At 44.6% G+C, this 57,399-nt stretch carries 58 protein-coding genes and 1 tRNA gene (1 of these 59 cut by a window edge); 27 read left to right on the top strand and 32 right to left on the bottom strand.

All coding sequences use genetic code 11. The features are described from left to right. Positions 1-318: 318 nt before the first annotated feature. Both VF412_RS03180 and VF412_RS03175 read left to right on the top strand, forming a co-directional pair. A complete protein-coding gene (locus VF412_RS03180) occupies positions 319-2,223 on the top strand; it encodes an ATP-dependent nuclease (protein WP_331337754.1) in 1,905 nt (634 codons plus the stop codon). Between the two features lie 61 nt (positions 2,224-2,284). Further along, positions 2,285-4,153 carry a UvrD-helicase domain-containing protein gene (locus VF412_RS03175; protein ID WP_331337753.1) on the top strand — a complete coding sequence of 623 codons (1,869 nt, stop codon included), beginning with the start codon at positions 2,285-2,287 and terminating at the stop codon, positions 4,151-4,153. Here VF412_RS03175 and VF412_RS03170 read toward each other — a convergent pair. Beyond that, on the bottom strand, positions 4,142-4,927 hold the full coding sequence (locus VF412_RS03170; RefSeq protein WP_331337752.1) for a hypothetical protein: 786 nt from the start codon (positions 4,925-4,927) through the stop codon (positions 4,142-4,144). The two genes, VF412_RS03175 and VF412_RS03170, sit on opposite strands and share 12 nt — an antisense overlap. A 211-nt stretch (positions 4,928-5,138) precedes the next feature. Between VF412_RS03170 and VF412_RS03165 the strand changes: the two genes are divergently transcribed. Next, complete coding sequence (locus VF412_RS03165) at positions 5,139-5,498, top strand: hypothetical protein (protein WP_331337751.1); 360 nt, start codon at positions 5,139-5,141, stop codon at positions 5,496-5,498. A 22-nt stretch (positions 5,499-5,520) separates the two neighbouring features. Here VF412_RS03165 and VF412_RS03160 read toward each other — a convergent pair whose 3' ends face one another. After that, positions 5,521-6,684 carry a hypothetical protein gene (locus tag VF412_RS03160; RefSeq protein WP_331337750.1) on the bottom strand — a complete coding sequence of 388 codons (1,164 nt, stop codon included), beginning with the start codon at positions 6,682-6,684 and terminating at the stop codon, positions 5,521-5,523. A 376-nt stretch (positions 6,685-7,060) separates the two neighbouring features. Between VF412_RS03160 and VF412_RS03155 the strand changes: the two genes are divergently transcribed. Continuing rightward, entirely contained in the window at positions 7,061-7,516 is a 456-nt protein-coding gene (locus VF412_RS03155) for a hypothetical protein (RefSeq protein ID WP_331337749.1), read from the top strand. Between the two features lie 14 nt (positions 7,517-7,530). Here VF412_RS03155 and VF412_RS03150 read toward each other — a convergent pair whose 3' ends face one another. Next, a complete protein-coding gene (locus VF412_RS03150) occupies positions 7,531-8,688 on the bottom strand; it encodes a hypothetical protein (protein WP_331337748.1) in 1,158 nt (385 codons plus the stop codon). Between the two features lie 137 nt (positions 8,689-8,825). Further along, positions 8,826-8,902: transfer RNA gene (locus tag VF412_RS03145), tRNA-Met, on the bottom strand. A gap of 240 nt (positions 8,903-9,142) precedes the next feature. On the opposite strand from VF412_RS03145, the gene VF412_RS03140 reads away from it, so the two are divergent. Beyond that, a complete protein-coding gene (locus VF412_RS03140) occupies positions 9,143-10,600 on the top strand; it encodes a hypothetical protein (protein WP_331337747.1) in 1,458 nt (485 codons plus the stop codon). After that, entirely contained in the window at positions 10,572-11,084 is a 513-nt protein-coding gene (locus tag VF412_RS03135) for a hypothetical protein (protein ID WP_331337746.1), read from the top strand. The genes VF412_RS03140 and VF412_RS03135 overlap by 29 nt, the downstream gene beginning before the upstream one ends. 54 nt (positions 11,085-11,138) lie before the next feature. Here the strand turns inward: VF412_RS03135 and VF412_RS03130 are convergent, their stop codons facing one another. Both VF412_RS03130 and VF412_RS03125 read right to left on the bottom strand, forming a co-directional pair. Beyond that, positions 11,139-11,867, bottom strand: coding sequence for a HEAT repeat domain-containing protein (locus tag VF412_RS03130; protein WP_331337745.1), 729 nt, complete (start codon positions 11,865-11,867; stop codon positions 11,139-11,141). Between the two features lie 3 nt (positions 11,868-11,870). Continuing rightward, entirely contained in the window at positions 11,871-12,851 is a 981-nt protein-coding gene (locus tag VF412_RS03125) for a hypothetical protein (RefSeq protein ID WP_331337744.1), read from the bottom strand. A gap of 100 nt (positions 12,852-12,951) precedes the next feature. On the opposite strand from VF412_RS03125, the gene VF412_RS03120 reads away from it, so the two are divergent. Both VF412_RS03120 and VF412_RS03115 read left to right on the top strand, forming a co-directional pair. Continuing rightward, a complete protein-coding gene (locus VF412_RS03120; protein WP_331337743.1) occupies positions 12,952-14,304 on the top strand; it encodes a dihydroorotase in 1,353 nt (450 codons plus the stop codon). Between the two features lie 11 nt (positions 14,305-14,315). Continuing rightward, entirely contained in the window at positions 14,316-15,359 is a 1,044-nt protein-coding gene (locus VF412_RS03115; protein WP_331337742.1) for a nitronate monooxygenase, read from the top strand. Between the two features lie 2 nt (positions 15,360-15,361). Here the strand turns inward: VF412_RS03115 and VF412_RS03110 are convergent, their stop codons facing one another. The 3 genes from VF412_RS03110 to VF412_RS03100 form a co-directional block, all read right to left on the bottom strand. Next, positions 15,362-16,177 (bottom strand): enoyl-CoA hydratase-related protein, encoded by an 816-nt coding sequence (locus tag VF412_RS03110; protein WP_331337741.1) that lies wholly within the window; start codon positions 16,175-16,177, stop codon positions 15,362-15,364. Positions 16,178-16,179: 2 nt separating this feature from the next. Then, entirely contained in the window at positions 16,180-16,977 is a 798-nt protein-coding gene (locus VF412_RS03105) for a PilZ domain-containing protein (protein WP_331337740.1), read from the bottom strand. 93 nt (positions 16,978-17,070) lie between these two features. Beyond that, positions 17,071-18,633, bottom strand: a complete 1,563-nt coding sequence (locus VF412_RS03100; RefSeq protein ID WP_331337739.1) for a S8 family serine peptidase — start codon at positions 18,631-18,633, stop codon at positions 17,071-17,073. Between the two features lie 217 nt (positions 18,634-18,850). Between VF412_RS03100 and VF412_RS03095 the strand changes: the two genes are divergently transcribed. From VF412_RS03095 to VF412_RS03085, 3 genes are all read left to right on the top strand, one after another. Next, the gene (locus tag VF412_RS03095; RefSeq protein ID WP_331337738.1) at positions 18,851-19,642 is read left to right on the top strand and encodes an undecaprenyl-diphosphate phosphatase; all 792 of its coding nucleotides are present in this window, start codon (positions 18,851-18,853) and stop codon (positions 19,640-19,642) included. Between the two features lie 15 nt (positions 19,643-19,657). Further along, positions 19,658-20,779, top strand: a complete 1,122-nt coding sequence (locus VF412_RS03090; RefSeq protein WP_331337737.1) for a mechanosensitive ion channel family protein — start codon at positions 19,658-19,660, stop codon at positions 20,777-20,779. 168 nt (positions 20,780-20,947) lie between these two features. Then, complete coding sequence (locus VF412_RS03085; protein WP_331337736.1) at positions 20,948-22,207, top strand: trypsin-like peptidase domain-containing protein; 1,260 nt, start codon at positions 20,948-20,950, stop codon at positions 22,205-22,207. 66 nt (positions 22,208-22,273) lie between these two features. On the opposite strand, the gene VF412_RS03080 is transcribed toward VF412_RS03085, so the two are convergent. From VF412_RS03080 to VF412_RS03065, 4 genes are read right to left on the bottom strand one after another with little or no spacing between them, the layout of a single operon-like run. Then, complete coding sequence (locus VF412_RS03080; protein ID WP_331337735.1) at positions 22,274-23,395, bottom strand: hybrid sensor histidine kinase/response regulator; 1,122 nt, start codon at positions 23,393-23,395, stop codon at positions 22,274-22,276. Continuing rightward, positions 23,392-23,850 carry a response regulator gene (locus VF412_RS03075; RefSeq protein WP_331337734.1) on the bottom strand — a complete coding sequence of 153 codons (459 nt, stop codon included), beginning with the start codon at positions 23,848-23,850 and terminating at the stop codon, positions 23,392-23,394. The genes VF412_RS03080 and VF412_RS03075 overlap by 4 nt, the downstream gene beginning before the upstream one ends. After that, positions 23,847-24,989 carry a PAS domain-containing sensor histidine kinase gene (locus tag VF412_RS03070; protein WP_331337733.1) on the bottom strand — a complete coding sequence of 381 codons (1,143 nt, stop codon included), beginning with the start codon at positions 24,987-24,989 and terminating at the stop codon, positions 23,847-23,849. The genes VF412_RS03075 and VF412_RS03070 overlap by 4 nt, the downstream gene beginning before the upstream one ends. A 3-nt stretch (positions 24,990-24,992) precedes the next feature. Next, entirely contained in the window at positions 24,993-26,378 is a 1,386-nt protein-coding gene (locus VF412_RS03065; RefSeq protein ID WP_331337732.1) for a sigma-54 dependent transcriptional regulator, read from the bottom strand. 369 nt (positions 26,379-26,747) lie between these two features. Here VF412_RS03065 and VF412_RS03060 point away from each other — a divergent pair, with 369 nt between their 5' ends. Beyond that, the gene (locus tag VF412_RS03060) at positions 26,748-27,569 is read left to right on the top strand and encodes a universal stress protein (protein ID WP_331337731.1); all 822 of its coding nucleotides are present in this window, start codon (positions 26,748-26,750) and stop codon (positions 27,567-27,569) included. 64 nt (positions 27,570-27,633) lie between these two features. On the opposite strand, the gene VF412_RS03055 is transcribed toward VF412_RS03060, so the two are convergent. Further along, positions 27,634-28,098 (bottom strand): CBS domain-containing protein, encoded by a 465-nt coding sequence (locus VF412_RS03055; protein ID WP_331337730.1) that lies wholly within the window; start codon positions 28,096-28,098, stop codon positions 27,634-27,636. Positions 28,099-28,108: 10 nt separating this feature from the next. After that, positions 28,109-28,516, bottom strand: a complete 408-nt coding sequence (locus VF412_RS03050) for a CBS domain-containing protein (RefSeq protein ID WP_331337729.1) — start codon at positions 28,514-28,516, stop codon at positions 28,109-28,111. A 253-nt stretch (positions 28,517-28,769) separates the two neighbouring features. Between VF412_RS03050 and VF412_RS03045 the strand changes: the two genes are divergently transcribed. The 4 genes from VF412_RS03045 to VF412_RS03030 all read left to right on the top strand — a co-directional run bounded on the left by VF412_RS03045 (position 28,770) and on the right by VF412_RS03030 (position 31,427). After that, positions 28,770-29,159 carry a hypothetical protein gene (locus VF412_RS03045; RefSeq protein ID WP_331337728.1) on the top strand — a complete coding sequence of 130 codons (390 nt, stop codon included), beginning with the start codon at positions 28,770-28,772 and terminating at the stop codon, positions 29,157-29,159. Between the two features lie 56 nt (positions 29,160-29,215). Next, positions 29,216-30,577 carry a hypothetical protein gene (locus VF412_RS03040; RefSeq protein WP_331337727.1) on the top strand — a complete coding sequence of 454 codons (1,362 nt, stop codon included), beginning with the start codon at positions 29,216-29,218 and terminating at the stop codon, positions 30,575-30,577. After that, complete coding sequence (locus VF412_RS03035; RefSeq protein WP_331337726.1) at positions 30,574-30,948, top strand: hypothetical protein; 375 nt, start codon at positions 30,574-30,576, stop codon at positions 30,946-30,948. Before VF412_RS03040 ends, VF412_RS03035 begins: the two co-directional genes overlap by 4 nt. 143 nt (positions 30,949-31,091) lie before the next feature. Continuing rightward, positions 31,092-31,427 (top strand): hypothetical protein, encoded by a 336-nt coding sequence (locus VF412_RS03030; protein ID WP_331337725.1) that lies wholly within the window; start codon positions 31,092-31,094, stop codon positions 31,425-31,427. An 87-nt stretch (positions 31,428-31,514) separates the two neighbouring features. Here the strand turns inward: VF412_RS03030 and VF412_RS03025 are convergent, their stop codons facing one another. After that, the gene (locus VF412_RS03025) at positions 31,515-32,762 is read right to left on the bottom strand and encodes a hypothetical protein (protein WP_331337724.1); all 1,248 of its coding nucleotides are present in this window, start codon (positions 32,760-32,762) and stop codon (positions 31,515-31,517) included. Between the two features lie 317 nt (positions 32,763-33,079). On the opposite strand from VF412_RS03025, the gene VF412_RS03020 reads away from it, so the two are divergent. The 3 genes from VF412_RS03020 to rdgB all read left to right on the top strand — a co-directional run bounded on the left by VF412_RS03020 (position 33,080) and on the right by rdgB (position 35,270). Next, the gene (locus tag VF412_RS03020) at positions 33,080-33,862 is read left to right on the top strand and encodes an N-acetylmuramoyl-L-alanine amidase (RefSeq protein ID WP_331337723.1); all 783 of its coding nucleotides are present in this window, start codon (positions 33,080-33,082) and stop codon (positions 33,860-33,862) included. 68 nt (positions 33,863-33,930) lie between these two features. Then, complete coding sequence (gene rph / locus VF412_RS03015; protein WP_331337722.1) at positions 33,931-34,662, top strand: ribonuclease PH; 732 nt, start codon at positions 33,931-33,933, stop codon at positions 34,660-34,662. Positions 34,663-34,670: 8 nt separating this feature from the next. Continuing rightward, positions 34,671-35,270 (top strand): RdgB/HAM1 family non-canonical purine NTP pyrophosphatase, encoded by a 600-nt coding sequence (gene rdgB / locus VF412_RS03010; protein WP_331337721.1) that lies wholly within the window; start codon positions 34,671-34,673, stop codon positions 35,268-35,270. On the opposite strand, the gene VF412_RS03005 is transcribed toward rdgB, so the two are convergent. Further along, positions 35,267-35,425 (bottom strand): hypothetical protein, encoded by a 159-nt coding sequence (locus VF412_RS03005; RefSeq protein ID WP_331337720.1) that lies wholly within the window; start codon positions 35,423-35,425, stop codon positions 35,267-35,269. The two genes, rdgB and VF412_RS03005, sit on opposite strands and share 4 nt — an antisense overlap. Positions 35,426-35,690: 265 nt before the next feature. Between VF412_RS03005 and VF412_RS03000 the strand changes: the two genes are divergently transcribed. The 5 genes from VF412_RS03000 to VF412_RS02980 all read left to right on the top strand — a co-directional run bounded on the left by VF412_RS03000 (position 35,691) and on the right by VF412_RS02980 (position 40,668). Beyond that, on the top strand, positions 35,691-36,635 hold the full coding sequence (locus VF412_RS03000; protein ID WP_331337719.1) for a ribose-phosphate pyrophosphokinase: 945 nt from the start codon (positions 35,691-35,693) through the stop codon (positions 36,633-36,635). A gap of 64 nt (positions 36,636-36,699) precedes the next feature. Beyond that, positions 36,700-37,350, top strand: a complete 651-nt coding sequence (locus VF412_RS02995; RefSeq protein WP_331337718.1) for a 50S ribosomal protein L25 — start codon at positions 36,700-36,702, stop codon at positions 37,348-37,350. Positions 37,351-37,445: 95 nt separating this feature from the next. After that, positions 37,446-38,009: an aminoacyl-tRNA hydrolase gene (gene pth / locus VF412_RS02990; protein WP_331337717.1), complete on the top strand. Its 564-nt coding sequence runs from the start codon at positions 37,446-37,448 to the stop codon at positions 38,007-38,009. Positions 38,010-38,042: 33 nt separating this feature from the next. Then, complete coding sequence (gene ychF / locus VF412_RS02985) at positions 38,043-39,143, top strand: redox-regulated ATPase YchF (protein ID WP_331337716.1); 1,101 nt, start codon at positions 38,043-38,045, stop codon at positions 39,141-39,143. Positions 39,144-39,201: 58 nt separating this feature from the next. Beyond that, positions 39,202-40,668, top strand: a complete 1,467-nt coding sequence (locus VF412_RS02980) for an amidase (protein WP_331337715.1) — start codon at positions 39,202-39,204, stop codon at positions 40,666-40,668. Between the two features lie 10 nt (positions 40,669-40,678). Here the strand turns inward: VF412_RS02980 and VF412_RS02975 are convergent, their stop codons facing one another. The 4 genes from VF412_RS02975 to VF412_RS02960 form a co-directional block, all read right to left on the bottom strand. After that, the gene (locus tag VF412_RS02975; protein ID WP_331337714.1) at positions 40,679-41,422 is read right to left on the bottom strand and encodes a transporter substrate-binding domain-containing protein; all 744 of its coding nucleotides are present in this window, start codon (positions 41,420-41,422) and stop codon (positions 40,679-40,681) included. A gap of 48 nt (positions 41,423-41,470) precedes the next feature. Next, complete coding sequence (locus tag VF412_RS02970) at positions 41,471-42,292, bottom strand: ABC transporter permease (RefSeq protein ID WP_331337713.1); 822 nt, start codon at positions 42,290-42,292, stop codon at positions 41,471-41,473. Beyond that, complete coding sequence (locus VF412_RS02965; protein WP_331337712.1) at positions 42,289-43,065, bottom strand: ABC transporter permease; 777 nt, start codon at positions 43,063-43,065, stop codon at positions 42,289-42,291. The genes VF412_RS02970 and VF412_RS02965 overlap by 4 nt, the downstream gene beginning before the upstream one ends. A 152-nt stretch (positions 43,066-43,217) precedes the next feature. Beyond that, positions 43,218-45,635 carry a transglycosylase SLT domain-containing protein gene (locus tag VF412_RS02960; RefSeq protein WP_331337711.1) on the bottom strand — a complete coding sequence of 806 codons (2,418 nt, stop codon included), beginning with the start codon at positions 45,633-45,635 and terminating at the stop codon, positions 43,218-43,220. Between the two features lie 74 nt (positions 45,636-45,709). Here VF412_RS02960 and radA point away from each other — a divergent pair, with 74 nt between their 5' ends. Both radA and VF412_RS02950 read left to right on the top strand, forming a co-directional pair. Beyond that, entirely contained in the window at positions 45,710-47,101 is a 1,392-nt protein-coding gene (gene radA / locus VF412_RS02955; RefSeq protein WP_331337710.1) for a DNA repair protein RadA, read from the top strand. 58 nt (positions 47,102-47,159) lie between these two features. Further along, the gene (locus tag VF412_RS02950; protein WP_331337709.1) at positions 47,160-47,546 is read left to right on the top strand and encodes a cyclic nucleotide-binding domain-containing protein; all 387 of its coding nucleotides are present in this window, start codon (positions 47,160-47,162) and stop codon (positions 47,544-47,546) included. Here the strand turns inward: VF412_RS02950 and VF412_RS02945 are convergent. From VF412_RS02945 to glpK, 3 genes are read right to left on the bottom strand one after another with little or no spacing between them, the layout of a single operon-like run. Next, the gene (locus tag VF412_RS02945; protein ID WP_331337708.1) at positions 47,543-48,247 is read right to left on the bottom strand and encodes a PilZ domain-containing protein; all 705 of its coding nucleotides are present in this window, start codon (positions 48,245-48,247) and stop codon (positions 47,543-47,545) included. The genes VF412_RS02950 and VF412_RS02945 overlap by 4 nt on opposite strands. Then, positions 48,244-48,945, bottom strand: coding sequence for a PilZ domain-containing protein (locus VF412_RS02940; protein WP_331337707.1), 702 nt, complete (start codon positions 48,943-48,945; stop codon positions 48,244-48,246). Before VF412_RS02940 ends, VF412_RS02945 begins: the two co-directional genes overlap by 4 nt. Then, a complete protein-coding gene (gene glpK / locus VF412_RS02935; protein ID WP_331337706.1) occupies positions 48,942-50,429 on the bottom strand; it encodes a glycerol kinase GlpK in 1,488 nt (495 codons plus the stop codon). The genes VF412_RS02940 and glpK overlap by 4 nt, the downstream gene beginning before the upstream one ends. 36 nt (positions 50,430-50,465) lie before the next feature. Here glpK and VF412_RS02930 point away from each other — a divergent pair, with 36 nt between their 5' ends. Beyond that, the gene (locus VF412_RS02930; protein ID WP_331337705.1) at positions 50,466-51,236 is read left to right on the top strand and encodes a lysophospholipid acyltransferase family protein; all 771 of its coding nucleotides are present in this window, start codon (positions 50,466-50,468) and stop codon (positions 51,234-51,236) included. Positions 51,237-51,424: 188 nt separating this feature from the next. Here VF412_RS02930 and VF412_RS02925 read toward each other — a convergent pair whose 3' ends face one another. From VF412_RS02925 to VF412_RS02890, 8 genes are all read right to left on the bottom strand, one after another. Beyond that, the gene (locus tag VF412_RS02925; protein ID WP_331337704.1) at positions 51,425-51,607 is read right to left on the bottom strand and encodes a hypothetical protein; all 183 of its coding nucleotides are present in this window, start codon (positions 51,605-51,607) and stop codon (positions 51,425-51,427) included. A 12-nt stretch (positions 51,608-51,619) separates the two neighbouring features. Further along, positions 51,620-52,054, bottom strand: coding sequence for a hypothetical protein (locus VF412_RS02920; RefSeq protein WP_331337703.1), 435 nt, complete (start codon positions 52,052-52,054; stop codon positions 51,620-51,622). A 96-nt stretch (positions 52,055-52,150) separates the two neighbouring features. Then, positions 52,151-53,392, bottom strand: a complete 1,242-nt coding sequence (gene hutI / locus VF412_RS02915; protein ID WP_331337702.1) for an imidazolonepropionase — start codon at positions 53,390-53,392, stop codon at positions 52,151-52,153. Between the two features lie 47 nt (positions 53,393-53,439). Beyond that, positions 53,440-53,895 carry an Hsp20/alpha crystallin family protein gene (locus tag VF412_RS02910; RefSeq protein ID WP_331337701.1) on the bottom strand — a complete coding sequence of 152 codons (456 nt, stop codon included), beginning with the start codon at positions 53,893-53,895 and terminating at the stop codon, positions 53,440-53,442. A gap of 147 nt (positions 53,896-54,042) precedes the next feature. Then, positions 54,043-55,263, bottom strand: a complete 1,221-nt coding sequence (locus VF412_RS02905; protein WP_331337700.1) for an EF-hand domain-containing protein — start codon at positions 55,261-55,263, stop codon at positions 54,043-54,045. A 34-nt stretch (positions 55,264-55,297) separates the two neighbouring features. Further along, the gene (locus VF412_RS02900) at positions 55,298-56,257 is read right to left on the bottom strand and encodes a PilW family protein (RefSeq protein WP_331337699.1); all 960 of its coding nucleotides are present in this window, start codon (positions 56,255-56,257) and stop codon (positions 55,298-55,300) included. Continuing rightward, positions 56,254-56,745, bottom strand: a complete 492-nt coding sequence (locus tag VF412_RS02895; RefSeq protein ID WP_331337698.1) for a hypothetical protein — start codon at positions 56,743-56,745, stop codon at positions 56,254-56,256. The genes VF412_RS02900 and VF412_RS02895 overlap by 4 nt, the downstream gene beginning before the upstream one ends. Further along, on the bottom strand, positions 56,742-57,399 hold the 3' end of the coding sequence (locus tag VF412_RS02890) for a hypothetical protein (RefSeq protein WP_331337697.1). 2,063 nt of this gene lie beyond the right edge of the window; the window shows 658 of its 2,721 coding nt (coding positions 2,064-2,721); its start codon lies off the right edge, out of view; its stop codon occupies positions 56,742-56,744. Before VF412_RS02890 ends, VF412_RS02895 begins: the two co-directional genes overlap by 4 nt.

The following is a 57,399-nucleotide window of genomic DNA, read 5'->3' as shown; positions in this document are numbered from 1 at the left end:
AGGGTTTGTGCGCCAGCTTTCTCATAGCCTCTATAATAATATCTCTCAAAAGTGGCTTTCGTTGGTTTCTTCCCAAATTAAATAACGGGTTGTCTCCCTCGTCTGACCAATAGTTCGTTAATCTCATTGTTCACCTCTTAACAATAAGATTGCTGTTCCCACTTTTTCTGGCAATTTGGCTGGGCGCCTCACGAGCATGACAGCGCAAAAGGTAGTTCCCTCGTGGTTCCGAAGATACTGGTTCCCAATTTGACCCTACTAACGCCCAGACAATTTAAGAGACGTGACGATGTTTCCGCAAAACACTAGAATCAGTTTATGCATATTTCCAAGCTATCAATTAAGAATTTCAGAGCGTTCGGTGCCAATCCCAGTCAACTTCAATTCAAGCCTGGCGTTAACTTACTTGTAGGACCAAATAACGCTGGCAAATCCGCCGTGATGGATGCGCTTCGTTTTACGTTGGGAACCAAAAGCGATGACTGGTTAAAACCTTCCGTATCTGATTTTCACTTCGATGGTAAAAGTCATGCCTATGACTTTAGAATTGAAGTAGAGTTCGATGACCTAACATTGGACGAATGCAGTACTTTTATGGAATGGCTAGGCATTCGGGAAAATACTGGCAAGAACTTTCTGAAAATTTGGTTGTCAGCAACACGCAAAGATCCACATACAATTGGAAAGTACGAGCAAGAAATCTCTTGGCAAAGAAAAGCGGGTCCAGACGATGTTGGTTCCAGTATTGATTCTGATGCTTTAAGAATCATACGGGCCACCTATCTTAAACCACTACGAGATGCACAAAGGGAACTTTCCGCACGCAAGTCTTCGCGCCTTTCGCAAATCTTTATGTCTCACAAAGATGTCCTGTCGGCTGGGGATGATCTTGTCAAAATTGTCAGTGATACCAATGATAGCGTTAAGGCCAAGATTGAGACGCCTATCAATCAATTGAATCAGGAAATCCTCAGCAAATTGTTGCTTACTACTGATAAGCTCGCTGCAGATATTTCGATACTTCCCCCGCATCTTAAATCCATACTAGAAGATCTGTATCTTCGACTTATCCTTCCTGCTACCACGACGCCAGAAGGTGACAAACTAATCGGTTCAGCACTTTTGAACCAGGGCTTAGGGTATGAAAATATCTTGTTCATGGCAGCTGAACTTATGCTTCTATCAAGGTCAAAATTTGAAGCCTCAATCCCGCTTTTGCTAATTGAGGAACCTGAAGCTCATCTCCATCCGCAACTGCAATATAATCTTATTCAGCTTTTAGAGGAAATGGGTCTTCCTCCTCAAAAAGATGATGAAAAAACGCAGGTGCAAACAATCATGACATCACATAGTCCTAATATATCCTCCGCAACTAAAATTGAAAAGATTCAGCTCTTTGACAAAATGGGTAAGGTATTCTCTTTGAGTTCAAGTGAGACAAAACTTGAGTCAGAAGATTACGATTTTTTGGAGAAGTTTTTAGATGTCACAAAGGCCAATCTTTTCTTCGCCAACTCCATTATTTTAGTTGAGGGCGATGGCGAGAATATTTTACTTCCTGTTATTGCCAAAAAGATGGGACGAGATTTTTCCAAATTTGGTGTAAGTATTGTTAATATCGGTCACATAGGATTTTTTAGGTACGCCCGTATATTTCAACAGAAAAAAGACCCACAAATGAATATTAGGGTCGCGTGCATTGCTGACAGAGACATTCCACCAGTTGAAGCAAAAGATTACTTAACCATTCCGAAATCAAAAAAGCCCCGCAAGACAGATGCGGATTATGCGGCAGCAGAAATTGAGGCCAAGGAAAAAACGATCAAGGATAGAGCCATGGGCGGACCTGTTGATGTCTATGTTTCCCCTTCTTGGACATTCGAGCATGATCTATGCCTAAACGGATTCGATAAAGAAATTCATTTGGTCGTTTGTCGCCTTTTGAAAAATACAATTACCGGATGGCAAGGCGATGCAAAATCGATATCCAAAGAAGAAATAGATCAAAAGGCTTCAGAGGAATATCAATCGTGGGCTGCAATTTCACCTAAAGAACGAGCCGCAAAAATATATGAGCCTATTTACTCAAAGAGTATAAGTAAAACAGACTTTGCCCAACATTTCGCAAGATATTTGCTTACCGAAAATAATGACAACTCTGACTCTTTTAAGAAAAAGATACCGAGCTATCTCACTAAGGCAATAGATCATGTCGCTGGATAATTCCAAAATTCCTCTTGATGGTGCGATAACTGATCACGACGTCGAGGACATACAAAAATTAATGAGCGTTGATGGTGACGAAATTATTTTTACGCCTGAGCAATTTAAAATAATTAAGCTACTCGAAAGCGAGAACGTACAAGCGTCACCTGGTAGCGGAAAAACTACAACGCTTGTGGCAAAACTCGGGATTATTTCAAAAAAATGGACCAGTCAGACAAAAGGGGTCTGTGTTCTATCGCATACAAATGTCGCGAAATCAGAAATACAAAATAGGCTTAAAGGTGTTGCATCGAATCTATCAAAATATCCCCACTTTGTAGGCACGATACAATCATTTGTCGATTCCTATCTGGCGAGTCCGATGCTTTATTTGAAATTCGGCTCAAAGATAAAGATCGTAGACGATGCCCAATTTACTTTCCATGCTTCGAAGTTCACAAAAATGGGAAGCAATTTGATTAGCTACTTATCTAACAAACAAGACTTCAAAGATCTGAGCAGTGGCGAGATTCTTGGGAGGCTGACATTTTATTATGAAAATGAATTAAAGGTTAAACTTTCCAGCGAAGTTTCCCCTGTTAAATTTAAAGATCCCAATGGCAAAAGTTATAAAGAAGCCTGGAAAATAAAGTCACTTTTAGCATCAAAGGGAATCATCAACTACGAAGATGCATATGCACTTGCCCAAGCGTTCCTTGCCGCCTATCCATATTTTAAGAAGATAATATCAAATAGATTTCCGCTAGTTCTTATCGACGAAGTTCAAGATACTGACGAAGATCAAATCAATATATTATCGGAAATATTCTTAGGGAACTCCGTCATACAAACCTTTGGAGATCTAAATCAGTCCATTTTTAGTGACTCTTCGCCAAATCTTCACAGTGAAAAATTCAAGCCAACAATAGAACTAAACTCAACAATGCGACTCAGCCCTTCAATATCATCTTTGGTGAAATCTCTTTCCGTAATTCAACAAGACATAGTTGGGAATAAAAATCGTAAGGACCTAAAACATTGTATAATTGTATTCGATGATAAGTCCGTTTCAAAAGTCATCTCGAAATTTGGAGAAATTGTACTATCGCATGATCTGAAAGGAACGTTTAAGGCTGTCGGAAGAGTTGCGAAGATTAAAAACAAAGCAGGTGAATATACTTTGCCGCATTACTTTCCATCTTATAAGCAAGAGTTTAAAAGCACATCTATCCCTACATTTTCTAGTTTTGAAGGGTATTGCCGCTTCGCCCGACATAAACTCAATATCACTAAAAACAACTATAAAGAACTTTTGAATGTTCTAAATTATGCCATCGGGACCTGTCTCCGATTGGAAGAAGTAGTCGATGAAAAAGAACGACCAATTTCTAATGACGAGATACGAAAAAAGCTGGAACAATTGAATGTCGAAAATCGGCGTTTCCTTTGGAGTATTGTTGAAGCCATTCGTAAAGCCGATAAAATTTCTTGCACTGATATTAGTTTGCTCTGCTCAAAGCTCTTTCCTGAGCAACTTCCAGATGGACTCAAAAAGAAGACCGCGTTGGATTTTATAAACGCTGTCGATGATGGAGCAAAGATTGACGGGGCTCCAGAGCAGAATAACAACATTTTCTCAATACCAGATAAAATCGATATCCATGTTAATACGATTCATGCAGTTAAAGGAGAGACTCATTCAGCAACGCTATTATGCGATACGTTTCGGTATGGCTCCCATGTTCAGCCCCTAATTAAATATCTACTTGGAAATCAAATAAAGTCAAAATCAGTCGGCGTCCGAGAACAGCACTGTTTACGACTTGCTTATGTGGCTCTCTCCAGACCAAAACACCTAATTGGTTTAGCAATCCCTAGAGAACTTCTGTCGAAACAAGATGAAGCATCGCTTGCAGTATCATGGCAAATTGTTGATCTAACCCAATAAGCCATTCAGAGCAGTGTCGTTGATATTCAATCCCATGCTCACTTGTCGATTACTCACAAGAATGTAATCGGCAAGCCATCTATACTTCTCATAGTGCTCTATGGGGCCTCTCAAACCACGTGCAACAGCTTCAGCCAGCACAGTCGGACTTTCTTCACCAATTGTACTGCGAATAAAATCGATAAAGAACGGTACGTCTTTAGGAAGAATTGGTTCCCCAAGATCATCAATAGTACTTCGCCATTCAAAAATTGCTCGTTGATTAGCTCCAGAATACATTTCATTTACTCTTTTTCTGAACTCAGGGGCATCAGGTATTCCAGACACCTTCATCACCAACGGATCAATTACTATTCTTGGGTATTTCGCAGATTTCTTCTCGAGATTTACTGCCCTAACTAACGCCGGTCCAACTACCTGCTTTTGGCCATGATCCACATCCAAAGCACCTATTGAAATTCCGCCCCTAAGCCAAATGCCATTCCTACCCAAATAATATTGAAACTTTCCACAGGCTAAAAAGAAATTTGCTAATTCATCGAGAGTCGGAGAATCATTTTCTAATTCTAAGCTGAGAACTATCGAATCACTTACAATCATCGACTTGATTTTCTTTTTACCAGTGATTGACTCAAACTCAGCTGGAATCGAATGACAAATTCTAAAGATATCTTGCAGGATGACTTTGGCTTCGTCGTCAGTCTCAGATTTCAAACAAATTGCAGAAAATCCCAAAATATCAAGAAATGCTACTATGTGCTCTTTATAGTTCATTTTCTACCTTCCCAAGTTAAACAACCAGGTAACTATGGCCCAATGATCCATTCTCCATCAACCCAATAATTCTATTTCCGAGTAGCTTGCACCGATAAAATTTGCCTTCAGCTCAACCTAAACCTCAAAAGTCGAGATTCGCAAAGGTAATTTGACTGAGATAATAAGATTATAAACTATAAACAGATAGCTATTAACCAACGGAAAACCTATGATTACTACCGGAACTCTAAGAATTCAAGAAACCCAAAATAGACAATCGATGACCAACTCCCGCACATTCGCCTCGGGCAATGATGTGATCGTCGAGTTAACCGAAGGTGAATTAGAAAAATTCGACCTTGCTGAGCCTGAAGCTAAAATCACTCTTACTGGGACTATAAAGACAGGCCCGGCCAACCAGTTCGGCCAGATTACTGTCACAAACTCCGTTCCGGAGTTCGACATTCCAGGCAGGGGCTATCTCACTACAGTCACCGTCACAGTCCTTGGGAGGGCTGCCAATGGCAACTATATAATCTCCAAGCTAGGCGATAAAGTGGAGGTTACCGGTACAGTTCTAGGTTATTGATAGGTCCGACAAAACATCGAAACTATTCAGCAGCAGTCTCTTGTTCTTGATAAGGGTCTTTGCCATTAAAAAACCTGCTGAGCATGACAATAAAATTCCAAAAGCTGTTGGGTTCGCAATCAGCAGCTTCACCAATAGCTTTAACCTTTTGAACCATTTGATCTTTAAAGGCCTGCTCCGACTCTTTCGTATCAAAGTGGCCTTTATAATAAGGGACCATCTCGTCATAAATTTTCACAAACTCCGTCATATTCAGCTCAGACCCAACAGAACAATAATCAGCATAATCATACCAAGACTCCAGCTTGTCTTTTTTCTCAGCTGTTAAGACTTTCGCATATGAGTCATTGATGAAGCCCAATTGCTTTTGAGAGAGTTCGACCCCTCTATCCACCAAAGATCTATAATCGATAAATATTCTGCGATAGCGTTCTTTCGTAAATTCTTTTGAACCAAGACAGTAATTAATCTTTCTTTCCGTAGAAACCGAAGGAAATTTATCTGTACTTTCATTTGGACCAGATGAATCAGGGATGGTTTGGGTATTTTGAAGAGAAAAAGAAGTTTCTGTTCCTTCAACGTTGGAGAATTTGGCTTTTACATCCTTCTCAGTAGCATGAACAGAAACATTAACAATATCATTATCAATACCACTATCAGGGGACTCTTCACGGGGACCTTTTCGGGGATTCCGTTCCTTGCCTTTTAAAAAAGAGTCGTAAAATTCGATACTTTTTGCCTTCTGTTGGATTAAGTATTCTTGGCCGACCAGTTTTACGACCTTTTCGACGATTTCTGGAGCAATGAATTCCATAAGGCTCGCCTGACGCTCTTTCGATCCAAAATCAGAACTAGCTTTGATTTCACTGAGCAGGTTATTTTTTAAAAGAAAGTGCTTTAGCTTTTTATATGTATCTGAATTAACGGACTTACGTTTCTGCCTTGGATCGCCCTTCAAAAGCTCGTTACATACCTTTTTACTGAAAAGGAAAGTCACCTTCCTCTGGGTATAAGCCGCATTAATAAGACTAGCGCAAATTCTAACGACGGAGTTGGAATGCAGATATAAAGCTTCGACTTCGGCTCTTTCTGCCTTTGAAAGGAAAGAAAGATCTGAAGTAACTGTTAGCTTGATTTGGTTTGGCTCCGTGTAAACTAGGTTGTCGAACAGCTTTACTAAGCTCATTGGGTACCCCTCGCCCGAACAGGGCAAAATCGTTATTCGGAACGATCTGCCACTAGCTGCAAGAGGTTCCCTATAGTTATATCATAACTTTTGAACCGATCTGCTCTTTAAAAGACCGCGAGATGCCTTTGGACCATTTTACTTCATGGCACAAGCAGACTGAAAGCGATTTGCCCATCGTCGAAAACACTACTGGCCCTCTTAATTTGAAGAGTTGCTTTAAAAAACGAAAACATGGTGATGAAGGTCGGCACAATGCTCCAAAAGGTGTCAGTCCGCTATATATACATCAAGGTGCTAAAGCCATACTCCGACTGAATATCACTTGAAAACATTCGGTTATTCGATATTTCTTGATGAACAAGGAGGGCTATTCATGAAATTCAAAGACCTACCGGAGGGATATTACTTCATTCTGGATATTAACAAATCCGTGTACGTTAAATTGCTGGAAAACCATGAGGAACAGGAAAGTTTCGTTCTCGAACGTGAAGCAATCAAGGTCGTACATGACGGCAGAACCTACCGTAAATATGGGCGTGTCATAGATGACTTGGAGGCCGAATTCAAAACGTATGAAGAAATCAAAAAGGAGCGCAAATCTCGCGGTGCAAGTCTCGGCCACTTGAAACGTCGAATTGCATTGAACGAACCACTGACTGGTGAAGTTTTAAAGAGTGTACTAAGAATTGTCGGCGTCGGTGATGAGGGCGCGATCAGTAAAGATCCATTCTATATGGGAATTGCTGACAAACTAAGGGCGGGTCAACCCCTCACTGATTATGAACTGCATATGATGATTGATGTACGCTTGGTCCACGAGCGATTCTGACAATTATTTAGAAGCTATCCATTCTTCTTACCGATTGTCTCCTCGGTAGAGACAAAACGTACGTCGTCTTTATTTTTGTAGTGCTTCCATGTGGTAGAAATATCTTTGTGCCCCATCCAGTTGGATACGTCTTCTAGCTTTTGACCTCGATCCATCATCATGTCTACAAAGTTTTTTCTGCCGCCATAGCAAGTAATTCCTTCAGAAAGATATTTGTGAACAGTTTTGTCTAGCGGGCGTTCAAAATTACTACCATTTATTAGGTCAATGCACTCGGCTTGCTCAGCATAAATCACAGGAATTTTCTTCCAGCGCTTTTCTTCTGCAATACTCATCAGCTTGGGCTGATAAACATGCAAAATAGTAATTTTCTTTCTAAGATTATACTCAACCCGAAAAGCATTTTTATCTTTTAAAGAATCAACCTCTTCGGGACGAAGGCCAAACCAAACTGACAGTTTAAGCCAGTTATAGTGTTCCTCTGTCATTTTAATTTTGGCTTTTGCAAGCTCTTCTAACGTAAGCGGCGATGACTCGGTACGAACTCCAAGCTCTGTATTCGTTCCGGTCTTTGTGCGTTGAGCATCAGCAATAGCCGACAACTCACGACCTCTCGGATTCGGCACATCCTCATAGAATGATCGACTTATCTTTGATGAAAATTTACCCCAACGATTTAACACATTAAGAATTCTAGTTGCATAGTTGGCGCTGATTTTTTTCTCTATAAAATAACGATAAATTCTCTTCGCGCTGTCCTTATATTCAAGTGGCAAAATTCTTAAATGTTGGACCATGGCTTGAACAAAGTTAAAGTGTGAGTAAAGTTTTTGTAGATGTTCATCAGAACCAAAGTTCTCAGCCCTCAAAACCTCTTGGAACTCTTTAACGAGATCCTGTGGAAATAACGTTTCATCCACACTACGAAGCTCTGTAACTCTTTTAGCTGCTAGTCTGACTTTCTCTTTAAGAAATGACCTTTCACGATTTAACTGCGCACAATGAGCCTTGGCATCGTCAACAGACATCTCCGGCTTAAACCCTAGCTCCCTAGTTGCCATTTTATCTACTGGCTCTTGCTTGCGTACGCCATCGGCATAGCTTTGAAACCAAACGTACCAGCCAGTTTTACGAACTCTAATGTAGTATGAACCTGAAATTCTCGTATCCATACTTGGGCTATATCATATGAATTAAAAAATCAGAGAAAGCAGAGGGGAGAAAAAGAAAAGGCTGGTGACCCAGCCGACCCAAACCACCGACCCGTAAACTTGTAAGTTATTGGAATCATTAGGTTTCAATAAAAATTTGGTAGTGAGAGGCGGACTTGAACCGCCGACCTACGGATTATGATTCCGTTGCTCTAACCAGCTGAGCTACCCCACCACACATCACAAGTTGAAAGAGTCAGAATTTGCAGGATTTCCTTCAAAGCGTGAGATGCGATTTTTAATGATTTGAGACTCGTAAGTCAACACTGCTCAATGCGTTAATTGCGGTTTTTCACAAAAACTTAAAAGACCACGGCTTTAGTATTGACCCCGATGGATTACCCATCTGGAATAAAGATTCTAGAAAAGAGCTGGCTACGAAGCTGGCAGGAAAAACCACGGAAAGGGATTCCTTATGAAAAGATTCGTGATGGCGGCGATGGTGCCGGCCCTCCTACTTGGATGTAGTGAGCAAAATAAACAACACTCAAGTGTGGGCGGCAATGAGCGCTCCATGTTTGAAAATCTTTGGAACTTAGAAGCCAATGTTATCACGATCAAAACCGTCGACGATCAACCCATTGCAGGAGCCCAGGTCCTTATTGGTGATGCTGCGAATTCCCCGTTCACTGGCAATTTCCTAACTACAAATGCTGCGGGCCAAGTGGATATTCCCGCTGGCTGGAACCAGGCTCTGCCGATCACAGTTCAAGCAAATGGCTTTATCCGCACGACTTACATGGCGCAAACTCCGGGGCCTTTGACTTTCAATCTTCGCCCAACGAAGACAGGCCAAACTCAATTCGAAGTTAAGGGTGCGGTTCAAAACTTGCCGGTGAAAAATGGCGATGACCAAATCGATTTTGGCTTGGTGATGGCGGCTTTCACGAAATTGGATCTTTTGTCTTTTGATCTTAACAACGTCATCAGCCCACAAACTGACAAAATCACGGCGTTGGGTCAGGACATCGAAGTTCCATCCAATATTTCTTTGCCGAATCAGTCAGAACGATATGCGTTCTTCACGATCACTTTGGATAAACCTCTTTACCGTATTTACTTCGGCCAAAAAGGAGTGAACAGAGTCGTCGCAGTCCGCGGCAGATTCCCCTTCAGATCCACAGTGGATTCCTTGCGTGGCGGATCTGAGTTCTATGAGTTGATCAACAACTTTAAAATCACAGGCGGCGGAGTTCGTGATCTTGATGTTCAAGGTGGAAGCTCTCAATTGAATATCCCGGGAACTGATTTGAACTTCACTGACAGCAAAAAAGTCACAGCTCCGGCAATTCGTGGCGATGAAATGTTTATCGCGGTGGGAGTAGCAAACCAATCCGGTTACATGATTCCAACTGACATCAAAAATGTTGCTTCAACGAAGTCTCAGGCGCTGAACACTTTGCCAAATTCGAATCAAATGCTTTTGTCCGTGCTTAAAAAGACAGCAGACATGAAGTCAGGCGACGACCGCATGAGTGCGACCTTGCTTCCGTTCGCGGCACAGACAGCTCCGAAGATGTTACCTTTGATCGCGAGCCCCACTTTGAGTGGCGCAAACCAAGTGGTTTTCCCTCAATTTAATTCCATTGAGGGGGTGAATCCTCTAGCGACTTATTCTGTGATCTCTTCTCAGGTAGAGGTTCAACAGGGGCCTGCGAAAGTGAAAATCATGAACCCACAGTGGGAGATTTACGCTCCGAACTGGGTGACGGGTATGACACTACCAACTTGGCCAGGGGATTCCCGCGCAAGCGATGCCAAGAAGCGTTGGGAAGTCAGCTTCATCGGATCGCAAACTGCTTCACAAGCGAAGCTAGGTCCTGCTATTATCGATGCAGCAACACATGTCACACACAGCTCAGTCTCTTATTAAACGAATCGTTCTTAGTTTTGTGATCTTCACAGGCTGCACTCTATTGGGTTGCAGCCTTTTTGATAAAAGACCTACCGCAAATGCCGACATGGCCCGTATCAATAAGCAAAAAGTCTTCTTTGCTCCGTATGATAATGTTTGGCGTGCAGCCCACGCGGTTATCAAATACCCGATCGCCCAGGAAAACCAAGACACTGGAATCATCGAAACTGATTACATCAAGGGTGTCGATGGTTGGCTGCCACCTGGGACAACAAAACCACCTTCAAGCGGCATTCGTTACAAACTGACATTTACGTTTGCCAAGGGCACGACAGATGGTCGCGAATCCACTCGTGTTACAATCGATAAGAAAATGGAAATCTTGCGCGACTTCTTTTCCGATCCCGAGCCCATTGAGAGCGATGGGTTGGAAGAAAAAATTCTTTTCTATCGCATCGAGCGCGAATTGATCATTACTGATGCTTTGAAGAAAGCGAATTAGTCACTTCAATACAACCGAAGTGCATGCTTTCCTCGTTCGGCAAAGCTGAAGTGCCTACAATCTCTCTTTTTTAACGTAGTCTTTCCAAAGGCCGACCAATTGGGATTGCTTCATGCTTCCCTCACCCAGTTTTACCCCTGTGAGTTTTTCTAAGCCCGAAACTGCCGGCAATTGAACTCTGGAATCTTTATCCGATAAAAGACCGACAAAAATTTTTAATTCGTGATCTTGTGGCTTCTTCGCCAAAGCCTCGACGATTTGATGACGAATCCATAAGCTCTGATTGTTCTTGAAGTTATAAGATTGATTCAGCTCGTCCCACAAAAGATCGCGCACTTCAGGAGTTTGATCTTTCTCTAAAACTTCGACCGCCGCTGACCGAACAACCAAGGCTTTATCCTTAATCAACTTTTGTGCGAGCTTGTGGCCTTCTGTTGGATTTACTTCCGACAATGCCACAAGAGCTGCATTACGCATGTACCACTGCGTGTGATGACCTGCCTTAACAAGATCTGCCGTCGCTTTGTTTCCGCGAGCCTCTGCGGCCGCCATTAAAGCACGCCAACGAACACTCATCGTCTCTGAATCATTGAATGCAATTGTAATGAATGAACTATAAAACTTTTCGCCTTGCCCTTGCAAAGCCATGCGACGATTTTCCGCAGGTAACTTCAACAACTCATTGGCAGAACTTAAAGTGCTGGATGAAGGTTTGGCGACTGCTGCAAAACCGGTTGAAGAAAGGCCTGCAATCAATAGAGATGCTGCAATTTTTAGTTTCATTGACTAACTCTTTTTTGAAACGAAGTTTTCGAAATCATTCATGAGCTTATCAGTATCATCATTCTTTTTATCAGCCGCAGTTTGACCATCACCGGCTTTTTCGCCAACTTTGTCTAAGGCTTTTTGACCTTCAACGGCTGCTGCAAACTCTTTCATCAACTCATCATCAATCAGATCAGCGCCTTCAGCAGAGGCTGTCGCTTGCTCAGCCACCATCGGTTCTGCCGCCGGAGTTGGCTCTGGTTCGGCAGCTGCCACCGGAGGTTCAGGTGTAGGTTCCGGAGTTGGAGCTGCTGCTTGGGCTGGTTCGGCAGGGATCGGCGCCGCTGGCGATTCCGCTGCCGGAGCTGGAGCCGGGGCAGCACCACCCGCCTTCAAAGCTTCGATTTCCGCTTTGAGGTTTTCGTTTTCTTCTTTAAAACGAGAAAGATCCGCAATGTCTTCGCTGATAATTTCATATTCAGCTAGGCGAGATTCTAAATCACGAAGCTTCGCTTCCATCTCGGCACTGTTTCCACCACCCGCCGCTGGAGCCGCAGCCGCTACAGCGCCGCCCCCCGTAGCAGACTGAGCTTGAGCTTTTGCTTCGCTCAACTGAGCTTGCAATGCTTCAATTTTCTTTTGGCTTTCAACGAGGTTGCCCTTTAATTGTGTCACTTCTTCAGAAGAGGTTTCTTTGTCAGAGGTGAAAGACTCTGCCCCGTGATCGTCGGCAGGAATCTCAGCATGAACTGACATCTCATCCATGCGAGCCGCTTTGGAAGGTCTTGACTCAGATTGATTATCGAGAATTTTTTGGAGAGTCTTTTCAAGCTGGGCTGTGTCGACACCAGATCCGTGACTGACCTCACCGCCCTCTGATTTTTTCCCAAAGAACGAACGGTACCCTAAAAACAAGGAAAACAAAATAATAAGACCAACAAGCCCTTGTATAATAGCTGTGTTGTGCTGATTCCAATATGAGAGAAATTGTTCAATTGTCACAATTCAAATTCTCGCCTATCAGCGAGGGGCCGTCAATGCTAGACCTACGATTATATCCGGGGTATGGTTTCTGAGACAGTTCACCAATTTTGGGGGTCCCATGTCTGAACAAATTCACGATCTTTTAATTAAAGGCGGAACTTGCTTACTGCCTCACCCCTCTGACCAAAGCCTCATTGAACAACAGGCCGACATCGCAATTTCGGATGGACGCATCACTAAAATTCGCGATTCTATCAATGAACCAGCAAAACGAGTGATCGATGCCAAAGGCTTGCATGTTCTTCCGGGAATCATTGATAGCCAAGTTCACTTTCGCGAACCAGGTCTGACTCACAAAGAAGATCTTGAATCGGGCACAAGAGCCGCCGTTCTAGGGGGCGTCACAAGCATTTTTGAGATGCCAAACACGAACCCCGCCACAACGACCGAAGAGCTTTTCCAAGACAAACTCAATAGAGCCAAAGGTCGTGCTCACTGTAACTACGCCTTCTTTGTCGGAGCCAGCCACGACAACATCACTGAAATCGCCCGTCTTGAAAAGATGCCTCACTGTTCAGGGGTTAAGATCTTTATGGGCAGCTCAACGGGCAACTTACTTGTTGAGGACGACGAGAGTCTTGAGAAAATCTTAGCTCAAGGAAGTCGTCGCGTGATCGTACACAGTGAAGACGAAATGCGCCTTCGCGAAAGAAAACATATCGCCGTCGATCAAGCCGATGTTCACTATCACCCTGTCTGGAGGGATGTTGAAACTGCGGTAAATTCGACAACTCGCCTGTTAAGACTTGCTAGAAAAACAGGCCGACCTATTCACGTTCTGCATGTCTCTACTGGCGAAGAGATGGACATCTTAAGAGATGCCAAAGACATCGCGACCGTTGAGGTTCTGCCACAACATTTAACGTTGTATGCTCCGGATTGTTATGATCGTTTAGGAACTTTCGCCCAACAAAATCCACCGATTCGCGAGAAAAGACATTTGGATCGGATCTGGAAAGCCCTTCTTGACGGGACTGTGGATGTGATCGGCTCCGATCACGCACCTCACACTCGCGAGGAAAAAGAAAAGCCTTATCCTAGTTCGCCCTCAGGTGTGCCAGGTGTACAAACTTTGGTTCCTATCATGCTGAATCACGTTCATGACGGACGTCTGACTTTGCATAAGTTTGTCGAACTTGTAACAACCAATCCTTGCCGCGTTTTCAAAGTAAAAAACAAAGGACGTCTTCGCCAAGGCTTTGACGCTGACATCACGATTGTCGATTTGAAAAAACAAAAAACAATCCAAAACTCTTGGATCGCAAGTAAATGTGGGTGGACACCATTTGATGGAATGAAAGTCACAGGCTGGCCAACCCACACAATTGTAGGTGGTCATGTTGTGATGGAAAATGATCAAGTCATTGCCCCGTCCCTGGGACAACCTGTAAACTTTGAAGACACACTGTAAGGGAGTACAAAATGGAAACCGTCTTCACGAAACTGATGAACATCCGGCATCCGATTGTTCTTGCACCGATGGCAGGTGGCCCTAGCAGCCCGGCGCTGGCGGCCGCAGTTTCTAACGAAGGTGGTTTAGGTTTTCTTGGCGGAAATTATTTAGCCCCGACAGCTTTGCGTGAAGAAATTCAAAAAACAAAACAACTGACGACAAAGCCATTTGGCGTAAATCTTTTTGTTCCTTCTTATCCTGCCTCCCCCACTGCGAGGGAAATGCAAGAGATGTTGGATTTCACCAATGAGCTTCGCAGAAAATTGGGAATCAATCCCCTATCCGATGTTCCTCCGACGAAAGATAATTTCGCTGAACAAGTGCAAATTATTTTAGAAGAAAAACCTGCCGCTTTTAGTTTCGTGTTTGGCTCACTAAGTGAATCGATCATTCAGAAATTTAAAGATCATGGAATTAAAGTTATAGGAACAGCCTCCAGTTTTGATGAGGCATCTCAGTTGCAGGATGCAGGTGTTGATGCCATTTGCCTTCAAGGCTTCGAGGGAGGCGGTCATCGCGGGGTCTTCCCGACGAATCCAGATCAAGAACTTCCCCTGCGCACACTGCTTGAGTCTATTCTTGGAAAAATTCGCCTTCCATTGATTGCAGCCGGCGGATTGATGACTGGACAAGACATCAAAGACGTTTTAAATCGCGGCGCTTCAGCCGCTCAATTGGGAACAGCATTCCTACTTGCAAAAGAGGCTGGCACTTCAAAGCCTTACCGCGAAGCTTTGCTTTCCAAAAACAGACAAACTGAAATCACAACTGCTTTCAGCGGACGCCGTGCTCGCGGTCTTGTAAATCACTATATGAAAGAATTTAAAGCGAAACAAAAAAATCCACTTCCATTTCCTATCCAAAACACTTTGACCGGAGACATTCGCAGAAAGGCGACGGAAATGGGAATTTCTGATTTTATCTCTTTATGGGCTGGCACCCACGTGACTGAGATTCGTCCGATGGATGCTCACGAATTGATGCAAACCTTGGTACGTGAGATGGAGTCTTAGAATTATTTCCCTTGGAACTTTGGCGCGCGCTTTTCTTTTGCCGCCATCAAAGCTTCAAAGTGATCCGCAGTTCTTTGCGTGATTCCTTGATAGGCCGCTGCCATTTCCAGAACACTCTGCAAGTCATTAAGATAAGCCAGTTTCATGGTCTTTTTCGTCATTTGAACTGCAACAGGTGCATTGCTTGCGATTTTCTCTGCGATTTTTTCTGTTTCAGCGGCAAGTTGCGTTTCATTGACAAGGTAATTTAATAATCCCCAACGATAAGCTTCATCACCGGAAACTAAATCTCCGGTCAACGACATTTGCATGGCTTTGCTATAACCAATCACACGCTGAAGAAAAAAACTGCCGCCGTCACCGGGAACGAGTCCCAATTTCACAAAGGTCTCGCCAAATTTTGAAGAGCTTCCACCAACGCGCAAGTCACACATCATCGCAAGATCGCAGCCCGCACCAATCGCCGCCCCGTTCACCATGGCAACAATCGGAGTAGAAAGTTGCTCGATACATTGGGGGATCTGCTGAATGCCTTGCATGTAGCGCATGCGCAGTTCGTTGGGCTCGCCCTGAAACATGCCCGTTTTGTTTTCCATGGCTTTTACATCGCCACCTGCACAGAAGTTTTTACCTTCGCCTGTCAAAACGATGACTCGAATTTCCGAATCAAAGTCAGCGTGGCGCAAAACCGATGTCAAAGAATCTGTCATCTCGTAAGTGATGGCATTGCTTTGCTCTGGATTGTTTAAAGTAATCCAAAGCTGGTGATTCTTTTTTGCAACTTTTAAATGATTGAAAGATTGAGAATAAAAATCCATGGTTATCTCTTAGGAAAAAGACCTTCGCGTTTTAAAACCAGATTCTTCAACCAGTGAGTGAAGGAATCCTCTGGCCCCGGCAAACGATCTGGAACAATCTGACCGCGCTCACGAAGTTTTGCACAAAGCATTTTAATATTTTTTTGCATATCAGAGGAATGATGAAATTGAATACCATAACCTTCCGCCTGGGCGCGGTTGCTTTTATAGACAACCTTTCCTTCCGCAGCGTAGACCGTTCCTTCAAATAGCCACGACAATTTCACGTTTGAACCTTCGAATAAATTGATATTCGAAAGGACAAACAAACCACCTTCAGAAATGTTCTTGATTGTACCCGTCTCAGTTTCTGTGCCATTGATCTCTACAGCATTACTAAAAATATAACGAGGAGCTGCTTCCCACCAGCGCAGTCTTGGATCTAAATAAACATTCCGAACCGCAGGCACAACAAAGTAAGCCACCGCCAAAAGATCGACAATCAAAAGCACCAAAAGCAAAATTAAATTTGTGAGGTTGGCATTAGTTGAAAAGCCATAGATGTTCGAGACAAAAATCAACGCCAGACAAACCAAATAAAGCCAATAGCTCCAACGTTTGCAAATAAAGATAAAAATGCCGGCTAAGATTGGCAAAACGACATAAGACAAAAACAAGGGACGTGGCATTACATAAAGCCACCAGTTCCAATGTTGAAGTAACGTATGATGAGCACGATGAGCGTTAATAAAAAGATTACCCAGCGGAGCAAGAATATGAAGAGCGGCTAGCAGGATGATGGCCCAAGGTTTTCGTTTCATGTTCCTAGGATAAAGTTAAAACCTTACAAAGAACAAATAAAAAAGAGGGTTCATCCTAAACCCTCTTTTTTTAGGTGGTCTTTTCTTTTTGAACTACTGTTTGCAGAATGGAAGATCCGGTTTGATCTGACAGATAATCTGACACATGGAAGGGTCCCCAATTGGACACGATCCATCACCTGGTGGTTGCCCAGGATTACCAGGGTTTCCTGGGTCGCCACCGGGAGGTTGCTGACCTCCTCCACCGTTGTTTGCAGAGCCCACGTTGATATCCAATGTGCTTGCCGTTTTGCCATCAGCACCTGTGACTGTGATCGTCGTTTTTCCAGAAGTCCCCGCAGTGACAACGCCACTATCTGAAACGGTGGCAGCGGATGAGTTGCTGCTGGCATATTTAAATGGCGACTTGCCGTTTAGAACGGACAAATTAAGTGTGCTTTGTGGAGCAATCGTTGCAGCCGCAGGAACCACAATCATTTTTTTCGAAAGAACTGCGTCCACGGCACTATAGGCATCCACTCGACAGTTACACGCTGTTTGAATAGATACTTTTGCACCTGTGGTCTGCAGGATCGCGCGAATCTGTGCCCCCGTCAAAGAACTGTCCTGAGATTTTAAAAGCGCCACTAAACCTGACACCAATGGAGTCGCCATAGAAGTTCCCGAAAGTTCGCCGTATTTATTGCTCGGCAAAGTGCTGATAATTCCATCTCCTGGAGACGCCAGATGAACCATCGCCGTTCCATAGTTTGACCAATAAGGTTTCGAATCACTTTGATCCGAGGCCGCCACTGTGATTGCATTCGGCAACCCGTTATTGGCTGGATAAACTTCCGTCGTGTCATTGTTTTTACCATCGTTCGCCGCGGCTGCGACAAAAATAATACCTTTATCATCAGCTCTTTTCACGGCTTCCAGCAAAGGCTGTGCTGTGGCTTTAGGAACCGTTGCTCCCCAAGAGGCAGAAATGACCTGTACACCTTTTTCAATGGCATAATCGATAGCTTTAATGCCATCGTTAAGGTCTCCCGATCCGTTTTCATCTAAGAAACGCAAAGGCATGATCGAAATATTCGGAGCAATGCCGATTGTTCCGCCGTCGATCAAACCGGTCGCGCCAATAATCCCCGAACAGTGCGTTCCATGTCCTGGATTTTGATAGCTTGTTTTATCCATCGGATCGCTATTGTTATCCTTAAAGTTATACCCGGGAATCATATTCGGAGCCAAAGACTCATGACGGTAGTCAGCTCCTGTATCAATCACTGCCACAACAACGCTCTTCGAGCCTTTATTGCCCGCGCGCTGCCAAGCTTTCTCTGCTTGAACCTTTGTAATGGCCCACTGAGTTTTCAACGCGGCCACGCTCACTGGTGCCGAGAAGGCTCTAAGCTTAAAGTTTGGAACGACATATTCAACTCCAGCTTGAGAGAGCAAGGCCACCAAAGTCTGTGGTTCTTGGTTTTTGGGAATATTCACCTTCACCAAAGATGCAACAGGATTGTGATCCATCACTTGCAAACTCAGGGATTTGCTTGCCCCCATATTGTTAATGAAATTCAGACCGTTTGTATTCTTATACTTCACTAAGTACTCACCTGCGAATGCCTGTGAGCCTATGAGTAAGGCTGCAAATATTAATGTCCTTTTCATCATAAAACCCCTCCGTGGTAAGAATGAGGATATTCGTTTCGTCGCAGTGGCTGCACCGTCATTTACAAAATGGATTTTATTTAATTGACGCCTGCCATCGAAAGTTGAACACACTACAGAACTTTTCAAGAATGAAGGCGCAAACTTCGACAAAGTCGAAGTAAAGAAACCGCAGTCGAGCGAATGATTTTCGACATCAGAAAAAAAGAGGCAACAGCAAATGAGTTATCTACACTCGATCATCCTGGGCATCATCGAAGGCATCACAGAATTCCTTCCTATTTCATCAACAGGTCACATGGTTGCCGCAAGCGCATTCATGGGGATCGCTGAAAATGACTTCACAAAAGCATTTGAAGTCATCATTCAATTTGGAGCGATTCTTTCTGTTTTGGTTTTGTATTGGAAACGCTTCCTTCCAAGCTGGCCTTTCTACAAAAAACTTTTCGTCGCCTTCTTGCCAACAGCCATCATTGGTTTCTTGCTCAGACATGTCGTAGATCAACTTTTGGAAAGCGTGCAAGTCGTCGCATGGTCACTGATCCTGGGTGGCATCGTGCTGGTTTGGTCAGATAAAATTTTTGCTCATTTGACCGCAGTCGGCCGTAAAACCGGAGATTTAACATACAAAGACTGTGTCAAACTTGGTTTGTTCCAATCTATCGCGATGATTCCAGGGGTCTCTCGTTCGGGAGCAACGATCATGGGTGGTTTAAGCTTAGGAATGCAGAAAAAAGAAGCCGCAGAGTTTTCATTCTTCTTAGCCGTTCCAACAATGGCTGCTGCAACTTTATATAAACTTTTAGGCATCTATAAAACAATTCAACATGATCAAATCGGCATCTTGGCCTGTGGAACTTTTGTTTCTTTCGTTGTCGCGATGATTGCCATTCGTTTCTTTATGGGTATCGTAACTCGTTATGGATTCCGTGGTTTTGGTTATTACCGTATTTTGCTTGGCGTGATTATTTTGGTTTTGTTGTACACGGGCCACTCGATGACAGCGGGCTAGTTTAAGGATTATTTAGTGGAAAAGTTTTTATTTGAAGAGTCCCATTTCTTTTCTCAAGAGTTCACAGCTCTTCTAAGGCATTCCGTTTTCATTATGCCGAATTGGAAGTGGATCATTCTTTTGATCGCGATCGTTCTGGGCGTGATTCTGCGCCCGGCTTTTCAATTCATTATCAAGGAAATCAAATCTCACAATCCGTGGATCAAGAGATTCCCCAATAGCTTCACCGCTTACTTTTTCCGCCTAGAGGTTGAACGTCCCCTGGCTTGGATTGTAGTGGCGTTGTGCTGGTTTGCTGTGGATGATGCGATCGAGCTAACTGGCAAGTTTGAGCTTTACTATGAGCATGTTCTGAAAGCCTTCCTGGCTATTCACGTAATCCGCCTGGTTTATCATGCTGTCGATGCTTTATCTTATGTCCTAGCGAATATCGCGGCGAAAACTGAATCGACAATGGATGATCAGCTTGTTCCGTTCGCGAGCAAAATTTTGAAAGTCCTTGTCGTTGTCCTGGGTGTCCTGATTGTTCTACAAAGTTTTGGTCTGAACGTAATGTCGCTTCTTGCGGGTCTTGGTCTGGGCGGTTTGGCGTTGGCCTTGGCAGCACAAGACACAGCGGCCAACTTGTTCGGCTCGGTCACAATCCTCATCGATAATCCATGCAAAATTGGCGATTGGGTGAAAGTGAAAGATGTGGAAGGAACTGTCGAAGAAATTGGCTTTCGTTCAACACGCATTAGAACCTTCTATAACTCTGTGATCACAATTCCCAACGCAACCATGGCGAAAGAAACCATCGACAACATGGGTGTGCGCCCTGCTCGTCGCATTCGCCAAGTCTTGGGCTTGGTTTATGAAACTTCACCGGAATTGATTGAAGAATTTTGCTCTCGCGTGCGTTATCATATTTTGCAAGACGAGAAGGTCGTCAAAGACACTGTCGTTGTGAGCTTTAATAACTTTAACGCTTCCACTTTGGATGTTCTGGTGAACTTCCACCTGCAAGTGTACACCGGCCTCGAAGAGCTTGAACATCAACAGCGCCTTTTCCTAGATATCTTAAAAATAGCTGCCGAAATGAAAGTCGACTTCGCATATCCAACATCGACAGTGTATTATCGCGGGGCCCAAGGCTAGCTTTAAAACCGCACGGGCCTTGCTTTTCGCCTTCTTAGGGAACAGGCCCGTTCTCATATTTTCAGTTTGTCAGAATACAAAGCTGGAAGATTAAATCTTACTTTTTCGCAAAAAACCAGACGGCCAGAAGTCTTTAAGGGATGCCGGAACACAGTCATACTGAGATTCATGACAAAAAAGACAATCACAGCCGCATTGATCCTTTTCGCCGCACTCCCGAGTTGGAGTAAATCAAAAACCTCTTCGACGGCTTCAATTTCTGAAGAAGCCACTCACTACAAAGTCATTTGCGAAAATGCAGACGACTGTCATCCTGCTGTTGCAGGTTTACTTGCTGATGATAGTAGTGTTTGTACTTCTGTTCTTGTAAAAGATGACGTGATGGCGACAAACCTTCACTGCTTGCCTGAAGATCTTCGCAAAGAAGGCGCTTTGTGCAAAGGTCGTATCAGCTTCACATTCCCTGAAAGCAAGGGACATCCTGAAGAGATCGCAGAGTGCGATCACGTACTTTCTGTATCAAGTGCTTTAAAGGACACTCCCCTGACACCTGACTATGCTTTCTTAAGATTAAAGCATAAGACTTTGCGTACCCCGGTAGTGATTAACAATCAAGGTGTCGCAAATAATGAAAAGCTGACAATCTATAAAGTTGATCCCCACGAAGATGTGGGCCTTCTTCGCAAGGTGACTTGCTCGGCCGCCCAGAAATCAATGTTGAACCCACTATTCCTGACACCACAGAGTTCCGTCATCAGTCTTGTTCCTTGCGATATCGTCTCTGGAAATTCAGGATCTCCGATTTTCTCGTCAGCAAATGAGGTGAAGGCTCTTGTAAACTCTAAAGGTTTGCCTGCGGATATGCCGATCAGTGTGGATCGCTTTGATGTGGCTTTTGCTTCGAACTTCTCTTGCTTAAATATTCCTTCGCTAGGTCTTGTCAATAAAAACAAGGGCTGTCTTGATAGCCAAGATCGCGCGTCTATCCGCAACGCTTCCGGTATTCTTGTGAAAGACTCTGTCCATCCGTTAATGACAAGCTTAACTAAAAATGTCACTGAGCAATTTAAACTCATTCACGATCAAACTCGCAATATCTTGAAATGGGAAACAGATCAAAAAGATATCCCTTACAATGGTGACGACAAATCCGAAATCGCAAAGGTCGGTTTTAAACCGAAATGCATCTCGGCCTCTCGAGAAAACATGCGCAAGATGCAAGAAGAGATCATGAAAGTAAAATACTCTGAATGGGGTGTGCAGCTAGCCCTTGATTCTGCGGGTCGCCCCAATCCACAGCTGGCTTCCACTGAGGTCTCTGGCACTTTAAGCTTCTCGAAAGAAGATCTTAAGAAAACCGAAGTCGCAATCAAATTAGGATCGACCTACTATAGCGTTCCGTTCTGTTCAGAAATTGCTGCGAAATAAAAATTCATGAATCTCGCCAATTCTTCACCGGTGTTTCAACCAAAAACACCGGTACCTCTGCTGATCTTACGAGAACTTCGGCAACAGCACCCTAAAAGTGGCACCATCTCCTAATCGGCTTTGAACGGAAATACTTCCTCCCCAAGAACTGACGATACGATAAGAAGTCGCCAAGCCTAGGCCTGTTCCCTGCCCCACGTCTTTCGTGGTAAAAAACGGCCTAAAAAGATGACGTTGATTTTCTTCGGAAATGCCAGTTCCCGTATCACTAATGACAATCTCAATCTGATCGTTCATTTCCGCAACGGAAAGGGTCACCTCGTGATTCTTAATACTTCCCGACTGACGGGCTTCTTCAATGGCATGCATCGCATTGATCAAAATATTTAGAAGAACTTGCCCCAAGGGGCCTGCCTCGGCTTTAACTTGCAAGTTGGAATGGATCTTTTTATTGAGGGAAATACTCTTTCGACCGAACTCGTGCTCTAAAAGATTCAGCACATCCTGCAAAACACCATCCATATTTACGGCTGCAATGAAATCAGATTTTTGTTCTCGAGCCAAATGCAGAAGGGAATTCACGAGCTTCGTGATTCTATCAATCTGAGAGACAATCACAGTCATATCTTTCTTTAAATTCTCGTTTTCCGCCGCTTTTTTTTCCGCCAATTCGGCGCGACTGCGAATGATTCCCAGTGGTGTTCCAATTTCATGAGCTAAGCTTGAAGCAAGCAGCCCCAACGAAGCCAATCGATCCTGTTGTAAGATCTGAGCCTTGCCATTCTGAATCTCGATAAGATCTAACGATCTTTTGATGGAATATCGGATAGATCGCTCTAATAAAGGACAATTAAGTTGGTCTTTGACAAGATAGTCTGCGGCTCCGAACTGCATGGCTTTAACATCCAATTCGAAGTCCCCTGATCCCGTCAGAAGAATCACCGGGCACGAGAAGGCATTGTTCTTGATCTCGCTTAACAGATCCAAACCTGTTTTTTCCCCAAGCCTGTAATCCAAAAGACAGGCATCGAAAGTGCGTTCTTTCAAAGCCTTCAAACCACTCGAATAGGATGATTCCCAAGTCACCTTATAAGATGACGAGTGGACGTCACTAAGAAGATCTCTGATATGCACATAATCGTCTTCATCGTCGTCAATGAGCAGAATCTGATATTCTCTAAATTTCATCGTTGAGCCTTCTTGGCGTCAGGGAGCTCTACGATCTCGAACCAATAACGGCCCAGATCACGCATAACCTGAACTAAAGATTCAAATCCGACAGGCTTTGTGATGAAGGAGTTTGCTCCTAAATTATAAGAGCGAATGATGTCCTCTTCCGCTTGCGATGTCGTCAAAACAATGACCGGAATTTTTTGCAATTCTGGATGATTCTTGAGTTCCTTGAGAACTTCTCGTCCATCCATCTTCGGCATATTCAGGTCCAGAAGAATCAAGCCGGGCAAAGGAAATTCATTTTTGTCATCAGCACCACTTCTTTTTAAGAAACTAAGAAGCTCTTCACCGTCATGAACAAAATGGATTTCATTGACCAAGCGACTTTCTTCCAAAGCTTCGCGGATCATTTCACAGTCGTCGAGATCATCATCGGCTATTAAGATAGGAACTGAATTTCTGACTTTCATGGCTGTACTCCTGTTTCATGACGTAAAGGCAATTTCACTATAAAAGCAGCTCCCTGGCCTAAACTGGATTCTGCTGTAATCAAACCGCCATGACGCTCTACGATTTTACGGCAGACGGCAAGCCCAATTCCAGTGCCTTCGTACTCATGGCGTCCATGCAGACGTTGGAAAATTGTGAAAATACGATCTAGATATTTTTCGTCGAATCCAATTCCATTATCTTTCACGCGAATTTCGCAACAAGGTTCTCTCTCTGAGCGGTTCGACTTAATCTCTGCCGTGACTTCCACAACGGGAGCCATACCAGGCTTATGAAATTTCAGGCCGTTGCTGATCAGATTTTGAAAGAGCTGGCGCAACTGCGTGGCATCTGCATCCAAGGAAGGTAAATCATGAAATAACACTTTCCCGTGAGATTGCTCAATACGAACCTCAAGATCGGAACAGACTTGTTTCAAAATTTGTTCAAGAGAAACGCATGTGAAGGGTTTGGCTTTGGTAGTAACCCTTGAGTAGGTCAATAGATCATTGATAAGTGTTTGCATGCGCTTAGCCGAAACTTGAACTCGGTCCAGATAATCCTGAGCCTCTAGCGGCATTGTGTCCTTCGCTTTGACTCGAGCTCGGTCCGCGAATGATTGAATCTTACGCAACGGTTCTTGCAAATCATGAGCTGCCACCGATGCGAAATCTTGAAGCTCTTGGTTGCTGACCTCAAGTTTTTTTGCATAGATTTGCAATTGTTCTTCGGCCACTTTCCTTTCAGTGATTTCATAGCGAACGGCTACATACTGCACAGGTTGCCCCTCATCATCCAGGAAGGGAACGATCGTCGTATGAACCCAATAGCATTGACCGTCTTTTGCGCGATTGCGAATTTCGCCTTCCCAGTTTTTCCCCGCGCGAATTGTATCCCACATATCACTGAAGAACTCTTTAGGGTGGTATTGAGAATTGATCAAAGCGTGAGTCTTACCTATAAGTTCACTTTCGGAATACTTAGAAATAGCACAAAATTTTTTATTCACATACGTAATCACGCCCTGAGCATCCGTCACAGCGACAATGGCCGCTTCGTCAATAGCCGACAGCAAGCGGGAGAAATCCAATTGCGGCAGTCCTTTGTTTACTTTATTCATATTCTAATCCTCCAAAGGCTCTGGAGTTTCCGCAGAGACCATTCCATAAAGGCGTTCTTTTCTGTAAAGAGTTCGTCGACTGACGCCGAGAATTCGCGCGGCCTCTTCTTTTTTGTGTTCAACCTCGCCCATCACAAGCTTGATATAACGCTCTTCCAATTTTTCCAAAGTAGGACGGTCTGCTTGCAACTGTTCGATATTGGATTGAGCTTCTTCTAAAGCACTTCCTAAAATCACATATTTTTCTATCAGCGTTCCAGCACTCAAGACAATGGCCCGCTCAATGACATTTTCTAATTCACGCACGTTGCCTGGCCAAGGATGGGCCATTAAAAGTCCCATGGCCTCAGGAGTGACTCCGATCACTTTTGAATTATTGCGTGCGGCGAATTTCTTAATAAAGAATTCAACTAGAAGAGGAATGTCTTCCGGTCTTTCCCGCAGTGGAGGCACACGAATTGGTACTACATTCAAGCGATAGAAAAGGTCTTCTCTAAATTTTCCGTCCTTCGCTAAAATCTTCAGGTCACGATGACTGGCGGCGACGATACGCACATCCACGTCTTTCAAGTGATTACCGCCCACTGGACGAATTTGCCGATCCTGCAGAACACGAAGAAGTTTGGCTTGAAGTTGTAAACTCATATCGCCAATCTCATCAAGAAATAGAGTACCGCCGTGAGCTTCTTCGAACAGACCTTTTTTATCGGTAACTGCTCCCGTAAAAGATCCTTTAACGTGCCCGAACAGCTCACTCTCAAGAAGATGTTCTGGCAAGGCCGTGCAGTTAATAGGAACGAATGATTTATTTTTTCTTGGACCCGCATTATGCAAAGCTCTTGCAACAAGTTCTTTTCCAGAGCCGCTTTCCCCAGAAATCAAGACGTTGGCTGTCGCGCCTGAAACGATCTTGATCAGCTCGAAGACAGAAGAAATAGCAGGGCTTTTGCCAATGATAGAATCAAGAGTAAAACTTTTATTAAGTTCTTTTTTTAGAAAAGTGTTTTCCTGTTTTAGACAGACCTTTTCCCCCGCCCTTTTGACTTGAAGACTGAGTTCCTCATTCTTGAAAGGTTTCACGATATAATGATAAGCACCGGCTTTCATGGCCTCGATGGCCGTCTCAATAGAGCCAAAGGCCGTCATCATAATCGAAACCACGGAAGGATAGTCCGTATGGACTTTCCGCAAAAACATCAAGCCATCAATATCTTTCATACGATGATCTGTGATCAATATCTGCGGCAAATCCGTTTTAAATTTGACCAGAGCTTCGGCCGCAGATTGATATTGCGCAACCTGATACCCTTCTTCCGAAAGTAAATCACTGACCACGCGGCCCATTTCAAGATCATCATCTACCACTGCAATTTTCAATCGTCCTACCATAAGTTCCTCGAGCTGAATTTAGTTTTGCAGTTCAACTCTTATGCCATCGCCCCCTTCGGGGAATCACCTTCGGATGCGGTGTTAAACTGTCATTTTTCTTAGGCTTTTCAATTCGTCTTTTTATGTGTCGAAACTTCATCTGCGACGATATGACATCTTGTCCATCGAAAAATTCTAATTAAGACAAATTGTCCCAAATAATCTTAAACTAGTCACCTTACATGATTTGGAGCTTTGGCAAGACTCTTGCCTTACCCCCTTCAGATCCATCTTACGCGGAGGAGAGACCAACAACGTCCCTCTTTCACAAGATAAATCCACCGCAGGGGTGGAGAAAATTTTTATCACTTTGCACAGAAAGGACTCACCGTGAAAAACCCCATTGAAACTCTTGTCGTTGCCGTCGACTTTTCAAACTACTCGCGAACCGTTGCCCACGAAGCTAAACAGCTTTCTGACAGTCTGCATTTACCGCTTACATACGTGTTCGCCCTAGAAGACCTAGTCGCTTCGGATATATCAGCGGCCGAGCTCAACGACATCAGAAAGACTTACGAAGCCAAAGTTCGTTCAGAATATAATTTAAGCAGAGCACAACGTATTGTGATTCGCTTTGGTCCGGCAGCTAGAGAAATTATCGCGGCCGCACGGCATGAAATAAATCCTTTAATTATCGTCGGCTATCACGGTGCTCATCCCTTCGCACGTTTCTTCATGGGCAGTGTCACTGAGGCTCTTGTCAAAGAAAGTCCTTTCCCATTATGGATACACCGCGGAGAGAAAGCCTCGCTTCCTAAAAAAATCCTGATCCCCTCAGACCTCGAGCAGCATTCAGAAACGGCTTTGGAAAAAGCCCAGTTTTTGACGGACGCCTGGAATTCAGAACTAGAAGTCTATCATGTGTTTCAAGATTTCTATCCGGCTTATGACAGTGAATCATGGCTGCTAGCTGACGACATCATGAAATCCTGGGACGACGAAAAATTCGAAAGCTTTAAAAAAGCTCATCCAACGCTGAAAGTCCACCGCACTCGAGGCACCATCACACAATGTATTCGCGACTATTCAAAAAATTTCGACCTCATTGCTCTCGCCGGTCACGATAAGAATGAAGATTTTCTCTTACCTTTGAACGCATTAACCGCTCAGATGCTTCACGAAGGAAATAAACCCATCTTATTGGTCCCTTGATAAAAAAAATGCCGTCATGATCTTGTCATGACGGCATTTTAGGAGCTGAAACGAAAATTAAGTTTTAAATTCCAGCTTGGGCTGTCATATCGACAGCTTTTTGTATTACTGGATTTACCATGAGCTCACTCAAAACCCATTTTGGACTTGGTTCATCCTTTAACATTTTTGCAAGTAGCAACAAAAGATCTTCGCTGGTGATAATTCCCGCCACGCTAGATCCGTCAGTGATTAAAAACGCTGACATCTTGTTGTCTATCATAGCTTGAGCCACATTACGCAGTGGAGTATTCACATCATAACAACGTACAGGAGTGCTCATCAACTCCCCTACAGAAGTATGTAAAGAAGGTGCACGCAAAAGATCGCGATCCGATAAAATTCCGACAACAGAATCCCCATTTACATTGGTCACTGGCAAATGACGAATCCATTCGGAAAGCATCAACCTTTGCGCCTCAGAAACGAGAGCGCTTTCTTTAATTGTAATCAGTGAATGAGTCATGTTTTCTTTAAGTGTTGGTTTCATAGGAACTCTCCTAATGTTTAAGACGAGTTTCTAGCAACTCGCGCATTGCATCCAAAGCATCGACCCACGTAAAGATTCCGACCAACTTATGATTGTCTGTAACAAGAACGGAACCATATTTATGTGCGGCCATCTCAGAGCATACTTCTGACAAAGAAGCTTTTGGGGAAACAGTATAGGGCTCTTCAGTAAAGGCTTCACGAACTGCGACTTTCTCAGGGTTCACATCCTTAAAGCTTTCTACTAGCTTGATGTCTCTGTCTGACAGAATTCCAACAAGACGTCCTCCTTCTAGCACTGGAAGATGACGCACTTGTAGTTCGTTCATCACTTTCTCTGCTTTAGCCAGAGATATGTCCGCGCTAATCGTGCGTGGAGTTGTCGTCATATATTTTTCGATAGTAGGAATAGCCTTCATGTTGTCTCCTTTTTTTGAATTCGTTATTTCGATAAGAAGCAACAACAGTGCCATGGGTTTAATTACATTAGAGGATCTCATGCGGGACAAGTTGTCTCGAACCTATGACAAAAAATCACACTCACTCTCAGTAAATTGAAAAACCGGCCTGCATGACATGGTGCTCATGCATTTCAAGTCGATGGCACCAACCTTGCTCAGCACTGGAAGACAAGTAGTAAAACAACAACGCTCACTCATAAAAGGAGTCCCCATGAAACATCAAACAATTTTAGCCATCATTTTAGTATTCTTCAGTGTTAACGTCTTCGCAGATTCATCGCTTCCGGAAAAAGAAGTACAAATCGGTTTAAGCGGCGCCTATGTTCCCGGAGGATTCGATTCCGCTTCAGATGTATATGTCATTGTAAACGGCATATTTCAAAATGGCTGCTACAAATGGAAAAGAGCCGATGTGGAAAATAAAGATGCCTTCAATCACTCTATTAAATCTATCGCCTCTGTCAGTCAGGGTATGTGCATCATGGTGCTAATGCCTTTTCAAAAAGAAGTGCACCTAGGAAAACTTGCTTCCGGTAAGCACACACTTCGCTTTGAAAATGGCGACGGCACTTATTTTGAAAAATCCATGACTATTGAATAAAAAATTCCCGGGACAAGTTCTCCCTCTTGTCCCGGGTTTTTAAATTTGGATCTTCCATGAAAACAATTTCTGTCGTCCTTTCATTTCTATTGTTGGCTTCCTGTCAGAAAAACAAAGGATTGCAAACTCTTGAGTGGCGCTCAGGCGACTCTCTTCGGATGGTGGAGCCTCTTACTAAGATCGAAACGTCCCCTCCCGTTGTCGTTTCCTCTTTGTCGGAGTCCGTTAAAATGCAAGAACAGACAATTGCTCATGTGAAGGTCGAAGGTAGTTATATTAAATACCTTTGCGATCGCCACGGTCGAAGTCTTGCCGTGCGTGCCGCATTCAATCAGAAAGATGAAGAGCACCTCTATACTTTGGCTCAGAATCTTTCTAAGGGCGAGGAAGTCTTCCGAAAACATCTCCCCCTCGCCTTGCCTTTCTTTCGAACCCATCCACCCATTGAAATCACGCCACTTCTTATGCATCACCGAGGATACTTCGAACCGGTTTGGAAGGTCGTCTATCTTGATCGCTACGGCGCGCCCTGGGAAGTTCGCTTCGGTGAACATATGCAAATTCGCTCTGTCAACCGCGTGGGCTCTAGATTCCATGATGCCGTGGCTTACGTTTTTCCAAAAGGACCAAGGGTTAGCGTCCTTCAAGAAGTCACACTTAAAGATCTTTCCACCACGGACCTTCTCTCGAATGACCACGTCAGTGTGACGTCTCAAGCGGATACAAAAATTTCCAGTGTTGACGAGCCTTTAAAATTTTCAGTTCAAGACAGCAGATTCGATCAGCTTCAAGTTTTCTATTTCCTCAACGAATCATTGAGTTGGTTTGAACACAAAGTTCAGTTCAAATTGCCATTTCAGTTGCAAGCAGAGGTGGCCATTGGGAGCCCTGAAAAAACAAATTCAGCCTTCTACTATCAGGGAAAAATTCGTCTAGGTACCGGAGATGGTGAAACTTATTCGCGGATTCCCCAAGATCCGTCCATTGTCATTCACGAAAGCGTCCATGCGGTCGTTGAAGCTCTGGCTCGTTTGCCCTATGACGGGGAAGGCGGCTCTTTGAATGAGGCTTTCGCGGATTTTTTCGCGGCCCTGCAACTGGACACTCCTAATATGGGGGAAGTTGCATACTTAAAAGGCCCCTTTCGCCGTTCTCTCGTGAATGATTTGAAATTATCAGATAAAAATGGGGGTCTCTATCATGATTCCGGAATTATCAGTGGGACCCTTTGGGATTTAAAAACTCGCTTCGGCCAGGTACCAGCCCAAAAAATCGCGCTCATGACCTTGAATCGTCTGACTCCGGCCAGCGACTTTGCAGACTTCAATAATCAGTTGAAAAGTGTTTTGCCCATGGTCTTTTCTAATGATGACCTAAAAACAGCTCAGACACTTTTGCACCAAAGAGGTTTCCAATGATTCCACAGGCCCTTATCGGAACCTGGATTTTTACTAGCATGATATATCATGGTCAGATTTTGCCTCCGGCGAATCCAGCATTAAAAATTTCGCTACAGATCGAGACCACGGCAACAGACACAATGTCTTATCATCATGACGGCGAAACTTCATTCTGTGAACGTCAAGCTCGCTATTCTTATCAACAGGGATTGTTATCGCAGGAAGTAATTTGGGTGAATCCAAACAATGCCGAGTGGTGCTCTCAAGATACAGACATGCAATTGGGAAATCACAGCGTTACGCCTGCCTGGATTGAAAATCAACAACTGCATCTGCGTTTTCAACTAGGTGATGACGAAGTCATTTACGTTTGGGACCTTGCCCACTAGTAGACTTAAGACTTTTCGTCAGAACTCTAGAACGTCCTCAGACAGAATGTCCTTCTTCCTGCTCTCAAACTTATCTCAACTCATTACCAATCTCGGCATCCTCTTTGCTAACTAAAAAATGCATCTTACTAAGGAGATTCAAAATGAAAATGCTACTTTTATCCTCTCTTATTTTTTGGGCCAGCTTTCACGCAGAAGCATATGAAATGAAAGAAGGTCTTATGGGATATATGACCCGTCCTGACGGAATCGAAATTCAAGTGCAATCTGGTGGCTGCACACGCAAAGAAGATTTCAAAATTACGACGGAAGACTTCCAGGCGTTTAAAGAACTAACCCTCTATCGCACGCGTCCAGATGAGTGTCTGGCTTTTGTTCCTTGGGGAACAGTTCTTTTCTTTTCACATCAAGAGTTGGGCTTAAAATCGGGTGAAAATTTCCATTTCGCAAATACCATTCGCATCTCTAACGTTTGGTAGCAAATGAAGATGATCTGAAATATAAAAGCCTCACCCTTAATACGGGTGAGGCTTTTATTGGTATTATTCACCATACTTGAACTATCTCTATTTCTTTTTCTTCTTTTTCGATGTCGTTGTTGGAGCGGCATCATCAGAAGATCCAGTGCTAGTTGCTACTTTGCCTTCAGCACGGATCTTAGCAGCCTCAAGCTTTGACTTTTCTGCTTCGGCATCCGCTTTCACTGTTTCCATTTTGATTTTCATTTCTTCGGCCGTATTTTTAGCAGCGTCGAGTTCTTTTTCTAACTTTTCGCGTTCTGTTTTTGCTTTGTCAGCTTCATTTTTCAAACGCTTCATTTCAGACTCAGATTTGGCGGCGTCAGCTTCCGCTTCGGCAATTCCCTTTTTCGCTTTAGCGATATCAAGAGCCGCTTGCGCCTGTTCTTTCTTCAAAGTGTTTTGGTTGCTTGCAAGTTCTTGTTTCGCCTTCGCAGCGGCTTGACGAGCCTTTTCCTCTTGTGCTTTTAGATCACTTGCCTTTTTTCTTTCATCATCGGCCTGAGCCAATGCTGATTTTGCGGAACTCTGTGATTCTTTCAGCTCAGATTCAAGCTTTTGCGTTGCGGCCACAGCTTGCTCTGCTTGAGCTTTCAGACGAGCCATCTCTGCTTCAGCTTTGGACTTATCAGATTGGGCCCGAGCAATTTCTTGTTTTGCTTTCGCATCACGAGCTCTTGATTCCGCCACGGCTTTTTGAGTTAAAAGTTTTTGCTTGCCAAGATTTTGTTCAGCCTTTTGCGCTTCAAGCTTTGCGTCTTCAGCTTCTTTCGTTGCTTTCTGCCCCGCCTCGGCAGCTGCTTGCGCTTCTTTTTCAAGATCCTTCGCTTGGCTTCTGAGCTCGTCAGCTTTCTTTTCGGCTTGTTTGCGACGGTCTTGCGCTTCGTTACGCACTTGCGTGGCTTTTTGAGTTTTCTCTTGAGCGGCCCTGATACGCGCTGAAGCTGCGGCTTGTTCTTTTTCCGCATTCTTTTGCTGTTGTTCGTGCTCTGTGGTTTCTGCTTTTAACTTCGCAGACTCACGCTCTGATTCGGCTTGTTCTTTTTTAGCGTCGCTTTCCATTGAACGAGCTTTATTAATTGAAGATTGAGCTTCGGCGCGAGCTTTATCACGACGTTTACGGTCGTCTTCGGCGCGACGTTTCGCCTCTGCGGCTTCGGCTTTTGCACCTTCCGCGTCGGCAGTGGCTTCTTCTGCTTCGATTGATTTTGAGTCAGCTTGTGCAAAGGCTCTTTGTGAAACGCCGGTGCAAGTCAGTGCTGCCAAAAGAAGAATACCAAGTGGTTTGAACTGCATGAATGTCTCCTATCGCTGTTAACAGGCAATAGGATATCGGCATTTTAGGCAAAAAAAAAGACGACCAGGATTGGGGGGAGGGTCCTGGCCGCCATGGGGGGGTTGCCTTCCTATAAAGCAACCGGGGTGCCAAGACTAATCTTTCGTCAGATTAGTTTAAATTCACAAAGAAGGCTCAACCTCTGTCGAGGATTTGGACAGAAAACGACAATTGTCGGAAGCATTCCGATACACAATCCTTGTTTAGTTCCTAGTTCGACATTCTTTTTAGGAAGCTGGACTCGACAGAGGGGGCTGCAAATTTTTACTCTAAAAGTATGAAACTTCTCAATCTAAGACAGTTCACTCTCGCAGTTGTTCTAACGGCTGCGGCAAGGCCCTCATACGGCGCCTTTCAGATCGTCTTAGACCCAGGCCATGGAGGCACAGATCATGGCGCTGTTCACAGCAATATCAAAGAGGCTGAATTAGTTTTGAAAGTCGCCAGCAAATTAAAAGTTTTGCTTGAGAAGAATCCAGATATTCAAGTTTTAATGACCCGTGTTCAAGATCGAAATATCGCGCTCCCCGACCGCGTGAAATTCGCCGAAAGTCATAAGGCCGATTTATTTGTCAGCATTCACGCCAACGCCGCCTCTGATGAGCGCGCAAAAGGTGTGGAGTTTTTCTTTCAAAACAATCTGCCACCAGATGAAGAAAGCTTATTCCTTGCAAGCCAGGAAAATCAGGCCGTCATTGCCGCAAATAAAGAAGCTCATGATGACGAACTTTCTAAAAAAGGCGACGTGGCCGCAATCATTGAAGACTTGCATCGTCAAAATCGCATGATGTCGAGCTTACGTCTGACTCAGACACTCACCCACACTTGGGAAAACGACGCACTGGCTTCTCAGGCAACTATCAAACAAGCGCCTTTCTATGTGATCTCGAAGACATCTATGCCCGCTGTATTGATTGAAGTAGGATTCCTCACAAATCCCCGTGAAGCGAAGCGACTTCTCAGCGCGGACTATCAAAATGATCTTGCTCAAAAAATCTACAACGCTCTCGTCTCATACAAAGAAAAGGTAGACAACTCCGAAGCCAAGACCTTAAATTAAGCTGGCTTACACTACAGCTTCGCCGAAGTGCTAGTGTCGTTTTTATTCAGCTTTTCGTAGGAGACTTCATGCGCGCAGATGGCCGTCGTTTTGACCAACTCAGAGATATTAAAATCACACCCAACGTTTCTGAATATGCAGAAGGTTCTGTCATGGTGGAGTTCGGCAAAACAAGAGTTCTTTGCACGGCCACGTATGAACCGAAAGCTCCGCAATGGTTGTTGGGCACAGGTGCGGGTTGGGTGACCGCAGAATACGGCATGCTTCCAAGGTCAACGCACACTCGTAATAAACGCGAGAAATCAATGAACAGCGGTCGCACTCAAGAGATCTCTCGTTTGATCGGTCGTTCACTTCGTGCTGCTGTTGATTTGAAACAACTGGGCGAAAAACAAATTATCATCGACTGTGACGTCATTAATGCCGACGGCGGGACAAGAACCGCCTCTGTGACTGGTGGCTATGTTGCCTTGGCATTGGCTCTTAAAAAATTGCATGCGGTAAGCGAAATCAAATCACTTCCTTTGATCAATTATGTTTCTGCGATCAGCGTCGGTCTTCATGAGGGAAACATCTTTCTTGATTTGAACTACGACGAAGATTCTGCAATTGGCACGGACATGAACTTTGTTATGACTGACAAAGGTTCATTCGTTGAGGTGCAAGGCACGGCAGAGCACACTCCATTCACTCGCGATCAATTGTTCAAGATGATGGAAGTAGCCGACAAAGGTTGCCGCGAACTTTTCATTCATCAAGCGGCGATCATGGGCGAAATCTATCGAATTGCTGGCAAATAGAGGTTATCGTGGAACTTTGGATTGCGACAGGTAATAAAGGTAAATTGTCAGAGTACCGTCTTCTTTTGAACGAGATCGTGGATCTTAAAGTTCATCACCAAGGCGAGATCGCTTCCTTCACTCCGCGCCCTGAAGACGGAAAAACTTTTTTGGACAATGCTCGTATCAAAGCAAAAACTTTGCGCGCGGTTAAAAACGACGTATGGGTTTTAGGTGAAGATGCGGGTCTTGAAGTAGAAGGTCTTAACAACCTGCCTGGTATTCATTCAGCTCGCTATGCTGGCCCGAAAGCTTCTGACAGCGAGAATGTAGCAAAGCTTTTGAAGATGATGACTTTAAAGCCGATGCAAAATCGCAATGCCCAGTTCGTATGCACCACTATTGTGTACACTCCCTCTGGTGAAGAGTGGGTTTTCACAGGGCAAATGAAAGGCAAGATCGCATCTAAACCAGCCGGTCTTCACGGATTCGGTTACGATCCTGTGTTCATTCCGGATGGACAAACACAAACCTTGGCTGAGCTGGGCGATGGATTTAAAACACAGCACTCACATCGCGCCCAAGCCTTGAAAGCGTTTCTAGAAAAGTGGCGCTCAACCCAAGCTTAGGGTTTAGTTTTCTTTTCTGAAAAATAGCCGGTTTTTGAGCCGGCTTTCAATGCCTTGATCATTTTCATATCGTCGGAAGAGCCTCTTTGATCGACGTTGCCTGACGTAGTTGACTTAGTCTCGTTTTCTTTTCGACATGTCGCTGTTTTTGCCATAACAACTCCCTGCTAGAACACCTTTAGTTTACCTCGGCCAGAGCGTTTTAGAGCTCGAAAAGTCTTTGCATCTAAACACGAACCCTTTTGGGGACCGGCCCCCGGGCCAGTCAAATAAGATTACTTGCCCTTCCTAGAGGCATTTTTTTGAAAATCGGTAAAAAAAGGCTTCTCACAGAGCGCCTTTTTTATTTAGAAACTTTACAGGCCTAGAGGGCTTTGTTACTTTCCTGCAAACGCACTTACGACTCTGGAGACTACGAGTATGAAGGGCCTAAAAATCTTTACCGCCAATGCCAATCCCACACTTGCCAAAAAGGTTGCGGAAGCAGCCGGAGTGGAGCTCGGTTACTGTGAAGTGAGCAGTTTCGCCGACGGGGAAATTCAAGTTGAAATTCATGAAAGCGTTCGTGGACAGCACGTCTTTGTTGTACAAAGCACTTGCCCTCCCGTGAACCAAAACTACATGGAGCTGTTCGTGATGCTCGATGCTTTGAGAAGAGCCTCTGCGGCTTCGATCACAGCGGTCATCCCGTACTACGGTTATGCTCGTCAGGACCGTAAGGTGGCTCCTCGCGCCCCTATTTCTGCTAAATTGATGGCCGATCTTTTAACGACGGCGGGTGCGAACCGAGTGGTCTGCGTGGATCTTCACGCGGCCCAAATCCAAGGATTTTTCAATGTTCCGGTGGATCACTTGTTTGCGATCCCTACTTTGGCTCGCGCATGGCGTGAGAACTATGGCCACGGCAACGATTTTGTCGCAGTGAGTCCAGACGCGGGTGGCGTCGAAAGAACCCGCGCCTTTGCAAAACGCATTGAGTCCTCTATGGCTATTATCGATAAACGCCGTTCTGGCCCTAATGAGGCGAAAGCGCTTCACTTGATCGGTGATGTCGCAGGCAAAATCGCTGTGATCGTGGATGACATGATCGATACGGCGGGAACCCTTACACAAGCAGTTGACAGCCTTTACAAGAATGGGGCAAAACAAGTGTTCGCCGTTGCAACGCATCCCGTTTTATCGGGTCCTGCTATCAATCGTTTGAAAGAAAGCCGTATTGAAAAAGTATGGGTGACTGACACGATTCCGTTATCGGAAGCTGCGAAAAATTGCGGAAAAATCGAAGTGGTGTCCGTAGCCCCCGTTTTGGCTGAGGCGATGAGACGTATCCACGGAAATGATTCTGTCAGTTCGTTATTTGATTAATTTAAGTCGCTCCCCGCAAGGGAGATTTTTAATAACCTTTCTATTGGACTAGAAGGAAATATATATGAAAAACAGAATCGATCTTTCTGTAGAACCTCGTCAAGCTGGCAAAGGCAACAGCCGTGAACTTCGCTCGAACCGTCAAGTTCCTGCAGTTATCTACGGAGCTATCTCACCTATCAGCGTAACTGTTGGTGAAAAAGAAATCGTTAAGTACAACACTCGCGCTTACGAAAATGCTCTTTTCAACTTGAAATCTACTGATAAAAACGCAAACGGTATCGTTGTACTTGTTAAGCAAGTTGACGTTCACCCTCTTTCTCGTCGCCCAGTACACGTAGATTTCTACGCTTTGGATCTTAAGAAACCAGTTCGCGTATGGGTTGAAGTACGTCTTGAAGGTAAACCAATCGGTCTTTCTGAAGGCGGTATGTTGAACGTAGTGAACCGTCAAGTTGAGATCGAAGTTCTTCCAACTGAGATCCCTGAGTTCTTCACTGCAGACGTTTCTAACTTGGGCCTAGGTGATGCTCTTCACGTTTCTGACTTGAAAGTATCTGGCTCAACAAAAATCATCTCTGGCGCTGAATTGACTCTTGCAGTTGTTAGCGAACAAGAAGAAGAAGTTGTTGCAACTCCAGCACCGGCTGCTGCCGCTGCTCCAGCTGCTGCTGCGGCTCCTGCTGCTGCAAAAGCACCAGCTGCGAAGAAGTAATTCTTACTTCATTAACGAAGCACATTTTCAAAGGCAGCTCACTCGAGCTGCCTTTGTTGTTTGATAGGTCAGCATAACAAACTTACGAGGCATCTATGTGGTTGATCGTTGGTCTTGGAAATCCTGGAAGCGAGTATAAGTTCACTCGTCACAATATTGGCTTTATGGCCATTGATTATCTAATTCAAGGTCTTGGCAATCCGACAATTCAAAACAAGTTCAAAGCGGAAATCGCACAAACAACCTGGCATGGACATCAGATCATACTGTGCAAGCCACAAACGTACATGAATCTATCAGGTGAATCTGTTCAACCTTTGATGGGATTTTATAAAATCCCTCTCGATCATTTAATTGTTATTCATGACGACATCGATCAGCCTTTCAACCAAATGAAAATCCATAAAAACCGCGGCCATGGCGGGCACAATGGAATCAAAAGTATCTCGGGTTTGATGGGAAGTGCCGACTACGCTCGCTTAAAACTCGGCGTAGGTCGTCCTGACAATCCAAACTATTCTGTGGCAGACTATGTTCTAGGCAAATTTACGAAGGAAGAAGCACAAGTTCTTCCCGATTTTTTAAATAAAGGCTGCGACGCCATCGAAGCCATCTTGCTTGATGGAATTCAAAAAGCTTCGACAAAATTCAACACTTAAGCTACAGTCGCTGCATTCAAAGGATAGAAAAATATGGCTTTACAGGTTGGTATCGTTGGTCTTCCAAATGTTGGTAAAAGTACGCTCTTCAATGCGTTGACTTCTGCAAAGGCAGAAGCTGCCAACTACCCTTTCTGTACAATTGATCCAAACGTGGGCGTTGTGACAGTTCCAGATCCTCGTATGGATAAAATCACTACTTTCATTAAGCCTCAAAAAGTGATTCCAACAACGATGGAATTTGTGGATATCGCAGGCATTGTAAAAGGCGCTTCTCAAGGTGAAGGTCTTGGTAACCAATTCCTTTCTCACATCCGCCAAACAGACGCGATCGTTCATGTGGTTCGTTGTTTTGACGATCCAAATATCGTGCACGTGGCGGGATCTGTCGACCCGCTTCGCGACATCGAAATCATCAACACCGAGCTTTTGCTTGCGGACCTGGATTCCGTTGAGAAACGTCTTCAGCGTATCGAAAAACAAGCGAAGAACTCCACTGACAAAAAATTGAAAATGGAAGTGGAAGTAGCAAAAAAAGTCCAAGAAGCCTTGGGTAAAGGTCTTCCGGCGCGCTCAGTGGCTTTGGATGAGTTTGAAGCTCCAATCTTGAAAGAGTTCCATTTGTTGACGGCTAAACCAGTTCTTTACGCGATGAACGTGTCCGACACAGATTTCGCGGCTGGCGGCAACGATTGGACAAAAGCAGTTATCGCTCGCGCCGCTGAAGAGAACAACAAAACGATCATGATCTGCTCTGCCATGGAGGCAGAGATTGCCGTTCTTCCGCCAGAAGATCGCGCTGATTTCTTAGCGGCCCTTGGCGCTGAAGAACCAGGTTTGAATCGCTTGATCCGTGAAGCTTACGCTTTGCTGGGTCTACAAACTTATTTCACGGCGGGCGAAAAAGAAGTTCGTGCATGGACAATTCGTGCAAACACGAAAGCTCCACAAGCCGCGGGTGTGATCCACACGGATTTTGAAAAAGGTTTTATCAGAGCAGAAACTTACCACTGCGAAGATTTGTTTACTTACAAATCTGAACAAGCAGTAAAAGACGCCGGTAAATACCGTGTCGAAGGTAAAGAGTATGTTGTCAAAGATGGCGATATCCTCTTCTTCCGTTTCAATGTTTAGTTTATAGTTCTAAAGGCCGTGAAAAGCGGCCTTTTTTATTTGCGGGGGGACGTTTTGTATGAATGAACTACTCACCTTATCTGCTTTGCAAATCGCTAAGAAAGTCGCTCACAAAGAGGTCTCTCCCACAGAAGTTCTTGAAGAACACATCAAACGCATTGAAGAAGTGAATCCTCGATTGAACGCCATGGTTGAAGATGACTTTGTTCGTGCTCGTGAAACGGCGGCAGCGCAAACTGAACGACTTGCAAAAAGTAATTCAGATCTTCCTCCCCTTTTTGGTGTGCCATTTACTGTGAAGGAAATGTTTGCTTATCAAGGAATGAAGCGCACAGGTGGCAGCATTCATCACCGAAACGACGTAATGAACTGGGACTCGACGATTGTTTCGCGTCTTAAAAATGCTGGCGCTATTCCCATGGGAAGTACCAATGTTCCAGAACTTGGTTTCTGGTTTGAAACTTACAACAAAGTTTATGGTTTAACGAACAATCCTTACAGCACCGAGCGCACTTGCGGTGGCAGCAGCGGTGGTGAAGGGGCGTTGATCGGCGCTGGCGCATCACCTATGGGAATCGGCAGCGATATCGGCGGCAGCATCCGTATGCCAGCCTCCTTCTGTGGGGTTTTCGGTCACAAACCATCCCAACATCTTTTGCCATTTACAGGACACTTTCCCTATTCCCGCGAAGAGATCCGCGATCTTTCTGTCGGTGAGAAATACCCGTACACGACATTAGGTCCCATGAGTCGTCGCGCGGGCGATTTATACACCATGATGGAAATCATGATGGGACCGGATGGTTATGATCAAAGCGTTTTGAATAACGTGAAGCTGAAATCACGTCCAACGGATTGGTCGAAAATGAAAATTGTGATCTGCTCAGATCCTGTTTTTCATTTGGCTCGTCAAACGGATTTTGAACTTGTGCAAGTTACCAAAAATTGCGGCAAGCTTTTCGAGGAATTGGGTGCTGAGGTTATAGAACTTGATCCAAGATTCTTTGTGCACTCGACAGATATGTGGTTTTCGGCCTTGAAATCCGTGAAGAACAAAAACTTTTATGAAGTGTTGATGGGACCGCAGGAAAAATACTCTGTACCATTCGAACTTTTAAAATGGGCTGTCGGTCGCGGAGATTATATCTTCCCAAATTTAATCGTGGCCCTATCGGAAACCCTGGAACGTTCGCCGAAGGACTTAACGGCCGATCTTCAAGCCATGCAAAAGATGCGGCAGGAGTTGGAACACATCCTAGGCGATAACGGTGTGTTGATCTTGCCTCCGCACTCAAGAGTGGCGCCCAAACATCGCGCGCCCCTATTCTCGCCATTTGATTTTATCTATACAGGCATTTTCACAACACTAGGAATGCCTGCAACTTCGGTTCCGACAGGATTGAATGAAGAGGGGTTGCCACTGGGCGTACAAGTGGTTGCGAAATCTATGAACGATCATTTGACTTTGGGATGCGCAGAATTCCTGGAACAAACCTTTGACGGTTGGGTTCCACCGCCTCAATAAGACTTTTCAATCACTGATTTTTCATACTTTGTAGCTTTCTGATGTAATCGTCGACTATCTTTTGAGTGTTGACGTTTTTCAGGGCTTTCTCGAGCACGAGGATCTTGTCGCGATTTTTTTCCGAGATCACAAGATAAATACCTTCTATCTTTAAAATGTGTTCGTTAATTTTTATTTTACTGCGGAACCGATCTGGCATTTGCTCAAGATAGTATTTCGCATTTTCTTCATCTAACAAGGCGGCATCCAATTTTCCTTGGGAAACTAAAAGAATGCGAGCATTATCACTCGGATTTATTACAGGTATGATGACCTTTTTATTTACTAAATCCATGAATTCGTTAAAATATCCTGAGCCTTCGTGCAGTCCGATGCGTTTGCCCTTAAGATCCGTTAAAACAGACCACTCTAAAGGATGAGTCGCATTTTCTACGAATATCAGTTTTGATTCAAAGACCGCTTGAGCTGGAAGTAGATAACCTTTTGTCACACTTGCCGGCCAGGCCAAGTAGCCGAGGTATTTTTGAGTGCGCACTTCACGCAAAACATGAACCCATGGCAAATATGTGACTTCAAGGTCAACATTCACCGTACGAAGAGCTTCTTTTAAAGCCTTCACTCCGGCACCGCCCTCGGGACATTTCGAACAAGAATATGGTGGCCACTCGTCGACAACTATATTCCATAACTCAGCTCTTGCCTGAAATGAGACGGTACAAAGCAAGACTGCAAAAACAAACAATTTCCAACCCATAACCTCATCATAGGCTGGTGTTTGGCAGTTCACAGATCCAGAGACAAATTACACTTTTCTGTCTCGCATATGATCCAGCAAAATGTGGAAGCTCCAGACCGTCAGAAATAAGATTAAAGACGGAAATAAAATTAAATGTGGGAAGCTTGAAAGGGTTTTCCATCCTTCACGAACTAAAATGCCCCAACTGGTATAAGGTGGGTGGACGCCTAATCCGATAAAACTCATGAAACTTTCATAAAGAATATTGGTCGGAATTTGCAATGCAATTAAAACCAATAAGGTGCTGATCATATTCGGTAGAATATGCCGAATCAAAATGTGGGCTCGAGTCCCACCAAGGGCAATCGCAGCTTCAACGAAAGGCTTTCTTTTAATTTCCAGGACCATTCCACGAGTCACTCGAGCCAAGCTCATCCAGTGAGTTGCAGAAATTCCAATGCACAATCCGAGAATGGCCACGACATGTGGATTTTCAATTGGAATCAATAACTGAGTCGTAAAACAAATCACCGATACTAAGATAAAAGTCGGCACTGACATCAAGATGTCACAAAAACGCATCATCACCTTGTCAGCGATTCCTTCAAACCACCCTGCGATTCCACCATAAACAAAACCAAAACTAAAAGTTAAGAAGGAACAAACCAGCCCAATCAACAAGGAAACTCTTCCACCCACAATAACTCGTGCCAGAAGATCACGCCCTAAAGTGTCTGTGCCGAAAATGTGCTGATGGCTTGGAGCTGCCAGAATAGAGTTCACATCTTGAGGAACACCTTCCGAGGGAACATAGGCAAAACTTCCTAAGGTCGCCGCAAAAAGCAGAATAAGAAATAATGAAGCTGTAACCACAAAAATTTTCTTCATGCTTCTTCTCGCAAACGTGGATCAGCCAAAAGCATCAGGATATCCATCAATGTATTCACCAGAATCAGCAAAGCTCCATAGAAAACAGTAATTCCAACAATCAAAGTGTAATCGCGATCTCCTAGCGAGTTAACAAACTGCGTACCAAGGCCTGGAATTGCAAAAAGCCACTCGACCAGGAAAGATCCAGACAATAACGAGGTGACCAGGAAGCCAGCGTAACTTAAAAATGGAATCAAAGAATTGCGAAGAATATGATTAATCAAAATTCCCCACGGACCGACGCCCTTCGCTTGGGCTGTTCTGACATAATCCAGGTGCAGATTTTCGTTCACGGATGTTTTTAACAAACGCACCAACGAAGCCAAGGGTCTAAAGCTTAAAGTCAATACTGGAAGAATATAGTGAATGGGGCTCGTCAAGAAAGCCACTGGCAAAATATCAAAATAAAATCCAAAGATGTAAATTAAAAGAGGTCCCCAGAACAAACTCGGCAACGATAACATCGCAATCATGGATTGATCGATGAGAGTTTCAAACCAGGTTTCTCGGTAGCGAATAGAAACAAGAGTGATCGTAAAGGCACCGATAATCACAAAGGCCAGCGATACAAGGCTCAATCCGAACGTATTGCTAAGGCCATCTGTGATAATATCTATAATTCGCCGATCGGGGTGAATCATCGAGACACCAAGATCACCATGGAATGCTGAAGACAGATAATGAAGTAGCTGGGACAACGCCGATTCTTGAAGGCCCCATCGCTTAGCCAAGGTCTCTTTGACTAAAGGGTTTAGCGCTGTTTCTTCATCGAACGGCCCGCCCGGAAGAAGTTTAAGTAACAAAAAGCTAAGCGCCGCTAGGACTACCAGCGACGCTACAATTTCGATAATTTTCTTTAAGAGGATCCTAAGCCAGTTGTCTCTCAAATGTCATCCCAGTTTTCCTTTCCCACTAGATCCGCGTTCACCTTTACAGGAACTGGCTCTGATAAATAAGGGAAAAGATCTTTTTTGTTGCCGTATAATTTTGAATAAACATATGCATTCGAAACAACGCGTTTCACATAGTTGCGTGTTTCAAGGAACGGAATGTGCTCAATGAACTCATCCGTTTCCAATCCGCCAAAAGAAACCAGCCAGTTTTTGACTCGGTGAGGACCCGCATTGTAACCCGCAGCCACAAGGGGAATTGTATTATCAAAACGATCCATCAGACGTTTTAAATAGCGAGAACCAATTTTCACAGCCGTTTCTGGCTCTAACAGCATCGGTGCTTTAAAATCTTTGTCACCGATAAGGCTTGCCACCTTATGAGCCGTAAATGGCATCACTTGCATCAAGCCCAACGCACCCACCGGAGAAATCGCATCGCGACGGTATGTACTTTCTGCTCTCATGATACCCCAAACAAGTTCTTCGGGAACCACGAACTTCTTAGAGTATTTTTCCACCGGCTCGTTGTATGCCCGCGGATAAGCAAGCTCCCACAGATAACGAATGCCATCGATACCATGAGCCGCTCGGGCGTGACCGAAAGTCACTTGAGCGATATAAGAAGATCTGTTGTAGTGACCTGCCGTGCTGTATTCAGTCATCAAAGTGCGAAGGTAATCGCGATTCGCCGTCTTTCTTTCAATGTCATACAAATCCCAGCGAGCCCACTCATTTTCACCCAAGATCATCAAATCACGGGCGCGCTCAAATCGTTTCATCAAGACAGGATTTGAGAACGTCGCAGAGCTTTCGCTGTCAGTCGCAGAATTCACGGTGTCTTTGCCATCCGTCTCTGCCACATCAACACCTTGTTGATCGCTGCCTTCACTGTCACCCGCTTCTTCCTCTTCACCCTTCTCGTCGTCGGCAGAGTATTGAGTGATCACCATCGTGTCTTCAGATTCAGAGTCATCGCCGCGGTAGCTGTCTTCAACTGTCGGCATTAAGAATTCGCTTGCTGCAAAACGAGAGATCATGCGTGGCTGAACTGGAAGCGGGCTTTGCACAAGTTTCGCAGGCAAAGTCGCATCCATTTTCTTCAGACGAGCTTGCGCTGCAATCGCGTAGTAACCAAGAAGAGGATCTTTCGCAAGTCCTGCCATGATCGTGCGAGCCTGGTCTGTTTTTCCTTGGCGGAACAAACTCATCGCCATCCAGTAAGTCACGCGGTCATCCGGAAATGCTTTCCAGGCTTTTTTGTGTTTACGCTTCTGCACTTGAAGATCTGCAAAAGCTTTATAAGAACCTTGATAATCACCCTTCAAATATTTCAACCACGCCAAGTGCCATTTGGCATCGCGATTCAAGCCCGAGTTCGGATAAACTTTCATGAACTCTTGGAATCTGCGAGCGGCTCCATCGTAGTCTTGAAATTGATAACTTAAAAACGCCGCTTGATATAAAGCCTGACGGCCCGTTTTTGAGCGCGGGCTTAATTTGTAAGCAGAGTAATAAGAACCCACAGCTTGCTGCACTTCCCCTGCGCGAGCCGAAGCGGATGCAAAAAGAATCAAGTAGTCGAAGTTTCTTTTCATCGTCTCGTAATACGGAGTCAGAATCTCTACGGCCTTCGTCAGCTCACCCTCTTGAAGATAGAATTGAGCTTGCATTTTATCGGCAAGGAACTTGTCTGACTTCGCCAATTTTTCTTTCATGATGTTGATTTCGTTCTGAGCTTTTTGATCAAGACCGGCCCAAAGCAAATATCTCACGCGCGTGCGGAAATCCTCGGTCGTGACACGACAATCTGTCGGCTTGCCGTCGAATTCGTTGGCAGCTAAATCCACACTCCAATCTTGAACTTTCGAGTACGCTGGATATTTTTCGTAAAGTTTTTGCAACCATTTGCAAGTCAACGCATGTTTGTTCAAACCTTTTTGCGCCAACGCCAGGTTGTATATAATTTCTGGATATGACTCCGTATTGCGAGTTCTTTTTTCTAACTTTGTGAAAAGAGCTGAAGCTTGTTTATAGCTTTTTTTTGCTAATGCCACTTGGCCCTGAAGATTGGACGCCTCAATGCTCATTTTCACATTCGGTGAAAGAGTTTGAAGTTTTTCGAGCTCTTTTTCTGCGTCTTCGTTTTTATTTGTTTTTAGATAGGCCTGCGCCAAGTAGTAACGCGCGTACTCTTCTAAATCCGTTTTACGTTTTGCGATATTTTCGAATGCGGGAATGGCCGTGTCATACTGGGCAGCTTTAAAAGCGTCTAAGGCTTTTTTAAAAGAATCCAGATCCTCTTTTCCAGATTGCGCAAAAGCCGCAGTGGAAATCACAGTGCTTGAGATTAAAGAAAAAACAAACCACTTTTTCAGGGAGGTCATCATGTCCGCCGCTCCATTATCCATTTGAGATAGTCCGACTCGTCGGACTATCATAGTGCGTCCTTGCTACTATACTTTAATAATGATACCGAATATCCATGGCAAAATCGAAGACGAAAACGATCTATACCTGTCAAAATTGTGGAGCCCAACGACCTAGGTGGGAAGGGAAATGTTCAGACTGCGGCGCGTGGAATTCCTACGTGGAAGAATTGCAGTTGGCAGAGCCGAAAACCCGAGGATGGTCTACCGGGCCTGGTGACTCCGGGACAGCAGCAAACAAACCCGTTTCCCTAGACCAAAGACTTGAAGAGATCAAATTGGATCGTTTCAATACAGGCTTTGAAGAGCTCAACCGTGTTTTAGGCGGTGGCCTAGCTCGCGGAAGTTTTGTTTTGCTCGGGGGCTCCCCTGGGATCGGTAAATCCACTTTGCTTTTGCAAATGGCTGGGGGCCTTGCAGATAACAAACACAGAGTTTTATATATTTCGGGCGAGGAAAGTGTGTCTCAAACGGGTTCTCGCGCTCACCGTCTCGGTATTCGTTCGCCGCTCATTGAAATCGGTTGCGAAAGTAATTTGCACAACGTGATGGAGCTTGCTCGCCACAAAAAACCTGATGTGTTGGTTGTCGACTCAATTCAAACTATGTATTTGTCGGATTTGCAGGCGGCCCCAGGTTCTGTATCGCAGGTCCGCGAGTGCGCAGGTCACTTGATGGGTCTCGCTAAGCAGGAAAATATCACCGTCATCTTGATCGGTCATGTCACTAAAGATGGCAATATCGCAGGGCCTAAAGTGCTTGAGCACATGGTGGACTGTGTTCTTTCTTTTGATGGTGATATCTCTTACGACTTCCGTCTTTTGCGCGCTTTAAAAAATCGTTTCGGCGCTGCTCAGGAATTGGGTGTTTTCCAAATGAATTCGAAAGGCCTGGAAGAGGTTTCCAATCCTTCAGAACTTTTCCTTGAAGAGCGTGGCGATCAATTGATCGGATCCGCGGTATTTGCCTCGATGGAAGGCACGCGACCTCTTTTGTGTGAGGTTCAGGCGTTGACTCTTTCCAGTCCCATGGCGATGCCTCGTCGTACGGCTTTGGGTATTGATGTGAATCGTTTGCATCTTTTGACGGCGGTATTAGATCGTCATTTGGAAATTCGTCTTTCTTCGAACGATATCTTTATCAATGTTGTTGGAGGCCTGAAACTTGTAGAGCCAGCCGCGGATTTAGCCGTTGCCGCGGCCATTCTTTCAACTGCCAGTCGTCGTGATCTTGACGCTAAGACATGTTTCTTTGGCGAAATCGGTCTGACCGGTGAAGTTCGTGGCGTGTCCTTTGTCGAAAATCGGATAAAGGAAGCGGACAAGTTAGGCTTCAAGCATTTCGTGATCCCGGCATCTAACAAACGCCATTTGGCCGATTTAAAAATTTCTAAGGAAAAGAAAATTTCATTTGTCAAAAACGTCCATGATCTGAGTAAAATAATATAAACGAATTTTGTTTATATACTTTAAACCCTACTCCGGCGGAGCCGGAGTGAAGTACAGAATGAATGATGCAATTGTAAAAGAAAACTATGCGCCTGGTGATTATATCTTTTTTGAAGGTGATATTGAACGTCACTTTTATATCGTCGAATCCGGCCAAGTCAGCATTCGCACTCTGAATCGCCAAGGTCAGGCTGTAGAGCTTAATCAAATCAATGAAGGCGAATCCTTTGGTGAGTTCGCCCTCCTAGACAACAAACCTCGCTCCGCTTCCGCAATGGCAGTGAACGATGTCACGTTAGTACGCGTTTCTGAAGAAGGGTTTCAACAATTGATGGAAGAGCTTCCTGTATGGGCCAGCTGTATGTTGAAGTCTTTTGCTGAAAGAATTAAAAAGACAACGGCGGCATTGAAAGACGCCGAAGATCAATTGCGCGAAAAATCTTAACTTTCTTCATCCTTCGCCGACTTCAAAAATAATTCCCTCTGTAAATCAGTAATCAGACTGAGAAGTCGTGTCTCCATGGTTTTGTCGATGTTCATGAACATCGTGCCCGCGGTGTAAACGGTGTCGCCATTCTCGACTCTTTTATTGACGAAACGTACTTGCAGATCAAACTTCATGGGTCGACGGGTTCCAAGTCTTAAGGTGCCTTCAACAATATCGTTTTCCTTGAGATCAGGCTTGGCACCCTGGAATTCAATCCGTACACCACCTGCACTGACATCGACGACTTTGCAATCTTTAAAATATTTCTTCCCGCCATGACCATGAAGACTAAAAAGAGCATCAAAAGTTTCAGGAATCACAACCCGCACGTTCGCTCGACGCTGCAACTGGAAAAGCTCAAAGTTGGTATTAATAAAAACTCCATCTTTAGAGGAACGAAGATAGGCCTTCATGAAATAACGTTCATTGCCGTGATCAAAGTTAAGAACTGCGTCTGAATCGGTTGTTAAACCTCCGGCATCGTCCGTGCGGTGACAAAACAGAATGTCTTCGTCGTCGATACTTACCGCCTCGACGTGACAGGCCTCTGGAGCAGCGCCACGAACGATCAGCTGTAATTTGTCTTTCGCTATTTCCTTGAAAATTTCTTTTCGTTCAGAAATAGGAACTGGTTTAAAAGTACTTTGACCAAGAATCATTTCTTACCCGAATATTTTAAGTAAATTTCTCTCTGCAGATCCATCATCAAGCTGAGCAATCTATTTTCCAGCGTGTGATCAACATTTAAAAACTGCAACCCGGCGACTTGAGTCTTTTTTCCCTGCACATCTTTACTTTGCGCAAAACGAACTTCCAACTGGAACTCGATAGGACGACGTGCGCCCAGGCGAACTGTGCCTTTGATTTTTTCGCCAATTGCAAATGCGGGACAGCTTTCCGGCATTTCGACCTTGATACCGCCGGCGCTGATGTCTTTGATCGTTCCATCTAGGAAGTAATTCTTACCGCCATGCTGATACAAAGTGAATGCCGCTTCGTATTTGGATGGCAAATCAATGCGCGCGTTCGCCCGGCGTTGAAGTTGAAACAAGTCCCCTTCAATATTTAGAACAGCCCATCCGGAATTAAAACTTAATTCTGTCTGAAAGAAGTAGCGCTCGCTCTTAAATGGGAAGTTCACTACGACTTTTTGCTGTTTGTCGTGGCTTTTTGAATCGGCTGTATGGTGACACAAAAGATTTTCATCTTTTTCAATTTGAATTGCGATCAAATGAAAAACTTCATCCGATTCGCCTTTAACGGCGACCTGCAAACGATCGTCGGCAATTTCTCGGAAAAGCATTTTCTTTTCCGAAACACCGACTTTTTTAAAGATCAGTTGATCTTGGAGACTCATTTCACTCTCTCCAAAGCTCTATCCCAGCGTGCAAGACGTTCTTTGCGCGCTTTTGGCGTCATTTTTACTTTGAATTCTTTGTCTGTTTTCCAGATACGCTTTAGTTCGTTTAAATCCTTCCAGAAGCCCACACCAAGGCCCGCCATAAAAGCCGCACCCATAGCGGTGGTTTCAAGATTTTTCGGACGAATGACATTTGTTGCTAAATAATCAGCCTGCATTTGCATGAGCAAATCATTCGCGGCAGCCCCGCCGTCCACTTTCAAAGATTTGATTTTTCTTCCCAAATCTTTTTGCATCGTCACTAAGACATCGACATTCTGCAAAGCCATGGCTTCCAGAGTTGCACGCGCGATATGCGCTTTGGTGCTTCCACGAGTCAAACCGCAAATAAGTCCGCGTGCTTCAGGATCCCAGTGAGGAGCCCCCAATCCCGTCAATGCCGGAACAAACTCCACACCGTCCGTGGTCTCGACAGTCTTGGCCAGTTTTTCAACATCAGAGGATTGTTGGAAAAGTCCTAAGCCATCACGCAACCATTGAACGGCGGCTCCGCAAACGAAGGCTCCGCCCTCAAGCGCGTAGGTCATATCTTGATCTTTCATTTTCCAGGCAATGGTTGAAAGAAGTTTGTTCTTTGATTTTACAATTTTCTTTCCAGTATTGAGCAAAACAAAGCTGCCCGTCCCGAACGTGCACTTGGATTCGCCGGCATCAAAGCAAATTTGACCAAACAAAGCTGATTGCTGATCGCCCAAGATTCCCGCTATTGGAATTCCATCCGGCAAGAAGCCCAAGCCTTGTGTGCGACCGAAGTCTGCGTTGGAAGGACAGATCTCGGGAAGCATTTTTTCTGGAACATTAAAAAGCTTCATCAACTCTTCATCCCACCAGCCCGTGTGGATGTTCATCAACATTGTGCGTGAAGCATTGCTGACATCTGTTTTATGAGATTGCCCGGCCGTCAAACGCCACAGCAAATAAGTATCGACGTTACCAGCAATCAACTCACCCGCACGTGCTTTTTGCGCAGCCTTCGGTACATTCTTCAAAATCCATTGAATCTTTGTCGCCGAAAAATACGGATCTAAAACCAAGCCGGTTTTAGCATTGATCATTTTCTCTTTCTTGGCTTTCTTCAGCTTTTCGCAAATATCTAGCGTACGACGACATTGCCAAACGATGGCGTTATACACAGCTTTGCCGGATCTCTTATCCCACACCATAACCGTTTCACGTTGATTGGTGATTCCGATAGCTGCGATTTGATTGCCGCTAATCTTAGCCTTTTCAAGTGCAAGACGCATCGACCTCTGTGTAGAGTACCAAATGTCCTCGGGGTCATGTTCAACCCACCCTGGTTTTGGAAAGATCTGCTTGAATGTCTCACGAGCCTCGGCAACAAGACCTCCGGCTTGATTGATAATACAAGTTCTAGAGCTGGTTGTTCCCTGGTCAATGGCCATGATAAAAAGAGAAGACATAAACACTCCCGCACAATGGAATAGTCACTCTTAATCATGAAGAATTTTTTGTCGAAACCCAACGAAAAAATTTTTGGCTTGAAGTCCCTCGACAGGGACACGCTGATTTACCGCGTCCTGCCACGTTTTTTGTTAGAGATTCTTCGCAAATACTTCCGCATGGAGGTCGAAGGAGCTGAAAACATCCCTCGCCGTGGCGCCGTGGTTATCGCTCCCAATCATTCTGGATTTTCGGGGTTTGATGCCGTACTGCTTGCCCATGTTATCCAAGAGGAAGCCAAGCGCATTCCCCGTGTTCTAACACACCACTTTTGGTTTTTAACGGAAACGACCGCGATTCCCGCACAAAAAATGGGGTTCACAGAAGCGACCTACGAGAATGGCCTCAATGCCCTCAAAAAAGGAAATGCCATCGTCCTTTTCCCTGAAGGTGAACAGGGAAACTTCAAACCCACTAGCGAGCGTTATCAATTGCAAGAGTTCAAGCGCGGTTTCGTGCGCATGGCCATTGAAGCCCAATGCCCGATTGTTCCAGTCGTTGTCTTGGGTGCGGAAGAAACCCATATCAATTTGAAAAAGTTGAAATTCACGAAGTTCCTAAAGGGCTCGGTGATTCCCCTTCCGCTGAATGTGTTACCGCTTCCTGCGAAATGGAGAATACGTTTTTTAGGGCCAATCATACTTCCTTACAAGCCTTCATCAGTGGATGACGCCGAACTGGTTCACGATATCGCCCAGGACATCCAAGAAAAGATGCAAGCGGCGATTGAAAATGAGCTGACCAAACGTGGAAATCCATTTCTTTAAAAAAAAGGCTCATATGACTGAGCCTTTTTTTATTTAAAATGTCTTAGTAAAACTATTTAAAATTGATAGTTGTACCCGGTAGGATTTGCGCCAACTGTTCAGGATTCGATGACAGCATTTAGACAGGAACTATTCACAGGGACTGTCGACATTTTAGACAAATCCCCAGCCTAAGGGCGAGTGTATGCTTATTGATTGGAATCAGGGATATCGGCACCAATGGCCACCATGATCTTGTGCCATTTCACTGTAAGGATGCCACCGTTATCAACGTCACGGCTGACCAGTTGTTTTGCTAGCAGGGTCGCAAGAGCCACCGCTAATACGAGGAGGAGCACATACTCCACCACGATTTGACCTCTATTATTCATAGAGAAAGAATATCACACTTCTAACGGAGCGACAGCTCGAAGAATCTCAGCTGGACGCCAGTTTTCCATAGTGAGACGTAACGTATCGACCAAAAGATCCATATTCTCGTCTTCAATAGGACCACGAAGTCCGATCACCACATCCTCATTCCACTTTTCAACTTCAAGAGGACCCTTGATCGCTGCATTCATGTTTTCAAAAGAAAGAAGAAAGCTTTCCTCAGTTGGATAAACCATCACAAGAATATTTGCGCCGGATGCTTTTGCTTTTTCTTTCGCCATCGCCAACTGATCAGCTAGACGCTGTTGCACTGAAAAGTAAATCTTCAATGCCAGTGCTTCATGGAACTGAGCAAAGTAGATACGAACGGGACCATCAAAGATGGCACTGTTAAAAGCAGGATTAAAATACTTCGACTGCATTAAAGTGGTATACGATGTCCTCATGCTGTAGCTCCCCCTCACCACAACCCAAGACTAGAAAGAAAAGAGTACTTAATTCAAAGGAAATTTTAAGAATCTTAAATTTTCTGACGCGTAAAATCATTTAAGACGATCAAAAACCAACTTCCCTCGAGAGAAAACTTTCTTTTCTACCACCTCACCAACGCTATAGAACATGCATCGCCAATCTTGTGGAGTGCATAAGATATCAGCACACTTTCCAACTTCGATTGATCCCGTTTCATTCTGCAAATTCAGAGCGAAAGCCGCCCCCACTGTGTAAGCAGAGATCACTTGAGGAAGCGACATCTTCATCTCAAGGCGCGCCAGCAACCCGACTAAATTCAAATCCTGTGTCGGAGAAGTGCCCGGATTAAAATCCGTCGCCAATGCCACGCGGGCTCCGGCTTCGATGAGCTCCTTCGCGGGTGGATATTTTGTGCGTGTATACAAATCTGCGGATGGCAACATCACACACGTAACGTTGGATTTCGCTAATGCCTGAATTTCTTTGTTTGTGATTTGCAACAAGTGATCGCCCGACAGCGCCTCCACATTGATAGCCACTTCACTGCCGCCACTTAGGGTCATTTGATCGGCATGGATCAAAACATCGAAGCCCATTTCTTTGGCGCGACGAAGATATTTTTCTGACGCTTCCTTAGGAAAAAATCCTTTTTCGATAAAAACGTCCACTCGCCCTGCCAGCTTTTTCTTTTTCACAACCGGAAGCACTTGATCTGCCAGGAATTCCAAATAACTTTCATAGGTTTTAAATTCCGGCGGCAAAGCATGAGCACCAAGGAAGGTACTCACCGTGCGAACACCTTCAAGATTTTGCGCGGCCTGAAGAACCTTCAGTTCATCCTTTAAATTCAAAGCATAACCAGATTTCATTTCAATTGTGGTCACACCTTGACTGATGAAATGGTTCACACGCTTTTGACCTTCTTGTACAAGTTGCTTCAAAGAAGATTCACGGGTGTGCTTCATCGTCGATAAAATACCACCACCTTTAGCGGCGATTTCTTGATAACTGACGCCCTGATTGCGCATCTCGAATTCGGCGGCTCGATTGCCTGCGTATATTAAATGTGTGTGACATTCAATCAACCCGGGCATCACTGTCAGGCCTTTCATATCGTGCTCTTTAATTTTTTTGCGCGCGAATTCTTTAGGAAGTTTTCCTGTAGGTCCCATCCATGCGATTTTTTCTTTTTCGATCAGGACGGATTGCTTCTGCAGTATTCCCAGATCTGCCTCGGTAATACGGCGGCCGTCTTTGCGACGAGCCTCTTGCAATGTCAAAAGAGTCGAGATGTTTTTTAAGAGAATGCCCATGTGGTCATTCAAACACATGGGCATCGGGGATTAAAGGGAAAAAGGAACTATTGAATTTTAATCGAATGACTGCGTGCACCTTCCGCCTTTGGAATAGTGATGCTCAAGACACCATCTTGGAAGGCCGCTTGTACTTTGGAAGCATCTACGTGAGCTGGCAAACTGAAGGATCTTTGGAATTTTCCGTGGACTCTTTCAGAATAGCGACTCTCGCCTTTGGCTTCATTTTTTACTTCTTTTATTCTTTCGCCAGAAATAGTGAGAACGTTGTCGTTGATATCGACTTTAATCTCCTCTTTTTTCATTCCTGGTATATCCGCCGTGACTAGATAAGCATTGTCTTTCTCGTCTATATCGACGGCTGGAGTAAAATCCATTCCCGCACCGCGAAGTGCTGGTGAATTTAGACGATCCATGTCGTTAAAGAATTCTTCAAATTGATTAAATAAATCGCTGGAAGGCAAACGACGCGCACTCCATGGTGATAATGAACGCATAGGCATACAATCCTCCTTGTTTTAATAAATAAAACTTTTGGAAGTTATCCGGATTCACTTCTCACAATTAAGTATGGAACTGATTTGAAAGCTGTCAAGTTAGGGACCTTTCACTTTTTTGCGAAAGGTCCTGAGAATGTTTTTTAGATCAAATTAATGCTTGGCGGGGGCGAACCACATGTCAACGACTGCGCCCTTCTTTTCTTTGCCTTTTTCAACAAAGACAAATTCACTTCGTTCACGGACTTCTGCGCGGTTGCCCACACCATTCGTCGAAGAACTATCGTATTTCAACGAGATGGATTTAATCCGTGACTTCAAAAGCACCAACTCTTCTTTTTGACTAATGCCATCACCATTTTTATCAAACCATAAGAGAAGCTTATCGAAGTCCTTGTCTTTATTGTCAATCACACCATCGTGATTGGAATCAAACTCGCGCAAGGCTTCAAAACCGTTTTTATATTTTCCACCTTCAGAACCAAAAAGCTCTTCAGCTTTTGTGATTTTGCCATCGCCGTCACGATCAATGGCAATGAAAGCCCCGGCTGATCCTTTCTCAGGCCAAGTAGTTTGACCTGTCGGATTCAAAGGAAAAGCAACATTGCCAGTGAACAATGGACGTTTTGAATCAAAGAACACCATCAGTGGCGAAAAGAAACCTCCGCAGAAGCCAAACTCACCCGGGAAGTAAGCGTCGACATTGTATTGTTTCATATCTTTTGACGAAGCCGTGTGCACCGTTGCCGATAAATCCCCGGTATAACCACGATAGTCACTTGGGTTCACAGAACTCTTCATACCAGGTCTGTAGTAATCACCGCCGTAAGGCCCACGACCTGTGCCCGCTTGTGCATCAAACTCTTGTGTGAAAGAAACTGATTCAAGCTTCGCATCTAAATTTGCCTGCGAGATATTTCCGTCGGCATCAACATTCACAGTGGAAGCAATGGGAATATTTAAGCGCACGACATTACCTGTGACCGCCCCGGTGACATTCACCCCCACCGGAGAAGAAATAGCTGAAGCCGGAATAGCGCGCGTATCAATTAAACCTCCGTCAGAAACGACAGAGCCTGGATATTTCACGATAAATGTTTTTTCAACACCGTGGTCTTTAACGACCATCTTAATATTTACAATTCCTAACGGAGAAATTGGATTTGTCACATAACGAAGATTCGTACCGAAGCACGTATTCGTGACAACAACGGAAAGACCATCTTGTGTATTTCTTGTGACCTGTCCGGAGAGGACCACGCCTTGAAAACCTGCAGATGCCCCGGCTCCGGAATTGACGGTTCCAGGTTGATCAGCCGCAAACGCTGGCGACACCACGCCCCCCAGAAGAGACACCAAAGTCCACTTCAACATACAAGCCCCCTTTGCCGCTAACAAAGTTAGTGGTTTATTTCCCCTTGCGAACAATCTCAAACGAAACCAAAGAGTCCTGGGGATTCTTACGCGAGAAAACAATGCCTTCAACATCGGAAGCCACTAAAGCCCCGCTTTGAAACTTGTTTCCACTATACAAAGATCTCCACAGACTCACTTTCCCCGTGGTCTTGTCCTTATCTAAATAATACTTGATGATTCCAACCGCTTTCAATCGCACCAAAGGAGCGGCTCCTCCCATGGGCGGTATATTCCTTAGGAAGGCATCCTCAGTATCTATTGTCTCGCTCGGATACATGGGATTTGTCCTATTGATGAAGTTAGAAATTCCCAAGGCCGCAAGCTTCGTGTCACCTACACCTTGAACAACTCCCACAAAAACCGGCGACCGGGGCGGGCGATTGTAGTTAGGGCCAAATGGAGTCATCTCTCGCACCTGAGCCGGAGTATCTAACATAAGCACAACTCCCGGCTGCCAAAACTTGCTATTGGCTTTCGTCACTTCATTGTTTTGATTGAGGGAAACAAAATTTAAAGGTGCCGCCGTATTAGGGTCCGCAGGTACATAAGGGATTTTATATGCAAGACTTGGCGTGTACATCAATGTGCCACCTAATTTGTCATTCGTAATCATAAATATAAATTCAGTCTTGCCAGCCATAGAAAGTGAAATTTTACGAGCCTTGTCATCCACAGAGCGTGTGGATCGATCTGCATCAAAATCAAAAAAACCAAGGCCGTTATCATCAGTGACAAGGATATTATTAAAAGACGGTTCCGACATCTTCAGATCACGCAGCAACATACGCTCTGCAATCACATTGTCAGTGCTATCTTCCAAGTCATTAACGATTTCTTTCTGGGTTTTCGCACTGAATGTGAAGAAAGAAGCTGCAACCATACCGACGATGGCCAGAAGCGACACCCCCACTAACGTTTCAGCTAAAGTAAAACCCTTTTGATTTAACTTCATTGCGCATTCACCACAAATTGATAATCTAGATAGCCAAATGTCCCCACAGACGTGGGCGTTCCCTCTGCCGTTGGCATTCCTTGGGCCCAATCTTTATGACTCATTCGCACAGTCACGAGATAAAGACCTTTCATATTTGGATAAGCTTGAATGACATAACCATAGCGGCCCGGGCAGCCAGGACACTCTTTCGCTGTGGAGATGGTGCCGTTCCCCCAGGCCATAGGAAGTTTGTCTACAGCCAATGCCCGATCACGCTCTTCATCTGTGCCCGCGTAATTGATTTGATACATGCGCACATTAGGACGAATATTTTCAATCACATCATTGATTTGCTTGTACAACGAGTTTTTAGTTCCGCTATCCTTCGCTACTTTTTTCATTCCCATCATTCCCGAAATAAAAAATGATCCCACCAGGGTCAGCATCGCCAAACCTAATAGAGCCTCAAGAATAGAAAGGCCGTTTTTATTTTTCAGCTGCTTCATATTCCGGACTCCCTTGAAACTTCAAGAACATAGAAACGCACCATTCTGTTTTTACAGACGTGGGAGCTTTTTCCTTCGATGGCACCGCAGTCAGGATCTACCGTTGTCCAACGGAATGGATCAGCTTTCGATCTTAACGAAATCGCGTTGCAACGATAAAGATTCGAAACATCGGTGATCGATGGATACGGATGCCAAACCGGGAAGCGATTGATCGAACTGCAATCCACGTTGTTCTGACCTTTTAGAATTCCGACTTGGCGAAGCTCGAAAGTAGCTTGGGGATGATAAATAGTGCTCCAACGAATCCCCGCGGCATAGGCTTTGTCGTCGATCTCCATGGCCTTTGTTACGATGATCGAACCGATAATTCTTAATGCCGTTGTTCTTGACTCAATAATCAATCGTTCGCACGTGAGGAATCCCGATACAAAATCTGCCGAAGATTTTATGATACAGTCTTTCGCTATGGATTTAACAATAAACGATGCTGTTCCCGCAGAGCGCGAAGCATTGCTTCCGTCGAAAATATAATTCGTACGATCTTCATACTTGTTGGTGAAGGACCAAGAGTTTGTCGAGGTGCCGGTAAAGACCGTCCCCCAATCTGTTCCCGCAAAAGCTGTTGACCCACTTGTTCCTTGGGTCGCACAA

Origin of the sequence: Bdellovibrio sp., assembly GCF_036384735.1 — a bacterium.
Taxonomy (GTDB): Bacteria; Bdellovibrionota; Bdellovibrionia; order Bdellovibrionales; family Bdellovibrionaceae; genus Bdellovibrio.
Note: the sequence above shows the minus strand (reverse complement) of the source record. Positions and strands in the feature narration are given on the sequence as shown.

Coding starts and splice junctions, on each gene's coding strand:
- VF412_RS03080 (WP_331337735.1), bottom strand. CDS start 23,395: ATGAAATTTAGAGAATATCAGATTCTGCTCATTGACGACGATGAAGAC.
- VF412_RS02920 (WP_331337703.1), bottom strand. CDS start 52,054: ATGAGGACATCGTATACCACTTTAATGCAGTCGAAGTATTTTAATCCT.
- VF412_RS02895 (WP_331337698.1), bottom strand. CDS start 56,745: ATGAAGCAGCTGAAAAATAAAAACGGCCTTTCTATTCTTGAGGCTCTA.
- VF412_RS02950 (WP_331337709.1), top strand. CDS start 47,160: ATGAATGATGCAATTGTAAAAGAAAACTATGCGCCTGGTGATTATATC.
- VF412_RS03030 (WP_331337725.1), top strand. CDS start 31,092: ATGAAAATGCTACTTTTATCCTCTCTTATTTTTTGGGCCAGCTTTCAC.
- VF412_RS03075 (WP_331337734.1), bottom strand. CDS start 23,850: ATGAAAGTCAGAAATTCAGTTCCTATCTTAATAGCCGATGATGATCTC.
- VF412_RS03055 (WP_331337730.1), bottom strand. CDS start 28,098: ATGAAACCAACACTTAAAGAAAACATGACTCATTCACTGATTACAATT.
- VF412_RS02925 (WP_331337704.1), bottom strand. CDS start 51,607: ATGAATAATAGAGGTCAAATCGTGGTGGAGTATGTGCTCCTCCTCGTA.
- VF412_RS03095 (WP_331337738.1), top strand. CDS start 18,851: ATGAGTTATCTACACTCGATCATCCTGGGCATCATCGAAGGCATCACA.
- VF412_RS02960 (WP_331337711.1), bottom strand. CDS start 45,635: ATGGATAATGGAGCGGCGGACATGATGACCTCCCTGAAAAAGTGGTTT.
- VF412_RS03105 (WP_331337740.1), bottom strand. CDS start 16,977: ATGAAACGAAAACCTTGGGCCATCATCCTGCTAGCCGCTCTTCATATT.
- VF412_RS02900 (WP_331337699.1), bottom strand. CDS start 56,257: ATGAAGTTAAATCAAAAGGGTTTTACTTTAGCTGAAACGTTAGTGGGG.
- VF412_RS03115 (WP_331337742.1), top strand. CDS start 14,316: ATGGAAACCGTCTTCACGAAACTGATGAACATCCGGCATCCGATTGTT.
- VF412_RS03000 (WP_331337719.1), top strand. CDS start 35,691: ATGAAGGGCCTAAAAATCTTTACCGCCAATGCCAATCCCACACTTGCC.
- ychF (WP_331337716.1), top strand. CDS start 38,043: ATGGCTTTACAGGTTGGTATCGTTGGTCTTCCAAATGTTGGTAAAAGT.
- rph (WP_331337722.1), top strand. CDS start 33,931: ATGCGCGCAGATGGCCGTCGTTTTGACCAACTCAGAGATATTAAAATC.
- radA (WP_331337710.1), top strand. CDS start 45,710: ATGGCAAAATCGAAGACGAAAACGATCTATACCTGTCAAAATTGTGGA.
- VF412_RS02910 (WP_331337701.1), bottom strand. CDS start 53,895: ATGCCTATGCGTTCATTATCACCATGGAGTGCGCGTCGTTTGCCTTCC.
- VF412_RS02995 (WP_331337718.1), top strand. CDS start 36,700: ATGAAAAACAGAATCGATCTTTCTGTAGAACCTCGTCAAGCTGGCAAA.
- pth (WP_331337717.1), top strand. CDS start 37,446: ATGTGGTTGATCGTTGGTCTTGGAAATCCTGGAAGCGAGTATAAGTTC.
- VF412_RS03005 (WP_331337720.1), bottom strand. CDS start 35,425: ATGGCAAAAACAGCGACATGTCGAAAAGAAAACGAGACTAAGTCAACT.
- VF412_RS03150 (WP_331337748.1), bottom strand. CDS start 8,688: ATGGATACGAGAATTTCAGGTTCATACTACATTAGAGTTCGTAAAACT.
- VF412_RS03155 (WP_331337749.1), top strand. CDS start 7,061: ATGAAATTCAAAGACCTACCGGAGGGATATTACTTCATTCTGGATATT.
- VF412_RS02905 (WP_331337700.1), bottom strand. CDS start 55,263: ATGTTGAAGTGGACTTTGGTGTCTCTTCTGGGGGGCGTGGTGTCGCCA.
- VF412_RS03180 (WP_331337754.1), top strand. CDS start 319: ATGCATATTTCCAAGCTATCAATTAAGAATTTCAGAGCGTTCGGTGCC.
- VF412_RS02975 (WP_331337714.1), bottom strand. CDS start 41,422: ATGGGTTGGAAATTGTTTGTTTTTGCAGTCTTGCTTTGTACCGTCTCA.
- VF412_RS03140 (WP_331337747.1), top strand. CDS start 9,143: ATGAAAAGATTCGTGATGGCGGCGATGGTGCCGGCCCTCCTACTTGGA.
- VF412_RS02970 (WP_331337713.1), bottom strand. CDS start 42,292: ATGAAGAAAATTTTTGTGGTTACAGCTTCATTATTTCTTATTCTGCTT.
- VF412_RS03085 (WP_331337736.1), top strand. CDS start 20,948: ATGACAAAAAAGACAATCACAGCCGCATTGATCCTTTTCGCCGCACTC.
- VF412_RS02930 (WP_331337705.1), top strand. CDS start 50,466: ATGAAGAATTTTTTGTCGAAACCCAACGAAAAAATTTTTGGCTTGAAG.
- VF412_RS03025 (WP_331337724.1), bottom strand. CDS start 32,762: ATGCAGTTCAAACCACTTGGTATTCTTCTTTTGGCAGCACTGACTTGC.
- VF412_RS03175 (WP_331337753.1), top strand. CDS start 2,285: ATGAGCGTTGATGGTGACGAAATTATTTTTACGCCTGAGCAATTTAAA.
- VF412_RS02940 (WP_331337707.1), bottom strand. CDS start 48,945: ATGAGTCTCCAAGATCAACTGATCTTTAAAAAAGTCGGTGTTTCGGAA.
- VF412_RS02945 (WP_331337708.1), bottom strand. CDS start 48,247: ATGATTCTTGGTCAAAGTACTTTTAAACCAGTTCCTATTTCTGAACGA.
- VF412_RS03110 (WP_331337741.1), bottom strand. CDS start 16,177: ATGGATTTTTATTCTCAATCTTTCAATCATTTAAAAGTTGCAAAAAAG.
- VF412_RS03135 (WP_331337746.1), top strand. CDS start 10,572: ATGTCACACACAGCTCAGTCTCTTATTAAACGAATCGTTCTTAGTTTT.
- VF412_RS02980 (WP_331337715.1), top strand. CDS start 39,202: ATGAATGAACTACTCACCTTATCTGCTTTGCAAATCGCTAAGAAAGTC.
- VF412_RS03040 (WP_331337727.1), top strand. CDS start 29,216: ATGAAAACAATTTCTGTCGTCCTTTCATTTCTATTGTTGGCTTCCTGT.
- VF412_RS03035 (WP_331337726.1), top strand. CDS start 30,574: ATGATTCCACAGGCCCTTATCGGAACCTGGATTTTTACTAGCATGATA.
- glpK (WP_331337706.1), bottom strand. CDS start 50,429: ATGTCTTCTCTTTTTATCATGGCCATTGACCAGGGAACAACCAGCTCT.
- VF412_RS03165 (WP_331337751.1), top strand. CDS start 5,139: ATGATTACTACCGGAACTCTAAGAATTCAAGAAACCCAAAATAGACAA.
- VF412_RS03120 (WP_331337743.1), top strand. CDS start 12,952: ATGTCTGAACAAATTCACGATCTTTTAATTAAAGGCGGAACTTGCTTA.
- VF412_RS03050 (WP_331337729.1), bottom strand. CDS start 28,516: ATGAAGGCTATTCCTACTATCGAAAAATATATGACGACAACTCCACGC.
- VF412_RS03100 (WP_331337739.1), bottom strand. CDS start 18,633: ATGATGAAAAGGACATTAATATTTGCAGCCTTACTCATAGGCTCACAG.
- VF412_RS03070 (WP_331337733.1), bottom strand. CDS start 24,989: ATGAATAAAGTAAACAAAGGACTGCCGCAATTGGATTTCTCCCGCTTG.
- VF412_RS03020 (WP_331337723.1), top strand. CDS start 33,080: ATGAAACTTCTCAATCTAAGACAGTTCACTCTCGCAGTTGTTCTAACG.
- VF412_RS03130 (WP_331337745.1), bottom strand. CDS start 11,867: ATGAAACTAAAAATTGCAGCATCTCTATTGATTGCAGGCCTTTCTTCA.
- VF412_RS03160 (WP_331337750.1), bottom strand. CDS start 6,684: ATGAGCTTAGTAAAGCTGTTCGACAACCTAGTTTACACGGAGCCAAAC.
- hutI (WP_331337702.1), bottom strand. CDS start 53,392: ATGGGCATTCTCTTAAAAAACATCTCGACTCTTTTGACATTGCAAGAG.
- VF412_RS03170 (WP_331337752.1), bottom strand. CDS start 4,927: ATGAACTATAAAGAGCACATAGTAGCATTTCTTGATATTTTGGGATTT.
- VF412_RS03065 (WP_331337732.1), bottom strand. CDS start 26,378: ATGGTAGGACGATTGAAAATTGCAGTGGTAGATGATGATCTTGAAATG.
- VF412_RS03045 (WP_331337728.1), top strand. CDS start 28,770: ATGAAACATCAAACAATTTTAGCCATCATTTTAGTATTCTTCAGTGTT.